47 protein-coding genes (2 of these 47 only partly in view) are annotated in these 57,671 nt (G+C 68.6%); 17 read left to right on the forward strand and 30 right to left on the reverse strand.

Going from position 1 to position 57,671, the window contains the following annotated elements; genetic code table 11:
- Window positions 1-836, forward strand: the 3' end of a protein-coding gene (locus ACPCXD_RS10805) for an arabinofuranosyltransferase (protein ID WP_226950098.1). The gene continues 1,093 nt to the left of window position 1, outside the view; the window shows 836 of its 1,929 coding nt (coding positions 1,094-1,929); its start codon lies off the left edge, out of view; its stop codon occupies window positions 834-836.
- Here the strand turns inward: ACPCXD_RS10805 and ACPCXD_RS10810 are convergent.
- Window positions 811-1,251 carry a DoxX family protein gene (locus tag ACPCXD_RS10810; protein WP_059382146.1) on the reverse strand — a complete coding sequence of 147 codons (441 nt, stop codon included), beginning with the start codon at window positions 1,249-1,251 and terminating at the stop codon, window positions 811-813. The two genes, ACPCXD_RS10805 and ACPCXD_RS10810, sit on opposite strands and share 26 nt — an antisense overlap.
- A 128-nt stretch (window positions 1,252-1,379) precedes the next feature.
- Between ACPCXD_RS10810 and ACPCXD_RS10815 the strand changes: the two genes are divergently transcribed.
- The 6 genes from ACPCXD_RS10815 to ACPCXD_RS10840 are packed head-to-tail and all read left to right on the forward strand — an operon-like array spanning window position 1,380 to window position 5,090.
- Entirely contained in the window at window positions 1,380-1,682 is a 303-nt protein-coding gene (locus ACPCXD_RS10815) for an SAV_915 family protein (RefSeq protein ID WP_423659517.1), read from the forward strand.
- The gene (locus ACPCXD_RS10820) at window positions 1,679-1,954 is read left to right on the forward strand and encodes a hypothetical protein (protein WP_277370746.1); all 276 of its coding nucleotides are present in this window, start codon (window positions 1,679-1,681) and stop codon (window positions 1,952-1,954) included. The genes ACPCXD_RS10815 and ACPCXD_RS10820 overlap by 4 nt, the downstream gene beginning before the upstream one ends.
- Entirely contained in the window at window positions 1,951-3,111 is a 1,161-nt protein-coding gene (locus ACPCXD_RS10825; protein ID WP_423659519.1) for a hypothetical protein, read from the forward strand. The genes ACPCXD_RS10820 and ACPCXD_RS10825 overlap by 4 nt, the downstream gene beginning before the upstream one ends.
- 32 nt (window positions 3,112-3,143) lie before the next feature.
- Entirely contained in the window at window positions 3,144-3,779 is a 636-nt protein-coding gene (locus ACPCXD_RS10830; RefSeq protein WP_129975882.1) for a hypothetical protein, read from the forward strand.
- 19 nt (window positions 3,780-3,798) lie between these two features.
- The gene (locus tag ACPCXD_RS10835) at window positions 3,799-4,434 is read left to right on the forward strand and encodes a hypothetical protein (protein ID WP_160877316.1); all 636 of its coding nucleotides are present in this window, start codon (window positions 3,799-3,801) and stop codon (window positions 4,432-4,434) included.
- Window positions 4,435-4,454: 20 nt separating this feature from the next.
- Window positions 4,455-5,090 carry a hypothetical protein gene (locus ACPCXD_RS10840; protein WP_129975884.1) on the forward strand — a complete coding sequence of 212 codons (636 nt, stop codon included), beginning with the start codon at window positions 4,455-4,457 and terminating at the stop codon, window positions 5,088-5,090.
- Window positions 5,091-5,104: 14 nt separating this feature from the next.
- On the opposite strand, the gene ACPCXD_RS10845 is transcribed toward ACPCXD_RS10840, so the two are convergent.
- A complete protein-coding gene (locus tag ACPCXD_RS10845) occupies window positions 5,105-7,882 on the reverse strand; it encodes an FAD-binding and (Fe-S)-binding domain-containing protein (protein WP_423659522.1) in 2,778 nt (925 codons plus the stop codon).
- Between the two features lie 130 nt (window positions 7,883-8,012).
- Between ACPCXD_RS10845 and ACPCXD_RS10850 the strand changes: the two genes are divergently transcribed.
- The 3 genes from ACPCXD_RS10850 to ACPCXD_RS10860 all read left to right on the forward strand — a co-directional run bounded on the left by ACPCXD_RS10850 (window position 8,013) and on the right by ACPCXD_RS10860 (window position 15,450).
- Window positions 8,013-11,309: an arabinosyltransferase domain-containing protein gene (locus tag ACPCXD_RS10850; protein ID WP_423659524.1), complete on the forward strand. Its 3,297-nt coding sequence runs from the start codon at window positions 8,013-8,015 to the stop codon at window positions 11,307-11,309.
- Between the two features lie 44 nt (window positions 11,310-11,353).
- Entirely contained in the window at window positions 11,354-14,662 is a 3,309-nt protein-coding gene (locus ACPCXD_RS10855) for an arabinosyltransferase domain-containing protein (RefSeq protein WP_423659526.1), read from the forward strand.
- A gap of 146 nt (window positions 14,663-14,808) precedes the next feature.
- Entirely contained in the window at window positions 14,809-15,450 is a 642-nt protein-coding gene (locus ACPCXD_RS10860; RefSeq protein WP_423659528.1) for a TetR/AcrR family transcriptional regulator, read from the forward strand.
- A gap of 38 nt (window positions 15,451-15,488) precedes the next feature.
- Here the strand turns inward: ACPCXD_RS10860 and ACPCXD_RS10865 are convergent, their stop codons facing one another.
- The 14 genes from ACPCXD_RS10865 to ACPCXD_RS10930 all read right to left on the reverse strand — a co-directional run bounded on the left by ACPCXD_RS10865 (window position 15,489) and on the right by ACPCXD_RS10930 (window position 38,893).
- Window positions 15,489-17,030, reverse strand: a complete 1,542-nt coding sequence (locus ACPCXD_RS10865; protein ID WP_016692631.1) for an acyl-CoA carboxylase subunit beta — start codon at window positions 17,028-17,030, stop codon at window positions 15,489-15,491.
- A gap of 8 nt (window positions 17,031-17,038) precedes the next feature.
- The gene (gene pks13 / locus ACPCXD_RS10870; protein WP_230824241.1) at window positions 17,039-21,967 is read right to left on the reverse strand and encodes a polyketide synthase Pks13; all 4,929 of its coding nucleotides are present in this window, start codon (window positions 21,965-21,967) and stop codon (window positions 17,039-17,041) included.
- 53 nt (window positions 21,968-22,020) lie between these two features.
- Window positions 22,021-23,910, reverse strand: coding sequence for a long-chain-fatty-acid--AMP ligase FadD32 (gene fadD32 / locus ACPCXD_RS10875; RefSeq protein ID WP_088896971.1), 1,890 nt, complete (start codon window positions 23,908-23,910; stop codon window positions 22,021-22,023).
- Window positions 23,911-24,594: 684 nt separating this feature from the next.
- Window positions 24,595-25,554: a cutinase family protein gene (locus ACPCXD_RS10880; RefSeq protein ID WP_016692628.1), complete on the reverse strand. Its 960-nt coding sequence runs from the start codon at window positions 25,552-25,554 to the stop codon at window positions 24,595-24,597.
- A gap of 20 nt (window positions 25,555-25,574) precedes the next feature.
- Window positions 25,575-26,132: a DUF732 domain-containing protein gene (locus ACPCXD_RS10885; protein ID WP_145691278.1), complete on the reverse strand. Its 558-nt coding sequence runs from the start codon at window positions 26,130-26,132 to the stop codon at window positions 25,575-25,577.
- 163 nt (window positions 26,133-26,295) lie between these two features.
- Window positions 26,296-28,212, reverse strand: a complete 1,917-nt coding sequence (locus ACPCXD_RS10890; protein ID WP_423659532.1) for an alpha/beta hydrolase-fold protein — start codon at window positions 28,210-28,212, stop codon at window positions 26,296-26,298.
- A gap of 258 nt (window positions 28,213-28,470) precedes the next feature.
- Window positions 28,471-29,481 carry an alpha/beta hydrolase gene (locus tag ACPCXD_RS10895; protein ID WP_088896824.1) on the reverse strand — a complete coding sequence of 337 codons (1,011 nt, stop codon included), beginning with the start codon at window positions 29,479-29,481 and terminating at the stop codon, window positions 28,471-28,473.
- Window positions 29,482-29,748: 267 nt separating this feature from the next.
- Complete coding sequence (locus tag ACPCXD_RS10900) at window positions 29,749-31,695, reverse strand: arabinofuranosyltransferase AftB family protein (protein ID WP_423659534.1); 1,947 nt, start codon at window positions 31,693-31,695, stop codon at window positions 29,749-29,751.
- Window positions 31,696-31,699: 4 nt separating this feature from the next.
- Window positions 31,700-32,605, reverse strand: a complete 906-nt coding sequence (locus ACPCXD_RS10905; protein ID WP_016692623.1) for a decaprenyl-phosphate phosphoribosyltransferase — start codon at window positions 32,603-32,605, stop codon at window positions 31,700-31,702.
- A complete protein-coding gene (locus tag ACPCXD_RS10910; protein WP_160877642.1) occupies window positions 32,602-33,159 on the reverse strand; it encodes a phosphatase PAP2 family protein in 558 nt (185 codons plus the stop codon). Before ACPCXD_RS10910 ends, ACPCXD_RS10905 begins: the two co-directional genes overlap by 4 nt.
- A 37-nt stretch (window positions 33,160-33,196) precedes the next feature.
- Complete coding sequence (locus ACPCXD_RS10915) at window positions 33,197-35,095, reverse strand: glycosyltransferase (RefSeq protein WP_160877654.1); 1,899 nt, start codon at window positions 35,093-35,095, stop codon at window positions 33,197-33,199.
- A gap of 50 nt (window positions 35,096-35,145) precedes the next feature.
- Window positions 35,146-36,366, reverse strand: coding sequence for a UDP-galactopyranose mutase (gene glf, locus ACPCXD_RS10920; RefSeq protein ID WP_016692620.1), 1,221 nt, complete (start codon window positions 36,364-36,366; stop codon window positions 35,146-35,148).
- Between the two features lie 72 nt (window positions 36,367-36,438).
- The gene (locus tag ACPCXD_RS10925; RefSeq protein WP_423659537.1) at window positions 36,439-37,191 is read right to left on the reverse strand and encodes a MerR family transcriptional regulator; all 753 of its coding nucleotides are present in this window, start codon (window positions 37,189-37,191) and stop codon (window positions 36,439-36,441) included.
- Between the two features lie 142 nt (window positions 37,192-37,333).
- On the reverse strand, window positions 37,334-38,893 hold the full coding sequence (locus ACPCXD_RS10930; RefSeq protein WP_423659539.1) for a SpoIID/LytB domain-containing protein: 1,560 nt from the start codon (window positions 38,891-38,893) through the stop codon (window positions 37,334-37,336).
- Between the two features lie 273 nt (window positions 38,894-39,166).
- Between ACPCXD_RS10930 and ACPCXD_RS10935 the strand changes: the two genes are divergently transcribed.
- Window positions 39,167-41,317 carry an N-acetylmuramoyl-L-alanine amidase gene (locus tag ACPCXD_RS10935; protein WP_088896828.1) on the forward strand — a complete coding sequence of 717 codons (2,151 nt, stop codon included), beginning with the start codon at window positions 39,167-39,169 and terminating at the stop codon, window positions 41,315-41,317.
- Window positions 41,318-41,342: 25 nt separating this feature from the next.
- On the opposite strand, the gene ACPCXD_RS10940 is transcribed toward ACPCXD_RS10935, so the two are convergent.
- Window positions 41,343-42,179, reverse strand: a complete 837-nt coding sequence (locus ACPCXD_RS10940; protein WP_088896829.1) for a Cof-type HAD-IIB family hydrolase — start codon at window positions 42,177-42,179, stop codon at window positions 41,343-41,345.
- A gap of 55 nt (window positions 42,180-42,234) precedes the next feature.
- Window positions 42,235-43,050: a lysophospholipid acyltransferase family protein gene (locus tag ACPCXD_RS10945; protein ID WP_016692615.1), complete on the reverse strand. Its 816-nt coding sequence runs from the start codon at window positions 43,048-43,050 to the stop codon at window positions 42,235-42,237.
- A gap of 63 nt (window positions 43,051-43,113) precedes the next feature.
- On the opposite strand from ACPCXD_RS10945, the gene ACPCXD_RS10950 reads away from it, so the two are divergent.
- Both ACPCXD_RS10950 and ACPCXD_RS10955 read left to right on the forward strand, forming a co-directional pair.
- A complete protein-coding gene (locus ACPCXD_RS10950) occupies window positions 43,114-43,929 on the forward strand; it encodes a hypothetical protein (protein ID WP_160876648.1) in 816 nt (271 codons plus the stop codon).
- A gap of 52 nt (window positions 43,930-43,981) precedes the next feature.
- Window positions 43,982-45,532, forward strand: coding sequence for a Rieske 2Fe-2S domain-containing protein (locus ACPCXD_RS10955; protein ID WP_088896832.1), 1,551 nt, complete (start codon window positions 43,982-43,984; stop codon window positions 45,530-45,532).
- A 14-nt stretch (window positions 45,533-45,546) separates the two neighbouring features.
- On the opposite strand, the gene ACPCXD_RS10960 is transcribed toward ACPCXD_RS10955, so the two are convergent.
- The gene (locus ACPCXD_RS10960; RefSeq protein ID WP_423659543.1) at window positions 45,547-46,749 is read right to left on the reverse strand and encodes an MFS transporter; all 1,203 of its coding nucleotides are present in this window, start codon (window positions 46,747-46,749) and stop codon (window positions 45,547-45,549) included.
- 92 nt (window positions 46,750-46,841) lie between these two features.
- Here ACPCXD_RS10960 and ACPCXD_RS10965 point away from each other — a divergent pair, with 92 nt between their 5' ends.
- A complete protein-coding gene (locus ACPCXD_RS10965; protein ID WP_088896834.1) occupies window positions 46,842-47,342 on the forward strand; it encodes a PaaI family thioesterase in 501 nt (166 codons plus the stop codon).
- 78 nt (window positions 47,343-47,420) lie between these two features.
- On the opposite strand, the gene serS is transcribed toward ACPCXD_RS10965, so the two are convergent.
- Both serS and ACPCXD_RS10975 read right to left on the reverse strand, forming a co-directional pair.
- Window positions 47,421-48,683 (reverse strand): serine--tRNA ligase, encoded by a 1,263-nt coding sequence (gene serS, locus ACPCXD_RS10970; protein WP_423659545.1) that lies wholly within the window; start codon window positions 48,681-48,683, stop codon window positions 47,421-47,423.
- An 11-nt stretch (window positions 48,684-48,694) separates the two neighbouring features.
- Window positions 48,695-49,087, reverse strand: coding sequence for an ankyrin repeat domain-containing protein (locus tag ACPCXD_RS10975; protein ID WP_423659546.1), 393 nt, complete (start codon window positions 49,085-49,087; stop codon window positions 48,695-48,697).
- Window positions 49,088-49,123: 36 nt separating this feature from the next.
- On the opposite strand from ACPCXD_RS10975, the gene ACPCXD_RS10980 reads away from it, so the two are divergent.
- Together ACPCXD_RS10980 and ACPCXD_RS10985 are read left to right on the forward strand one after the other, a co-directional pair.
- The gene (locus tag ACPCXD_RS10980) at window positions 49,124-50,182 is read left to right on the forward strand and encodes a septum formation family protein (RefSeq protein ID WP_016691841.1); all 1,059 of its coding nucleotides are present in this window, start codon (window positions 49,124-49,126) and stop codon (window positions 50,180-50,182) included.
- Between the two features lie 13 nt (window positions 50,183-50,195).
- A complete protein-coding gene (locus tag ACPCXD_RS10985; protein ID WP_229568523.1) occupies window positions 50,196-50,534 on the forward strand; it encodes a metallopeptidase family protein in 339 nt (112 codons plus the stop codon).
- Between the two features lie 27 nt (window positions 50,535-50,561).
- On the opposite strand, the gene ACPCXD_RS10990 is transcribed toward ACPCXD_RS10985, so the two are convergent.
- The 9 genes from ACPCXD_RS10990 to ACPCXD_RS11030 all read right to left on the reverse strand — a co-directional run bounded on the left by ACPCXD_RS10990 (window position 50,562) and on the right by ACPCXD_RS11030 (window position 57,334).
- Window positions 50,562-50,723, reverse strand: a complete 162-nt coding sequence (locus ACPCXD_RS10990) for a hypothetical protein (protein ID WP_016933301.1) — start codon at window positions 50,721-50,723, stop codon at window positions 50,562-50,564.
- Between the two features lie 122 nt (window positions 50,724-50,845).
- Window positions 50,846-51,133 carry a putative quinol monooxygenase gene (locus tag ACPCXD_RS10995; protein ID WP_059382096.1) on the reverse strand — a complete coding sequence of 96 codons (288 nt, stop codon included), beginning with the start codon at window positions 51,131-51,133 and terminating at the stop codon, window positions 50,846-50,848.
- Between the two features lie 87 nt (window positions 51,134-51,220).
- Window positions 51,221-51,619 carry an NUDIX hydrolase gene (locus ACPCXD_RS11000; protein WP_170318549.1) on the reverse strand — a complete coding sequence of 133 codons (399 nt, stop codon included), beginning with the start codon at window positions 51,617-51,619 and terminating at the stop codon, window positions 51,221-51,223.
- Window positions 51,620-51,668: 49 nt separating this feature from the next.
- Window positions 51,669-52,427 (reverse strand): SDR family NAD(P)-dependent oxidoreductase, encoded by a 759-nt coding sequence (locus ACPCXD_RS11005; protein WP_160876640.1) that lies wholly within the window; start codon window positions 52,425-52,427, stop codon window positions 51,669-51,671.
- 23 nt (window positions 52,428-52,450) lie between these two features.
- Window positions 52,451-53,608 carry an acyl-CoA dehydrogenase family protein gene (locus tag ACPCXD_RS11010; protein WP_229566770.1) on the reverse strand — a complete coding sequence of 386 codons (1,158 nt, stop codon included), beginning with the start codon at window positions 53,606-53,608 and terminating at the stop codon, window positions 52,451-52,453.
- Between the two features lie 8 nt (window positions 53,609-53,616).
- Window positions 53,617-54,600, reverse strand: coding sequence for an NAD(P)H-dependent flavin oxidoreductase (locus ACPCXD_RS11015; RefSeq protein ID WP_277370716.1), 984 nt, complete (start codon window positions 54,598-54,600; stop codon window positions 53,617-53,619).
- A 38-nt stretch (window positions 54,601-54,638) separates the two neighbouring features.
- A complete protein-coding gene (locus ACPCXD_RS11020; RefSeq protein WP_229566769.1) occupies window positions 54,639-55,292 on the reverse strand; it encodes a TetR/AcrR family transcriptional regulator in 654 nt (217 codons plus the stop codon).
- 31 nt (window positions 55,293-55,323) lie between these two features.
- Entirely contained in the window at window positions 55,324-56,085 is a 762-nt protein-coding gene (locus ACPCXD_RS11025) for a 3-hydroxyacyl-CoA dehydrogenase (RefSeq protein ID WP_120281047.1), read from the reverse strand.
- A gap of 55 nt (window positions 56,086-56,140) precedes the next feature.
- Window positions 56,141-57,334 (reverse strand): acetyl-CoA C-acyltransferase, encoded by a 1,194-nt coding sequence (locus tag ACPCXD_RS11030; protein WP_160876634.1) that lies wholly within the window; start codon window positions 57,332-57,334, stop codon window positions 56,141-56,143.
- Between the two features lie 172 nt (window positions 57,335-57,506).
- Here ACPCXD_RS11030 and ACPCXD_RS11035 point away from each other — a divergent pair, with 172 nt between their 5' ends.
- A protein-coding gene (locus ACPCXD_RS11035) for a zinc-binding dehydrogenase (RefSeq protein ID WP_160876632.1) crosses the window boundary here: on the forward strand, window positions 57,507-57,671 show its 5' portion. The gene runs 813 nt beyond the window's last position; only the first 165 of its 978 coding nucleotides appear in the window; the start codon lies at window positions 57,507-57,509; the stop codon falls past the right edge of the window.

Here is a 57,671-nt window from a genome sequence, read left to right on the forward strand (position 1 = left end):
CGTTGCTGGGCACCGTGTGGCTCGTGGGCCGCGCGTCGTCGTCGCATCGGGCGCAGGCGCTCGGGCTCGGGGTGATCGCGGTCTACCTGTGGTACCTCGCGTCGATGGCGTTGACCGCCGTGGGCAACACCCTGCTCGCGTTCCGTCTCGAGGTGATCCTGCTCGTACTGCTCGCTGCGGCAGGCGCATTCGCCTTCGTCGACTTCTCGCGGTGGATCAGCCTGGCGACCAGCGAGAATCCGCGCGTGCGCAGGGTTCTCGTGGCGGTGGGCGCTCTCGGTGCGCTGGCGTTCACCCAGAACATCCCGCAGGTGCTCGGGGGTGAGATCACCGTCGCCTACACCGACACCGACGGGGCCGGTGAACGCGCCGACCAGCGACCCGCCGGTGCCGCGTCCTACTACGCCGAGGTGGACGACGTCCTGCTGTCCCAGTTGGGCGGCGAGCGTGACGACCATGTGGTCCTCACGGCCGACACGTCCTTCCTCGCCTACTACCCGTACTTCGGCTTCCAGGCCCTGACCTCGCACTACGCCAACCCGCTGGCGGAATTCTCCGCGCGTGCCGCAGCGATCGAGGAGTGGTCGGAACTCTCCTCCGCCGACGAACTGCTCGCCGCGTGGGAGGAGTTGCCGTGGCGAGCCCCCGACGCCGTCGTCTTCCGACAGGGCGCCGAGGGCTACACGCTGCGTCTGGCCGAGGACGTCTACCCGAACGATCCCAATGTTCGGCGGTACACGGTGACCTTCCCCAAGGAACTCTTCGACGATCCCCGCTTCACCGTGACCGAGGTGGGGCCGTTCGTCGTCGTCACCGCGACGGGCGAATCGGCATGATCCGACGAACTCCGATGTCGCGCAACCACAATCCACCCCAGACGAAGATGCCGGTGTAGATCGGGAAGAGGGTCGTGCTGACGATCGGCTGTTCGGTGAGCAGATTCGTCGCGACGGCACCACCGAGGTAACCGGTGAGCAGAACGGCACCGAGGATCGCGGTGGGCGGCAGGACGTAGGCGATCAGGCAGATCAGCAGGACCACGCCGAACACGCGGTTGAGGCTCGGATCGAATCCGAGATCGGCCATGGCTTCCTGCACCTGCGAGACGTTGGCGATGTGGATGATCGAGTCCCACAGCAGGAACAGGACGACGAGGCCGCTGACGATCAGGCCTGCGATGCGGGCGGTGCGTGAGGGTGCCGCGGCGGTGTCGTCGCGGGTGCCGGTGGTGGACGGGGTGAAGGTGTTCATGACGACCTCCTGGTAGGTGGGCAGCGGTGCTGTCGCAGATACCGACCGGGCAGGAGCCGGAAACTCATCGCGGCTGCGGTAGGGTCTCGGCGAGTCGTACGGGGGGTACGACGGAATCGGGGGATTCGATGAGCGACGTTCTGTATGTGCCGATCCGACGCCGCGACAGTTCCGGGCAGGTTCGGCTCGAGATGCGCACTCTGTCCGACGACCGGTTGGCGTTGCCCGCCTACACCTCACTGAAGGAACTGGTCCGCTGTTGTGGACCGCAGCAACCGTGGATGGGTGTCGACAGCAGAGGGCTGCAGGAGATCCATCGGACCACCCGGTACGACGTGGTCCTGCTCGACGGTCGACAACCACCTCCGCCCCCAGTCGAGGACGACGACCGTCCGTTCGAGAATCCACTCGGCAGGAGAGCGACTCGGTGAGCATCGACATCGGCGACCTCGACGCCGTCGCGAAACTCCTGGCGACCGGAGCAATAGGAATCGACGAGCTCGGATCCGATCCCGCACCGATACCCGACGCGGGTGCCACCACCCCGCTGCTCGTCGAAGCTCTCGGGTCGATTGCTTCCGCGCTGGACGCAGCGGTCCGGTCGCTGGCCAACGCAGCAGACGCCACCCAGGACAGTCTGCGCGCCTACCAGGACGCCGAGTCGCACACTGCTCAGGAGATGGCGAAGGCCGGTGAGGGATGAGTCTCGACACCCGGGTCTTCGGCGACCCCACCTCCTGCTACGCATGTGCGGATTCGCTCGCTGACCTCGCCACGGGAGTCAACGACCGGCTGAAGTCGGCACGCGACGGACGCACCGAATCCGAATTCGAGTTCAGAAGCCCTGCGGGAGATGCGTTCCGCACGACGCTCGACCGCATCATCACCTGGACGACCGAGGCTGCAGACCAGATCGACGTGATCGCCGCTGCCCTGCGCGCATTCGCCGACGGGCTCGCCACCGCCCGGTCACGCATGTCGCAGGCCGAGGCGACAGCGGCGGAAGCCGGTATTCCCGTGGAGTTCGGCGTCGGGATCGGTGAGCCACTCAACGTCGATCCGAACTCGTACGACATTGCACCCCAGGTACTTCGGGCGAAACAGATCGCAGCCTACGAGGCGGCTGCGGGGTTCGTTACGGAAGGTCGCGCGGCCGAAACTGGGGCGCACAGCGCGCTCGCGGAAGCCTTGCGCGGGCCAACGACGATCCTGAAGGACGCAGAAGCCCAGTGGGAATGGCTCTTGGCGCATACCGTGGGCGGATACATAGCGACGACAGTCTCCGAGCTGTCGAAATGGGGCAACGAAGCCGCTACGCGAGGTGCGACCCTCGCCCGGCTGCGTGAGCTTGCTGCCGAAGCGGCGCGACTTGGCGATCCGTACCCTGAAGCAACAGCCGCCAGGGCTGTTCGAGCCTTCCAAGGCGGAGCGGACGATGCTGCACGGTTCGCTGCGGAGAACTCTCGACTGCTTGCCGGGCTCGGCGACAACAAGTTCGTCCAGTTGTTCGGAAAGAACGTCGACAGCTTCCTTCCGGAAGGGTCGGCCCTCTCGAAAATCGGAGCCAAAATTCCTGTTGTCGGGTTGGCCTTGACTGGATGGCAAACCTTCCACGATGTCAGCAATGCTGATGACAGTACCGAGGCGGTCGAGGCGGTAGCCAAGAACGTGGGAGGTTTCGTCGCGGGAACAGTTGCGACCGAACTGATTCTTGCCAGCGCAGCAGGCGGACCCGTGACACTGCTGGCAGTTGGCGCCGGAGTCGGGGTAGCGTTCGGTGTAGGTGAAGTGATCGAGCACTGGGACGACATCTCCGGTGCGGCGGGTTCCGCAGCCCGCTGGGTTGGAAACCTGTTCTGAGGTCACGAATGAATGCAACCGACCTGCCTCAGATGCCTGATCCGATCACCGGGGAACCCCGCCCACCCTGCGCACCGCGCATCCATCACGGCACCGAGTACACACCGACCGACCGACTGCCCCGAAACCCACCGAAGGCACCGGATCACCTCGGACCCACACTCGAATGGCTCCAGCCCACCCTTCGCGACCAGTACGGCGATGCCGCGATGCTCGCCGGACTACTCGCGGTATTCGGGACGATCAGCGCAGGGGGTTTCAGCTGGGTCCTCGAATGGTGGGCATGGGGTCTGCTCGCGCTCTTCCCATGGATCATGTTCCGGGCCTCCGGAAACCACTGGACAGCAGCCGGTGTCAGTTGGGTGCAGTGGCGCGGCAGTTGGGTCGACACATACAAACTCACCCGCATCCAATTCTCCGCTGACGGCTACAGCCGCGTTCTTCGGCTGAAGGATGCCCACGGCAACGAGATCCATTCTTTCAAGATCAGCGAGATCCAGCGCAACCCCGACCTGTGGGATCTCGTCTACAACGGCATCCTCCACTCCGTCGCGTCGGGCCACTGCGACATCGACGCCAAGACCCGCCACATCCTGAAGATTCCCTACGAACTCGGGCCGCGCCCCACCCGTAGCGAACGCATCAGAGGACGGCGGCGTAGAGGGTGACGCTGTGAATCTACCCGCAATGCCGGATCCGAATACCGGAGAGCCGCGACCACCCCGTGCGCCACGCATCTACCAGAGAATCGAGCACACGCCGACCGACAGATCCCCACGGAAGCCTCCGGAAGCGCCGGAACATCTCGGACCCGTTCTCGAATGGCTCCAGCCCACCGCCCGTGACCAGTACACGAGCGCGCTCTTCATCGTGGGCATCTCGGTCGCGTACCTCACCCTTGTCGACGGAGGCCTTCGCTGGACCCACATGTGGGTCATGTGGGTCATCATGGCTGTGGGTGCGTGGGTGATGTTCGGCGCCACCAGAAACCATTGGACCGCAGTCGGATCCACCTGGGTGCAGTGGCGCGACGATTGGGTTGACACCTATCACCTCACCCGCATACGATTTTCAGCCGACGGGCCGAACCGCGTTCTCCGTTTGAAAGATGCACACGGCAACAAGATCCACTCGTTCAAGATCAGCGAGATCCAACGCAACCCCGACCTGTGGGACCTGGTCTACAACGGCATCCTCCACTCCGTCGCCTCCGGCAACTGCGACATCGACGCCAAAACCCGCCACATTCTGAAGATTCCCTACGAACTCGGGCCGCGCCCCACCCGTAGCGAGCGCATCAGAGGACGGGGACGTAGAGGGTGAACGCTGCCGACCTACCATCGATGCCGGATTCGATCACAGGCGAACCCCGCCCACCCCGGGCGCCCCGCATCTACCACGGCACGGAATACACACCGCTCGACCGCAACCCACGGAACCCACCAGATGCACCGGAGCATCTCGGCCCCGTTCTCGAATGGCTCCAGCCCACCGTGCGCGACCGATACATCGGCGCATTCCTCATAGCGGCAATCTTGGTCGTGTACCTCACCGTCATCAATGGAGACTTTCGCTGGATCCACTGGTGGATCATGTGGGTCATCATCCCTGGAAGTTCACTATTGTTGTTCTTCGGCAAGGGAAACCACTGGACTGCAGCCGGTGCCACCTGGGTCCAATGGCACGACAGCTGGGTCGATACCTACCATCTCACTCGCATCCGCTTCTCCGCTGATGGGCCCAGTCGTGTCCTGCGACTGAAAGACGCCCACGGCAACAAAATCCAATCGTTCAAGATCAGCGAGATTCAGCGCAACCCCGACCTGTGGGATCTGGTCTACAACGGTATCCTTCACTCCGTCGCCTTCGGCAACTGCGACATCGATGCCAAGACCCGCCACATCCTGAAGATCCCCTACGAACTCGGGCCGCGCCCCACCCGAAGCGAACGCACCAGAGGACGGCGGCGTAGAGGGTGAGGACGTCTCCGGGCCTACGGCAGTCGTGAGGCCAGCAACTCCGCCAGATGCGTGCCGCGCCGCGTCGTGAGGTCGCTCAGCTGGGTACGGCACGAGTAGCCGTCGGCGAGGATCACCGCGTCGTCGGATGCCGCCTCGACGGCCGGCAGCAGTTGGGTTCGCGCGACCGCCACCGACACGTCGTAGTGCCCGCGTTCGACTCCGAAATTCCCGGCCAGGCCGCAGCAGCCGGCGAGGCGCTGCACGTCGGCACCCGCGCGTCGCAACAGGGCGGCGTCGGCGCCCCATCCCATGACGGCGTGGTGGTGGCAGTGGGGTTGTGCGACGATCCGTGTGCCGTCCAGCGACGGCGGTTCCCAGTCGGCGAGGAGTTCGGCGAGGGTCGTGGTGCTGTCGGCCACGAGGCGAGCAGGTGCGGACCCGAGCAGTTCGACCGCGTCGGAACGCAGGACGGCGGTACACGACGGTTCGAGACCGACGATCGGCATGCCGCTGCGGAAGAGTTCGGCGACGGTGCGGCCCAGGATCTTCCGGGCCTGGTCGAGCTGTCCGGTGGTGATCCACGTCAGGCCGCAGCAGCGGGGTTCGTCGGTGAGGTGCACGCTGTGTCCGGCGGCTTCGAGCACGCGCACGGCGGCAACCCCGATCTCCGGGGTGAAGTACTCGGTGAAAGTGTCGACGAACAGCAGCACCGGGTCGCCCGTGCGGGATCGTTGCGAGAGGGTGTCGGCGAACCACTTCCGGAAGGTGCGGGGCGCGAACCTCGGTACACGGCGGCGGCGGTCGAGACCGGCGACGGTCAACCCGAGCGGGGCGACCCCCGGAGCGCGGGCAAGGGCGTTGACGGCGCGTGGTGCACGGGAGGCGATCGCCGCCCACTGCGGCAGCCTGCCGAGACCGTAGTGACTGGCGGGCCGCCTCCGTCCCCGGTAGGTCTGGTGCAGGACTTCGGATTTGAGGGTCGCCATGTCGACTCCGGTCGGACAGTCCGACAGACATCCCTTGCACGACAAGCACAGATCGAGCGCCTCGTGCACTTCCGGCGACTGCCACGACTCGGCGACGAGGTGACCGTTGAGCATCTCCTGCAGCACCCGGGCACGTCCTCGGGTGGAGTCCTTCTCCTCACGGGTCGCGAGGAAGGACGGGCACATCACCCCACCGGTGCCGGTGTTGTCGGCGCGGCACTTGCCGATCCCGGTGCACCGGTGGACTGCCTGCGTGAAGTCGCCGCCGTCCTCGAGATAGCGGAAGGCCAGACCCTCACGAACCTTCCGTGCGGCCGGGACGCGGAGGTCGACGTCGACGGGACGCGGGTCGACGAGCACTCCGGGGTTGAGGATGTTCTCCGGGTCGAAGACCGACTTCACGGCGCCGAACAGCGCGAGCGCGTCGGGCGAGTACATCAGGGGCAGCAGTTCGCTCCGGGCCCGGCCGTCGCCGTGCTCCCCCGACATCGACCCGCCGTACTCGGCGACGAGTTTGCCTGCTTCGAAGAGGAATTCGCGGAACAGGCCGGGAACCTCGAGCGGGATGTCGAGGCGGATGTGGATGCATCCGTCGGCGAAGTGCCCGTAGGGATAGCCGGTGACGTCGTATCCGGCGAGCAGTTCCTCGAAGTCGCGGAGATAGTCGCCGACGCGGTGGGCGGGGACGGCGGCGTCCTCCCATCCCGCGTGCGCGGGCAGTCCCTTCGGACTTCTCGCGGACAGGCCGGCCCCCTCCTCCCGGATGCGCCACAGCGCGGCGGCCCGCGCCTGGTCCTCGACGTGCAGGACGTCGGTCGCGGCTGCGGCGTGCGCGAGCGCCTTCGCCCGGTCGCGCACTTCGTCGGCGTCGTCGCCGGCCAGTTCGACGAACAGCCACGCCGCACCCGACGGCAGGGGCGGTACTGCTTCCGGCCCGCGCCGGTGCCGGACGATGTCGACGATCCGCGAGTCGAGTCCTTCGCACGCCGTGGGCCGGAACCCGAGTAGTCCGTGCGCGGCATTGCCGGCGGCGACGATGTCGGGATAGCCGAGTACGACCATCGTGTGGACGGCAGGATCGGCGATCAATTGCACCGTCGCCTCGGTCGTGATCCCGAGGGTGCCCTCGCTGCCGACGAACAGCTTCCGGACGTCGAATCCGTTCTCCGGCAACAGATGCTCGAGTGCGTAACCCGATACCTGCCGGCCGAAGCGACCGAATTCGGTACGGATGGTTGCGAGATCGCGCGCGACGATCTCCCGCAGCGGCTCGAGCGTCGGGTCCTCGCCGGGCAGCGACAGCGGGTGCCCGGTGCCGGTGAGCACCTCGAGCGCGACGACGTTGTCGGACGTGCGGCCGTAGCCGAGCGCCCGCGCCCCGCACGCGTTGTTGCCGATCATCCCGCCGATCGTGCATCGGTTGTGGGTGGACGGATCGGGGCCGAAGCGCAGACCGTGCGGTGCCGCGGTGCGCTGGAGCTCGGCCTGCACGACCCCCGGTTGCACCCGCGCGGTCCGGGTCTCGGGGTCGACGGAGAGCACCCGGTTCAGGTGACGCGAGAAGTCGATGACGACGCCGGGTCCGACGGCGTTGCCCGCGAGGGAGGTGCCGGTGCCGCGGGAGGTGAGGGGGACGCCTTCGCGCCGGCACACGTCGAGGGTCGTGGCGATGTCGTCGATCGATCGGGCGCGCACCACGGCCTGTGGCGGGACGCGATAGAGAGAGGCGTCCGACGAGTACAGCGCGCGCGTGGTCGAGTCGTCGCAGACCTCCCCGATGCCCGCCGCGCGCAGAGCGCGCCCGATCGGGGTGGAGGTCCTCATAGACAGCGATGCTAGTGGCGGGAGGCACCGCTCCGGACGTGGTCGGACAGAACCGCGGAGTACCCGCGAGTGGTGCGAGCGGAGCGGCACGAGCCCGGACCGTGACGGGACTCGCCTAGCATCGACGCTTGTGCCAGCCGATACCGCTTCGCCCGGGAAAACCGATTCGTCCGACCCGACATCGCGCGTCCGCACAGCGCGGATCGTCGCGATCGTGTCGGGACTGCTCGGGTTCGTGCTGGCTCTGACCCTTCCGTTCCTGCCGGTCCGGCAGGAGACCGGCGAACTGCAATGGCCGCAGAACGGCAGCATCGACAGTGTCGAGGCGCCGCTCGTCACCTACGCCCCGCTCACGCTGCGGGTCAGCGTGCCGTGCGCGGCAGCAGCGCAGCTCGGTTCCGACGGCGGCACGCTCGTCTCGACCATCCCGTCCGGCTCCCCGGACGCCACGGCGGAGGGCCTGGTGATCCGCGCCGTACCCGGTGAGGACGGCGCCCCCGGCACCGTCGAGGCCGTCCTGCGCAACTCGGTGCTCGTCTCGGCGCCGCTCGACGAACCGTGCACGGCGGTGACGGTCGCATCGAACTCCGAACGCACCGCCGCCGAGATCGTGGGCGCGGACCCGCCGGTCGCGATCGAGCTCGAAGGCGACGAGCGGCCGCAGATGGTCGGTGTCTTCAGCGACCTCACCGGCCCTGCGGGCGCCTTCGAACCCGACGGTGACGACTCCACGGAACGGTTGTCGGTGCGCGCCGAGCTCGACTCGCGGTTCACCTCGACCCCCACGGTGCTCAAGCTCCTCGCGATGATCGTGTGCGCGCTGGCGACGCTGGTCTCGCTCGTCGCCCTGCATCGCCTGGACGGGATCGACGGGCGCCGCGCGCGCCGGTTCCTGCCGGCCCGCTGGTGGCGGTTCACCCTCGTGGACGCGGTGGTCGTGGGCACTCTGCTGCTCTGGCACATCCTCGGCGCGAACACCTCGGACGACGGCTACATCCTCAACATGGCGCGGGTGTCCGGCGACGCCGGATACATGGCCAACTACTTCCGCTGGTTCGGTGTGCCCGAGGCGCCGTTCGGCTGGTTCTACGACGTGCTCGTCGTGTTCGCGCAGGTCTCGACGTCGAGCGTGTGGATGCGCCTGCCCACGCTCATCGCGGCGATCCTGTGCTGGATGGTCATCAGCCGCGAGGTCATCCCCCGGCTCGGCGTCGCCGTCCGGCACAGCCGGGTGTCGCTGTGGACGGCCGGGCTGGTCTTCCTCGCCTTCTGGCTCCCCTACAACAACGGTCTGCGACCCGAGCCGATCATCGCAATGGGTGCACTGCTGACCTGGTGTTCGATCGAACGCGCCATCGCGACCGGTCGCATGCTGCCCGCCGCGATCGCGGTCCTCGTCGCGGCCTTCTCGCTCGCCGCCGGACCGACCGGTCTGATCGCGGTGGCCGCGCTCGTCGCCGGGCTGCGCCCGCTGGTGAAGGTGCTCATCGCGCGCCGGCATCTCGTCGGTGTCGTCGCGCCCCTCGCGCCGATCCTCGCGTCGGGCACCGTCGTGCTCATCGCGGTCTTCGCCGACCAGACACTCGCGTCGGTCCTCGAAGCGACCCGCGTGCGTTCGGCCGTGGGCCCGAACGTGCCGTGGTTCGACGAGCGGCTGCGCTGGGACGCGCTGCTCACCGTCTCCCCCGACGGTTCGCTGGCCCGCCGGTTCGGCGTGTTCGTGATGCTGTTGTGCCTGGTCGTGTGCGTCATGCTGATCCTGCGCAAGGGCCGCATCCCGGGCACCGCGATCGGACCGTCGCGCCGCATCCTCGGCATCGTCTTCGCGTCGTTGCTGCTCATGATGCTCACGCCGACGAAGTGGACGCACCACTTCGGTGTGTACGCGGGCCTGGCCGCGTCGGTGGCTGCGCTCGCCGCGATCGGGGTGGGCTCGGTCGGCATCCGATCGGCCCGCAACCGGGCGCTGTTCACCGCCGGGGTGTTGTTCGTCCTGGCGATGGCCTTCACCGGCTCGAACGGCTGGTGGTACGTCTCGAGCTACGGCATCCCGTGGTGGGACAAGCCGCCGTCGATCTCCGGTTACGCCTTCTCCACGGCGCTGCTCGGCCTGACGGTGCTCGCCCTGCTCCTCGCCGCGTGGTTCCACCTGCGCGAGCCGTTCACGACACCGCGGCCCGACCGCAACGGCAGGGTGCGGGCCCTGGCGTCGGCGCCGCTGACGCTGGTCGCGGCGGCGGTGGTGCTGTTCGAGGTGCTGTCGCTGCTCAAGGGCGCGGTCTCGCAGTACCCGGCGTATTCGATCGCCAAGTCGAACGCGGCGGCCCTGACCGGCAACTCCTGCGGTCTCGCCAACGAGGTGCTCGTCGAGTCCGACCCGAACGCGACGATGCTGCAGCCTCTCGACGGTGATCCGGGCGAGGCCCTGGGCGACGGCACGGCCGTCGGTTTCACCCCGAACGGCGTGGCGCTCGACCTCACCGCGGATGCGGAGACCACCACGACCGGTGGCGCCAACACCGTCGACAGCGAGGAGGGCGGCACCACCACCTCCACCAGCGCCGGCACCGAGGGCGGTCGCACCAGCGACGAAGGCATCAACGGCAGCACCGTGAAGCTCCCCTTCGGCCTCGACCCGCAGACCACGCCCGTCCTCGGCAGCTACCGCTCCGGCGCGCAGCAGTCGGCCGAGCTCGAATCCGGCTGGTACGCGCTGCCGGAGCGCACCGACGAGACACCGCTGCTGGTCGTGACCGCGGCGGGACGCGTCCGCTACGTGGACCCGGACGGCGTCATCACCCCCGGTCAGGACGTGCTGCTGGAGTTCGGTTCGTCGTCCGGGGACGACGTGACGCCGCTGGCCACGCTCGCCCCGATCGACATCGGCCCGTCGCCGTCCTGGCGCAACCTGCGCGTGCCGAGCGACGCGATCCCGGCCGACGCCGACGCCGTGCGGATCGTCGTCGACGACGGTGACCTCTCCCCCGATCAGTGGGTCGCGGTCACGCCGCCGCGGATGCCGCGCATGCAGACCCTGCAGGAGGTCGTCGGATCCGACGCCCCCGTCCTCATCGACTGGTCGGTGGGTCTCGCCTTCCCGTGCCAGCGACCGTTCGGGCACCGCAACGGTGTCGCCGAGGTCCCCGAATACCGCATCCTCCCGGACCGTGTCGGGGCCGACGCGACGAACGGCTGGCAGGACGACATCGGCGGTGGACCGCTCGGCTGGATCCCGCTTCTGCTGAACGCCGAGGCCGTCCCCACCTATCTGAACCACGACTGGGATCGCGACTGGGGATCGCTCGAGCAGTACCGTCCGATCGACCCGGATGCCTCCCCCGCGGAGGTCACCACCGACGTGACAACCCGCTCCGGCCTGTGGTCGCCGGGCCGCATCCGTGACGGGGTCCCCGTCCTGCTCGAGTAAGGGCGAGTGCCGTCACACCACGTCGCCGGATACCATCGACTCCCGTGCCCGACGACGTGACGACCTCACCCGCGCCCGCTCCGACCGCCCCACGGTCGATGGGCGAGGATCTTCGCACTCGGTACCGGACCGCGCGACTCGTCGCCGTCGTCGCCGGGTTGCTCGGCATGATCTTGGCGCTGGCCACACCGTTCCTCCCGGTCCGCGTGACCGAGGCGACGATGTCGTGGCCGCAGGACGCGGCGGCGACCGACGTCGAACTGCCGTTGATGTCGCAGGTCCCCCTCCAGTTCCGCGCCACCGTGCCGTGCAGCGCCGTCGCGGAGATGCCGGGTGACGGCGGGATGCTGCTCGCGACCGCCCCCACCAACGGGCAGGACGCCGCGCTCAACGCGATGTTCGTGCGGGTCGGCGCCGAGAACGTCGACGTGCTCGACCGCAACGTGGTGGTCGCGACCGCGCCGCGCGCCGACGTCGAGTCGGGTGCGTGCAGCGAACTGCAGATCTTCTCCGACTCCGAACGCACCACCGCCGAGTTCGTCGGCCTCTCGGACGAGAACGGCAACCCGCGGGCCGGTGAACTCACCGGCGACCTGCGACCGCTCGTCGTGGGCGTGTTCAGCGACCTGCCCAGCGCCGTCCCCGGCCTCGACGTCACCGTCGATGTCGACTCCCGGTTCACGTCGTCGCCGACACTGGTCAAGTCCCTCGCGATGATCCTGGCGGTGCTGTCGACGGCGCTCGCGCTCGGCGCGCTGGCCAAGCTCGACGGCACGGACGGTCGCGGTCACCGTCGCTTCCTGCCCGCCCGCTGGTGGAAGTTCACCGGCGTCGACGTCGTCGTGGTCCTCACGCTCGTCGGCTGGCACTTCTTCGGCGCGAACACCTCGGACGACGGCTACCTGCTGACCATGGCCCGGGTGTCGGAGAACTCCGGCTACATGGCCAACTATTTCCGCTGGTTCGGTGTCCCCGAAGCTCCCTTCGGCTGGTACTACGACGTGCTGGCGGCGTTCGCGAAGATCTCCACGGCCAGCCCGTGGATGCGCATTCCGGCACTGATCGCCGGAATCCTGTGCTGGATGGTCATCAGCCGTGAGGTGGTGCCGCGTCTCGGCCGGGCCGTGCGGCACAACCGCATCGCACTGTGGACCGGTGGACTGGTCTTCCTCGCCTTCTGGCTCCCCTACAACAACGGTCTGCGGCCCGAGCCGATCGTCGCCCTCGGTGCGCTGCTGACCTGGTGCTCGATCGAGCGTGCCATCGCGACCGGTCGTCTGCTGCCCGCCGCGACGGCGGTGTTCATCGGCGCGTTCACGCTCGCCGCAGCACCGACCGGCCTGATGTGTGTGGCTGCGCTCATCGCCGGTATCCGGCCGATGACGCGGATCATCGTGCGCCGCCACCGCGAGGTGGGCACTCTGCCGCTGCTCGCACCGATCGGTGCCGCCGGGTTGCTCGTGCTCGTCGTGGTGTTCTCCGACCAGACCCTCGCCGCGGTCCTCGAGGCGACTCGCGTGCGCACCATCATCGGACCCAACGAGGAGTGGTGGAACGACTTCCTCCGCTACTACTACCTGATGGTGCAGACCGTCGACGGGTCGCTGCCGCGCCGCTTCGCGTTCCTCACGATGCTGCTGTGCCTGTTCACGACGCTGTTCGTGCTGCTGCGCCGCCGCCGGATCCCCGGCGTCGCCGTGAGCCCGACCTGGCGTCTGCTCGGCATCGTCTTCGGCACGATCTTCTTCATGATGTTCAACCCCACGAAGTGGACCCACCACTTCGGGGCGTACGCGGGCATCGCCGGATCACTCGCGACGGTCACGGCCGTCGTGGTCTCCGCGAGCGCGTTGCGGTCGCGGCGCAACCGCACGATCTTCCTCGCCGGACTGCTGTTCGTCCTGGCGGTGTCGTTCGCCGGCATCAACGGCTGGTGGTACGTCTCGAGCTACGGCGTGCCGTGGTTCGACAAGACCGTCTCGCTGAGCGGCTACCAGTCCAGTTCGCTGTTCCTGATCCTGTTCGGTCTCGCGCTCGTGCTCGTCGCGTGGCAGTACCTCCGCGAGGGCTACGCACCGCCGCCGGAGTCGCCCGAGACGAAGAAGGGCCGGCGGATCCGCGCCCTCGCGGCTGCGCCGCTCACGGTCGTCGCCGCGGTGATGGTGCTGTTCGAGGTGCTGTCGCTGCTCAAGGGAGCGGTGTCGCAGTACCCGGCGTACTCGCTCGCCCGTTCCAACATCGGGGCGGTCGCCGGGCAGACCTGCGGTCTTGCGAACGACGTGCTCGTCGAGGCCGACCCCAACGAGGGACGTCTCGAACCGATCATCGATCCCGCCAACCCGCCGGCGAACGACGACCCGCTCGCCGGTGCGGCGCCGCGCGGTTTCACTCCCGACGGCGTGCCGTCCGACCTGACCGCCGACTACGTCGAGGTCAAACCGGGCCAGGGCAACACCGACAACCAGAGTGTCGGCCCGACCTTCGAGACCGGCGCGGGCGGCGGCACCACGGGTGGCTCCGGTGCGCAGACCGTCAACGGCAGCACCGTGCGCCTGCCCTTCGGGCTCGACCCGGCCGTCACCCCGGTGCTCGGCAGCTACCAGGAGGGTGTGCAGGAACCCGCCGCGCTCACGTCGAGCTGGTACGCCCTGCCCGAGATCACCGACGAGACGCCGCTGGTGATCATCTCCGCGGCCGGTCGTATCTGGTCGTACGACGACACCGGTGCACTGACCTACGGCCAGTCGCTGCTCGTCGAGTACGGCACCCGCCAGGCCGACGGCAGCGTCGAGGCGAAGGGCACCTACCTGCCGCGCGACATCGGCCCCGCGCCGTCGTGGCGGAACCTGCGTGTGCCGCTCGCCGACCTGCCCGACGACATCGACGCCGTCCGCATCGTCGCCAACGATCCCAATCTCACCGGCGACCAGTGGCTGGCGTTCACGCCGCCGCGCGTCCCGACCCTCGAGCGGCTCGACGCCCAGCTCGGTTCCGAGCAGCCGCTCCTGCTGGACTGGGCCGTGGGTCTGCAGTTCCCGTGCCAGCGGCCGTTCGACCACTGGGCCGGTGTCGCCGAGATGCCGAACTACCGGGTCCTCCCCGACCGTCCGCTCGCGGTGTCGTCGACCGACACCTGGCAGTCCGCCGACAACGGTGGCCCGCTCGGCTTCGCGGAGGTCCTGGCGCGACCCGAGCAGGTGCCCACCTACCTGGAGAACGACTGGGGTCGCGACTGGGGTTCGGTGGAGCGGTACGTGCGCTTCTACCCGAATGCGCAGCCGGCCGAACTGACCACCACCGAGGTGACGCGGTCGGGTCTGTGGAAGCCCGCGCCGATGCGCGTCTACGAGTGACGGGGGCCGGTCGGATCGTCGCCGTGGTGACCGCCCCGGGCTTCACCTACCTGCCCGGTGTCGGCAGCTGGACGGTTCCCTGATCCTCCGGCCGCGTCCGGGTCGGAGCGTCCCAGAATCGGGTTTCGGTTATCTAGAATGAGCGGGTGACCATCGAGAATTCAGCTGGGTCGACCCTGTCGCCCCGCGCCTCCGAGGCCGTGAAGCGAAGCCTGACGCCCCGACAGGAGGCTGCGAGCCGCGACGTCGACACCCTGATCCGGTGCGGACGCGAACTGCTCACCCGGGGCGAACCCGCGCGCGTCGCCGACATCGTGGCCGCCGCGGGACTCTCCAACGACGCCTTCTACCGCTACTTCAAGAGCAAGGGCGATTTCGTCGACGCCGTCGTCGAGGAGGGCGGACACCGACTCGTCCGGTACCTGCGTCACAAGATCGACCAGGCCGCCGACCCCGACGCCGCCCTGCGTGCCGGCATCGCGGCCGTCCTGAACCAGGCCGTCGATCCCGAGATCGCCGCCGCCACCCGCAACGTCGTGTCCTCCGCCGGCGGCCGCTCGCACGCACCGAAGGTGCGCGAGGATCTGGAGAAGGCGGTCGCGGAGGTACTCGCCGGTCCCATCGCCGACCTGGGATCGGCCGACCCGCAACGGGATTCGCTCACCACCTCGATCCTGCTCCTCGCGGTGATGGAGCATCTGCTGTGGCGGGACGCATCCACCTTCGACGCCGACGCAGAGGTCGAGCAGATCGTCGGATACGCGCGACGGGGCCTGCGCACGTCCTAGTGTGCACAGACCCCGTCGGCGAGGGTTCTCCGGCTGTTCTACAGCGGCAGCAGGTGATGCTTCCGCGGGTTCTTGAACACTTCCTTGTCGCGAAGGAGGGTCAGCGCCTTGCGGATCTCGAGGCGGGTCGTCGACGGCTCGATCACCGCGTCGACGTATCCGCGCTCGGCCGCGATGTACGGCGTCGCCACGTGCTCGTTGTAGAAGTTGATGAGCTGCTGGCGCACGGCGGGAGCGTTCTCGCCCGCGGCCTCGATCTGCCGGCGGCCGATCACCGCGACAGCCGATTCGGCACCCATCACGGCGATACGCGCGGTGGGCCACGCGAAGTTGATGTCGGCGCCGAGCTGCTTCGAACCCATCACGGCGTAACCGCCGCCGTATGCCTTGCGGACCACGACCGTCACCTTCGGGACGGATGCCTCGACGTACGAGAACAGGAAACGGCCGCCACGCTTGATGACGCCGATCTTCTCCTGCTCGACACCTGGCAGGAAGCCGGGGGTGTCGACGACGAACACGAGCGGGATGTCGTAGGCGTCGCACACGCGCACGAAGTGGGCCGCCTTGTCGGCAGCGGCCGCGTCGAGCGCACCCGACAGGTACAGCGGCTGGTTCGCCACGACACCGACGGCATGACCGTCGACGCGCGCGTAGCCGGTGATGATGTTCGGCGCGGTCTGCGAGCGGACCTCGAGGAACTCGCCGTCGTCGAAGATCTTCAGCAGGATGTCGTGCATGTCGTAGCCGGAGTTGTCGGCGTCGGGCATGAACGTGTCGAGTTCGAGATCGTCGGGCGTGATCTCCGGTTCGAGACCGGGATTGATGACCGGCGGCTTCTCCTGCGCGTTGGACGGCATGTAGCTCAGGTACTGCCGCACCCACTCGAAGGCGGCCTTCTCGTCGGGCGCCACGTGGTGCACGTTGCCGTACTCGGCCTGCTGGCGGGCACCGCCGAGCTCTTCGAGGCTCACGCTCTCACCGGTGACCGCCTTGATGACGTCCGGGCCGGTGACGAACATGTGCGAGCCCTCGGTGGCGACCACGACGTCGGTGTTGATCGGGGCGTAGACCGCACCACCGGCGCAGTTGCCGACGATCACGGAGATCTGCGGGCACAGACCCGACAGCGGCTCGTGGCGCTTGCCGATCTCGCCGTACCAGGCGAGCGAGGTGACGGCGTCCTGCACGCGGGCACCACCGGAGTCGTTGATGCCGACGACGGGGCAACCGATCTTGAGGGCGAAGTCGAGGACCGCGGCGACCTTGCGGCCGAACATCTCACCGACGCTGCCGCCGAAGACGGTCTGGTCGTGGGAGAACACCGCGACCGGGCGGCCGTCGACCGTGCCGTGCCCGACGACGACCGCGTCGCCGTACATCGCATCGTCGCGGCCGGGCGTCTTCATCAGTGCGCCGATCTCGACGAAGCTGCCCCTGTCGAGCAGCATGTCGATGCGCTCGCGAGCGCTCGGAATGCCCTTCTTCGCGCGCTTGGCGATCGCGAGTTCGCCCGCAGGCTCCTTCGCGATCTCCAGCTTCTCGCGCAGCTCGGCCAGCTTCTGTGCCGTGGTGCTCACTTCTTCGTTCAGCTCCTCGAGGCCTCGATGTCGGCCAGCTTGCGGGTCAGGTCTTCCCCCACCTTCGAGATGTACGGCTCGTCGACGATCTGCAGGTGATCGCCGCCGACGTGCACGACCTCGAGATCCGCGACGACCTCACCCCACCCACCGTCGGGCTGCCGGGTCCCGAAGGCCGGCTCGAGATCGATCGCGTCGTCGTGATACTTGTCGGCCATGTACAGCACGACCTTGCCGTCGTAGGGCAGCAGTTCCGCGGTCTGGATGGCGCGGTTGTCGAGCCACGACGTGCGCTGGTGCTCGATGATGCCGCCGGGGATCTGCGCCCCGCTCAACTCGAGCAGGCCCATCAGGATGCCGATCTGCTCCTCGTCGCTGCCGGCCTCGGCCAGCAGGTCGTAGGGCAGCGGCGCGTCGATCCCGTAGGTCTTCTTCGCGAACGCCGAGTAACGCTGCCAGCGCTTACGGATCTCGTCGGGCGTGTCCTCGACCTTCTCACCGGCCATGACGGTGTCGATGAGACCGACGAGACGCACGTCCTTGCCCCTCTTGCGGAGCAGACGGGCCACCGCGTAGGCCAGGACACCGCCGAGCGACCAGCCGCACAGCACGTACGGGCCGTCGCCCTGGATCTCCTCGATGAGCGGCAGGTACGCCTGGGCGCGGGTGTCGATCGGGCCCTCGGTGCGCTCGAAACCGAACACCGGGGTGTGCGCGGGCAGGCGGCGCAGCAGCGGCTCGTACGCGACCGTCGAACCACCCGCGGGGTGGAAGACGAAGACCGGCACGGCGTCCGATCCCTCGGCGCGGGGCCGCAGCGTGCGCACGAGTCCGTCGATGCGATCGGCGGATTCGAGATGCTGACGGACGGTCTCGGCGAGCTGCTCGACGGTCGAGGCGGCGAGCACGTCGTCGACGGTGATCTCGCCCTCGGCCCGCTCGGTCAGTCGTGCCGCGAGCTTCTCGGCGACGTCGCGCTCGAGCTTCGGCAGCGGGTTGAAGATGCCCTTGGCCGACTTGCCCGTGACCACGGCCCAGGAGGCGAAGGTCAGTCGTTCCGCGGCGTCGCGCGGCGGCACGTCGACTCCGCTCGATTCCTGCTCGGGTGCGGGCGTCTCGGGCGCGGTCTGTGCCTCTGCGTCTACCTCGGCCTCGGCCTCGGCGAGGATCTGCTCGGCCTCGCCCACCGCGGTGGTGTCCTCCATCGCGGGGAGCTCGTCCTGATCCGCCGCAGCGGCGGCGCGTTCGGCTGCCTTCTCGGCGGCCTGCTGCTCGGCGAGCTGCGCGACCTCCTCGCGGTTCTCCACGGCGTACCGCAGGTACTTCGCGACGTCGCGCAGGCTCGCGTCCTTGACCGCCGACAGCTGCAGCTGCGGGATGTCGAACTCGTACTCGACGCGGTTCTTGATGCGGACCGCCATGAGCGAGTCGAGGCCCAGCTCGATGAGCGGGATCTCGGCCGGTAGGTCCTCGGGTGCGTAGCCCATGGACTCGGCGACGATCAGCCTCAGGCGGTCGTCGAGGGTCTGCGATCCGTTCGGATCCCACTTGTCGCCGAACGACTCGACGACCTCGGGCAGTTCCTCGGCCTGCGCGGCCGGCTTCGCGGCCACCGCGACGGGCGCGGGCAGCGGCTCACCGGAGGTGACGACACCCTCGTGGACGAGCGTGAAACCGTCGCCGGTGTTCGCGTGCACCTGCAGCGACGCACCACCCGGATGCCGGGTGAGCGTCGTGGTGAGGGTGCCGGTCGCGGGGACCTCGGTGTGCGGGATGGACGCGGTGAGCGTGACATCCGACAGCACCTGCGAAGCCGCCGCGACGACCAGCTCGGCCGCGTCGGTGACGGCGGATGCCTGCACCTCCCACACGTAGCGGCCGTCGGGCAGTGCGACGCGGGCGCCGGGCGCGCGACCGTTGCCGGAGGTGCCGATGCTGGCGTCGACCCAGTACGGCTTGCGCAGGAAGGCGGTGCGCGGCAGGTCGGCGTAGTCGCCCTCCGGCAGCAGCGTCCTCAGGTCGACGGACTGCCCGTGCACGTACAGCTGCGCGAGCGCGGTCAGCACGCCGAGGGACTCGTCCTCCTTGCGCTTGAGCGTCTGGATGAACTGGCCGTCCTGCACACCGGCGTCGAAGGCCGTCGCCGCGACCGACATGAGCGTCGCGGGGTTGGCGTTGAGCTCGACGAAGGTGGTGTGCCCGTCGGACAGCGCCTGCCGGATCGCCTGCGTGAAGTACACGCTGTGGCGCATGCCCTTGGTCCAGTACTCCACGTCGTGGATGCCCTCGTGACCTGCGCGGTAGAGGGTCTCCTGGTCGACCGACGAGTACAGGTCGACCTTCAGGCGGTGCGGTTCGATGCCGGCGAGCTCGGCCGCGAGCTCGCCGAGGATCGGATCGACCTGCGAGGTGTGGCTTGCACCCTTGGTCTGCAGGACCCGGGCGAACTTCTCCTCGGCCTCGGCACGCGCGACGATCGCGTTGACCTGCTCCTGCGGGCCACCGATGACGGTGTGCGTCGGCGCCGCGTAGACGCAGACCTCGAGCTGCGGGAAGTCGGGCAGCACGTCGGTGATCTCGGCGGCGCTGTACTCGACGAGCGCCATGAGGCGGATGTCGTCGCCGGTCAGGCCCGATTCGGCCTCACCCATCAGACGCGAACGCGAGCAGATGACGCGCACGGCGTCCTCGAGCGAGAGTCCGCCCGAGATGTAGGCGCCGGCGGCCTCACCCATCGAGTGGCCGACGACCGCGGCGGGCTCGGCACCGTGGTGACGCAGCAGCGCGGCGAGACCGATCTGGATCGTGAAGATGCCGACCTGCGCCGTCTCGACGTCGTAGTCCTGCGCGTCGTCGAGGAACTTCTCCTTCATGGAGTAGCCCGACTCGTCGTAGATCAGCTCGTCGACCTCGTCGACGGCCGCCGCGAAGACCGGGTTCTCCAGGTACAGCTGCTTGGCCATCTTGCGGTGCTGGGCACCGAAGCCGGACAGCACCCACACCGCGCCCTTGGAAGCCGGAGCGTCGGCGGTGAACACGCCCTGCGCGGGCTTACCGGCAGCGACGGCACGCAGACCGGCGATGGCCTCGCCGTGGTTGCTCGCCACGACGATCGCCCGGGACCGGCCGTGGTTGCGACGGGAGAGCGTGCGGGCGACGTCGGCGAGCGGCGTCGTGCTGCCCTTCTCGGTCTCGAGCCAGTCGGCGAGATCGGCGGCGGCACGACGGCGACGCGACGGCATCGCAGCGGAGACGGCGAGCAGGACGGGCAGCTCGCGGGCCTGCTCGGTGGTCTCCGCGGCGGCGGGGATCTCCTCCGGCAGGACCTCGACCTCGGCCTCGGCCGCCTCCTGACCCTCCGGGCCGGTGTACTCGTGGACCACGACGTGCGCGTTGGTGCCACCGAAACCGAATCCGGACACGCCGGCGACGGCGCGACCGGTGTAGCGCGGCCACTTCGCACCCTCGGGGATGACCTTCAGGTGCGCGCTGTCGAACGGGATGTACGGGTTCGGCGCGGTGTAGTTGAGCGTCGGCGGAAGCTGATCGTTCTGCATCGCGAGAACGACCTTGATGAGACCGGCTGCACCGGCGGCGGACTCGAGATGACCGAAGTTGGTCTTGGCCGAACCGAGCAGGGCCGGCTTGTCGTCCTCGCGGCCACGACCGACGACGCGGCCGAGCGCGTCGGCCTCGATCGGGTCGCCGAGCACCGTGCCGGTGCCGTGCGCCTCGATGTAGTCGACGCCGGACGGCAGGATCTGCGCGTCGCGGTAGGCGCGGCGCAGCACGTCGACCTGCGCTTCGGGGTTGGGAGCGGCCAGACCGTTGGAGCGGCCGTCCTGGTTGACGGCCGAACCGGCGATCACCGCGAGGATGTTGTCGCCGTCGCGCTCGGCGTCCTCGAGACGCTTGAGCACGACGAGACCGCCGCCCTCGGCGCGGATCATGCCGTCGGCATCGGCGGAGAACGCCTTGATGCGCCCGTCGGGTGCCATGACGCCGAGTTCGTCGAAGCCGAGGGTGCCGGCCGGGGCGAGCAGCATGTTGACGCCACCGGCGAGAGCGACGTCGGCCTCACCGTTGCGCAGCGCGCGCACGGCCTGGTGCACAGCGACCAGCGACGACGAGCACGCCGTATCGAGCGTGACCGACGGGCCGTGGAAGTCGTAGAAGTACGACACGCGGTTGGCGATGACCGCGGTGGAGGTACCGGTGAGCGCGTAGGGATGCGCTGCGGACGGATCACCGACCGCGAGGAGCATGTAGTCGCTCGCCGAGCTGCCGATGAACACACCGACCGAGCCGCCCTTGAGGTCGCTCGGCGGGATGTGCGCGTGCTCGAGTGCTTCCCAGGTCAGCTCCAGCGCGAGACGCTGCTGCGGGTCGACCATCTCGACCTCGCGCGGCGACATCGCGAAGAACTCGGCGTCGAAGCCCTTGACGTCGTCGAGGTAGCCGCCCCTGGTGTTGGCGTTGCGGATCGACTCCCACACGGCGGGGTCGTTCTCGAACTCCGACCAGCGGCCCTCGGGCAGATCGGAGATGCCGTCGCGTCCGGACGCGAGCAGCTCCCACATCTGTTCGGGGGTGTCGACGTGGCCCGGGAAACGGGTGGACAGACCGACGATGGCGACGTCCTTCGAACCCGCCACGGCACCGACCGTGTACAGGGCGGAGTCGTCCTCGGCGGGTGCCTCGGGCTCACCTTCGATGATGCGCGTCGCGAGCGACGCGATCGTCGGGTGCTGGTAGGCGATCGTCGCGTTGAGGGTGACACCGAGGAGTTCCTCGATCTCACCCGCCATGGCGACGGCGTCCCGGGAGGACAGTCCGAACTCCTCCATCGGACGATCGTCCGAGATCTGGGAGACCGGCTGCCCGGTCGCGTCGGCGATCCAGTTGCGCAGCCATTCGCGCAGCTGCGCAACCGTCATTTCAGTGTCAGACATCAACCCACCACGCTACCCGGGAAAGAGGACATTCGTTCTTACACGCTGTCCGGGAAGGCCTGCTGCTGGTAACCACCGCGCAGCGTTCCCTCGACATATGCGGTCTTGCACGCCCGACGCGCGATCTTTCCGCTGGACGTACGGGGGATGGAACCGGCCGGCACGAGCAGCACGTCGCGGGCGGTGACACCGTGCCGGGACGAGATCGCGGCACGCACCGCGTCGGCGATCGGCTGCGGATCGGCCTTACCGGCGCCGGGAGCGCGCTCGGCGACGATCACGAGCTGCTCCGACGAATCGTCGGCATCGAACTGCAGGCCGGAGGCGTCGTTGTCGAACACCTCGCGCGGCAGCTGGTTGGCCGGCACCGCGAAGGCCGCGACGAAGCCGGGGCGCAGCGCGGAGCTGGCTTCCTGCGCCGAGAACTCGAGGTCCTGCGGGTAGTGGTTGCGGCCGTCGACGATCACGAGGTCCTTGACGCGACCGGTGATGTAGAGCTCACCGTCGATGTAGACGCCGTAGTCGCCGGTGCGCAGCCACTTGCTGTCGTCCGGGGTGCCCTCGGCGTGGCTGCCCTCGGCCAGGCGCTTGGTGATGCGGTTGTGGAAGGTGTTGTCGGTCTCTTCCTTGCGACCCCAGTAGCCGATGCCCATGTTCTCGCCGTGCAGCCAGATCTCGCCGACCTGCTCGTCGGGCATCTCGGTGCCGGTCTCGGCGTCGACGATCGCGGCCCACTGGCTGCGCGCGACGTAACCACAGGAGACCTGCGGGATGGCGTTCTCGGCGTCGGGCTCGACGCGCACGACCCGGCCCGCGTTGAGGGCGGTGCGGTCGACGTAGATGACCTTCGCCTCGTCGCTGTGACGGGTGGAGGAGACGAACAGGGTGGCCTCGGCCATGCCGTAGGACGGCTTGATCGCCGTGCGGGGCAGACCGTAGGGGCCGAACGCCTCGTTGAACTTGCGCATCGACGCCGTGGTGACCGGCTCGCTGCCGTTGATCAGGCCGATGACGTTGCTCAGGTCGAGTTCTTCGCCGGGCTTCGGGACGGCGCGTGCCGCAGCGTGCTCGAACGCGAAGTTCGGGGCGGCGGCGAAGGTGCCGGCACCGTCGGAGACAGCGGCGAGCTCGCGGATCCAGCGGCTCGGCCGGGCCACGAAGGCGCGCGGGCTCATGATGGTGATGTACTTGCCGCCGACCGCGGGCAGGATCACCGTGAGCAGGCCCATGTCGTGGAACAGCGGCAGCCAGGTCACGCCGCGCGACGACTCGTTGAGCTCGATCGAGTCGGCCATCTGGATGACATTGGTGAGCACCGAGCGGTGGGTAATCTCGACGCCGGCGGGAACGCGGGTCGAGCCAGAGGTGTACTGCAGGTACGCGATGTCGTCGGTGCCGATGGGCGGCCGGTTCCAGGACTCGGCGACCGAGTCGGGGATGGCGTCGACGGCGATCACGCGGGGACGCTGCGCAGCGGGGAGCGGGCGGAAGAACTGCCGCACGCCGGCCGCGGACGAGGTGGCGGTGAGGATCGCGCTGGGGGTGCAGTCGCCGAGAACGGCGTGCAGGCGATCGGTGTGGCCGGGTTCGTCGGGATCGAACAGCGGCACGGCGATGGTGCCGGCGTAGATCGCGGCGAAGAAGGACACGACGTAGTCGAGGCCCTGCGGAGCGAGGATCGCGACGCGGTCGCCGGGAGCGGTGACCTGCTGCAGGCGCGCGGCGATGGCCTTGATGCGCACGCCGAACTGATCCCAGGTCAGCTCGTGCACCTCGCCGTCGCGTTCCCGCGAGTAGTCGATGTACCGGTAGGCGAGGTCGTCACCGTTTGAAGCGAAGTTCCCCTCGAGGTGATCGAGCAGGGTCTGCCCTTCCGGCAGCCTGATCCGCCCGTTCTCATCGATGAACTCTTCGAACCCGACGCTCAATTCCTTCTCCCTGTCGAAGCGATCCCACAACCACTCGACATGGTTGCGCCACTAACTTTTCCTCCGCGCCGGCGGATCGTCGTACCGATACCGCCCCCCACGGCTTCCGGCGGTCCGTTCCTCGAACGTGTCCATCGACCCCAGATCACGAATATGTTACAGATCGGCATCACGCGCACCCTCGCAAAGTGCGGACGCCGGGAGGAACGCTTCCCCTTGCACACGGGAAACACAAAGATACGACATGGTCGTCTTCACACACACATTCCGTGCCCGCCGAAGGGGAACAGCACACGATCCGATTGTGTGCGACGGTTTTTCGACGCCGGCACCAGCCGGCGACGCGACCCGCCGCCCTCTGCTGCCCAGGATCGGCGCCCCGGAACGTACGCCCGACCGACGCGAGAGCTCGTGACAAGGATCATTCCCGGTCGCGGGCCGTCGCTACGCCCCCGGAGGGGGCCGGCCGTTCGCCGTGCCGTCGCTGGCACCATGAACCTCTTCTCCTGTGGCAGTCGTCGTGCGCCACGATCCCGGACGGCCGGGCACGCAGCCGAGGGATGAGTCTAAAGGCAGCCCGTCTTTCGAGTGTACCGGGTGGTGAGATCGGACACTACCCGCGAGTAATATGTGGGAGGGTTCACTCGAGCCCGAACCCTCCCTGCGTGCGGCGACAACCGCACCTCACTCTTCTGCGGGTTCCGGTGCGGCGTCGATCTTCTCCGCCGCCCAGTTCGCGATCCACTGCGTCGCGGTGGTGCCGTTCTCGTCCACGACGTAGGTGTTGTACATCGCGTGGATCGGGTTGTTGACGTACTCGAGCAGGCGCGGAGCGGCCGACATCCAGTTGGCGGGATTCAGCGCGTTCGGCGGTGCGTCGCAGATGCTGTCGGTGGGCGCGCAGATCTGGATGGTGCGGTCGTCGAGTTCCCCGAAGCCGCCGGCACGCGCGCCGGTCATCGTGATACCCGGCAGTCGCAGTCCGTCGAGCGACAGTTCGGCACCCACTCCGGCGACGGGGGCACCGATGTCGGTGCCCGAGACCCCGTCGCGGCGCCCGTCGGCGATGAGCGCGACACCGAGCACCCGGTCGGCGGGCACCGGGCCGTTACCGGCACCGATCTGCGCGGCGACGTCGCCCACGATCACGGCGCCCTGCGAGAAACCGGTGAGCACATAGGTGGTCAGCGGGCACTCGGCCGAGCGGCGCGCGAGGATGTCGGTGGTGGCCGCGAATCCCTCACTGCGGCTGTTGTTGTAGGACTGCTGGCCGTCCGGCGGGATCGCGATGGGGTTCGAGAACTGCGCGACGTACGGCACCGTGTAGACGTCGGCGCGCTGGGCGTCGAAACGCTCCTGCAGCGGCCGGGTCACGTTGAGCATGAGCGAGTACGGGTTCGCGGCCGGAGCGTACGGATCGTCGCCCACCGCGGACTCCCAGGTGCCCGGCACCGCGACGACCTGCACGTCGGGGCACGAGGCCGGCTGCGACTGCGGCTCCTCGGGCCCCGGCGGGGTGGGAATCGGCGACGGGATGTCGAGCCGCCCCGCGAGCATGTACCAGAGCACCAGCACGATCGCCAGGACGAGCAGCGCCCCCACGACCACGATCCTGCGTCCGCGACGCTGCTTCGTCCTGACCATTCGTGCTGTCCCCGCGTTTCCTAGTTGCAGTACGTCTCGCCGGCGACGGCGATGTATGTGTCGGCCGTCGAGGAGGCCTGCTCCTCCGACAACTCGACACCACCGGCTGCAGCATCACTACCCACGAGCGCGGTCACGAACACCTTGATCTCCTCCGGAGACCCGCCCTGCGCCTGGGCGCTGCAGATGTAGTCGGCGATGTTCACCGCGCCGGTCTCGTCGCTGGGCTCGACACCCTCGGCGCGGAGACCGTCGAGGAAGGCCTGGGCGCCGGGCGTGGGAGCGGGTGCCGCACCCGTGCCGGCTCCCGTGTCCTCACCGGCGTCGGGCGAGGACGGAGCCGGGGACGCGTCGCTCGTCTCGGCCTCGTCCGTGCTCTCCGCCCCGGCGGCGCCGGTGGACGTCTCTGCCGCGGAGGTCGATGCCGACGTCGAGGTCTCCGTGGCGGCAGACGTCGTCGGCGTGTTCGTCGCGGTGGAGTCGTCGCTTCCGCACGCGGAGAGAACTGCCGTGGCGGTCAGTGCCGCGGCGAGGGCGCCGAGGACTCGGGTCGAGCGCGAGCGGGTCCGTGAAGGCATGTGGTGGGGTCCTCACATCCGGGATGTCGGTCGAACTTGGTCAGATGCGCCCCAGGCTACAGAGCGGCCCGTGCGGCCGGTAGAAGCGTCCCGCCTCCCCCAGTTGCACGGGCCGACCCGCTTCGCGATCGGCGGCCGCACGGGCCGCCCCGCTGTCGTCCGTTTACGGCTGCAGCTTCACCTCGTCGCCGTCGAGGGTGATGAAGCCGTTCTGGAAGTTCTGCTGCACGCCCTTGCCGTCCACGGCCGGGAACTCGTCGCTGATCGGCAGACCCAGACGTCCTTCGGCACCCTTCTCGGCGAGCCACGCCTCGAGAATCTTGCCGCGGACCGGCCAGGCGCCGGTGAGCGGGCTCCAGTAGATGTTGCCGTGCTGGAACTCGTTGAAGCGACCGTCGCGCCCTGCGGGCTGCTCGCTGCTCGTCGGGTAGCCCAGGATGCCCGTCTCGTAGCCGAGCTGGGAGTACTTGTCGAGGATCATGCCCTGCACGCCGTGGGCGCCGGTGTCCTCGCTCGAGTACATGGCACCGATCTCGAAGCCCTGAACCGCGCCGCGACCGTCGGGGGTCGCCGCCTCGTCGAGGATCGGGTAACCGAGGGGGCCGCCCTCCCAGCCCTGGTTCTTCCATTCCTCGAAGATCTTGCCGCGGACCGCGTGGGCGCCGTGTTCGGGCGTCCAGTAGATCGCGCCGTTCCGGAAGTGGTTGAACCGTCCGCGTCCGTCGGGAGCGACGCGTTCCTCGGTGGTCGGGTAGCCGAGCTGTCCGGCCGGACCGCCGACGCCCTGGTAGGCGCCGCCGATCGCACCCGCGACCGGCACCGTCGTGCCCTCGGACGAGAAGACGCGGCCGAAGCGGAAGTCCTGCACCTTGCCACCGGCGACGTCGTATTCACCGGTGAGGCAGTCGCCGAGCCAGCCGTTCGCGTTCGCCACGTCGCCGAAGGCACCGGTGGCCTGGCACTCGGGCTTGTCGACCCCGACCCCGAGGGTGTTGGCGAGCTGCGGCCACAGCTGGTGCAGTTCGAACTCCCAGTACTTCCACGTGTGGGTGCCCGACGGCCGGTACACGATCTGGGCCGGGATGCCCTGCTTCTTGAGCTTCGTCGCGAACGCCTGCGAGGTGAGGCGCGAGAGGATCTCGAGGCCCATACCGGCGTAATTGGTGCTGACACCGGGGATGCCCGACGGATCGTCGTACGGGCCGGTGGTGCCGCTGCCGCTCGAGACGTACAGGCTCACACCCTTGAGCTTGTCGGCGAGCAGATAGGGATCGTGCGACTCCCAGCCGTCGGAGCCGGGCGCACCCCACATCGCCTCGGAGTCGAAACCGCCGGCGTCCTGCATCGCGTAGTGGATGGCCTCGGGCATGCCGAGGGTGGTCGTGGTGAGGATGCCGGACAGCGATGCCGCGAACTGCGCGAAGCCCGGGTTGCGGGCGGGCAGGAACATCGCGGCGGTACCGCCCATCGACAGGCCGACGACGCCACGCTTGTCGGTGGTGCGCCAATCGCGTTCGAGGAGCGGGGGAAGTTCCTTCGTCAGGAAGGTCTCCCACTTGTAGTTCTGTCCGTTGTTCTGGTCGATCCAGTCGGAGTAGAAGCTCGACTGGCCGCCCACCGGCAGCACGACGTTGACGTTCTTGTCGGCGAAGAACGCTTCCGCGTCGGTCTCGAGCGTCCACCCGTTCTCGTCGTCGCGCGCACGCATGCCGTCGAGCATGAACACCGACGGGAACTTCGCGTCGGGCTTGCTGTTCCAGTCGCGCGCGAGCAGCAGCTGCACCTGGATCGGCGTCCCCATCGACGGCGAGTCGATCCACAGGGCGACGCGACGATCGGTGAGCCAGTCGACGGAACGGACGGTGGCGCCGGCGGTGCTCGTCGGGCCGGACTGGGCGATGAGCGGATCGGCGGTGGCCACCGAGACGGTGGTCAGACCTGCGGCGACGGGCGCGACGAGGGCTGCGGCGATCAGTGCGAGCGCACGGGATCTCCCGCTCCGCGCACCCGCAACGCGAGCCGCTCTCCTGCTCGGCCCCGTCCGTCGCTCACCGTGCTCGAGCTCAGTTCGCATCTGCATCGCTCACTTTCTGCGTTGCCGGATTTCCTGCCGAAGTGCGGCTTCGGGTGGACCGCGACGGCGGCAGTGGCAGGGCGCCCCGGCTGGATGTGCCGACTCGGGATACCGGAGTCCCGGATGTTGTTTCTACACCGGCGGCACCCGGAATCGCGGGTGCCGCGCTGTGACAGGTGAGAAAATTGTTGCAGAAAGTTACGACGCCGCCCACTCACCTGATGGTGAGCGGGCGGCGTCGTCGCTAGCAGTGCGTACCGGGGATCAGAACCCGTTCAGCGCCTCGAGGATCTGCGGGCGTGCCTTCCAGAGCTGATCCTCCCAGTACTTCCAGGCGTGCGTGCCGCGCGCCGGGAAGTCGAAGGTGGCCGGGATGCCGAGCGTGGCCAGCTTGATCTGGAACGCGCGGGTCTGGGCGAGGGACAGCGCCTCGAGGGCCATGCCGTTGGCCGTGTTGTAGTAGCCGACGAAGCCCTGCGGGTTGTCGTGCTCACCGGGCAGACCGCTGGCGGCCGAGATGTACAGCGACAGACCCTCGAGCTTCGGAGCGAAGACGAACGGGTCGTTGCGCAGCCAGGCCGGGCTCCACGGCGGGCCCCACATCGAGTCGACGTTGAAGCGGCCGGCGTCGAGCATCGCCACGCGGATGGCCTCACGCATGCCGGGAGCCGACAGGTTGAGGTAGCCGGACAACGACGACGCGAACTTGAACTGGTCGCGGTGGTAGGCGGCCAGGGTCAGGGCGGCGGAACCGCCCATCGACAGGCCGAGAATGCCGTTGTTGTTGCGCGACACGCCACGGGTGGCGAGATAGTCGGGCAGCTGCTCCGTCAGGAACGTCTCCCACTTGTAGGTGATGTCCTGGCCGTTCAGGTTGGACGGCGCGTACCAGTCGGTGTAGAAGCTCGACTGTCCGCCGACCGGCATGATCAGGCTGACGTTGTCGTTCGCGAACTGCTGCAGGGCGTTCGTCTCGAACGTCCAGGCGTTCGCGTCGTCCCGAGCGCGCAGGCCGTCGAGCATGTAGAGCGCCGCGTCGCCACCGCGCGCAGCCCACTGGATCTGAACCTTGATCGGGCCCATGTCGGACTCGACGAAGACCTCTTCGAAGCCCCCTGCAGGCGCGCGGTGCGAGACCGGCGCTCCCTGCGCCGGCGCGGCGACGGCGGCGGTGGTTCCGACGAGGCCGGCAGCCACGGGGAGGACCAGAGCTGCGGCGGCGGTGCCGAGCAGTCGCCGTCGAAGGCCCTGCCTCAACCTCGGGACAAAACGCATGAACAATGCTCTCTTTCTCGTCTGCGGCGTCCGCGTTCGCGTCCCCCGGATTCCGGCGATGACGACCGCGGAAGGCCGCCCCAAGTCACACTGCGGTCAAAACTGTAAAGGACCGCGTGATCTCTGACAAACCCTGGTTTCAACAGCTCTTGGGCACCTCTTGACCTATAGGTCAAGCACGCGCTGCCGGAATGTTACCTATCCGTGATGCGTCGTGATCCTATCGAGACAGTCGAAAGGGGCCAAGTTGATCTCGGTGTCCGGCCGTCACCCCCGCGGCGGTGGCATCGGCAGGTCACAGCGCTGGATCTCGTACTTCGGCACCCGTTCGATCCGGTACGAGGCGTAGTCGAACGCGTTGCGCAGGTTCCTCTTGAACAGTGCCCACGTGAGTTCGGCGCTCGAGGAATCGATCATCTCCCGGGTCTCGGGACAGGTCAGCGCGGTCTTCGCCATCGCGACCCAGTCCTCGTCGAGATAGCCCGGCATCCACGGATGCACGTCGACCATGCCCGAATCGGCGACCACCCAGTCGGGGAACAGGATCTTGTCATGGCCGATCCGGCCGTCCTCGAGACGCTCGGTGTGCGCGGCGAGCGGGTAGGCCAGGCCCATCTGGTCGACGACCCGCACGTCCAGACCGGTGTTCATGCTGGTCATGCCCAGGTTCAGGAAGAACACCGTATGTCCGGCACCACCCGGTGGGATGGGCTCGGGCGGCGGCACGACATCCCACGCGTCGAAGGAGGGAGTCGGCAGCAACAACCCGCCGTTCGGGGTGTTCGCGATGGCCTCGACCATGGCCCGCATGCGCGGGTAGTCGAGATAGTCCTCGGCCCGGATGGGATGCAGATGCCCGGTGTTGAGGGCGTAGAAGGCGCGCTCGTCGACGATGCCGGAGCGGCCCACCACAGCGCCTTCGGTCATGCCGGTCGTGTTGGCCGCAGCGGCCGTCCACACGACGGTGCCCAGCCACAGCACGGCCAGCGCACCCGCGACCTGCGTCGGCCGGTTGTTGCCGATCTCTGCCCGGTCCGGGACCCGCAGTGGGACGACGGCAACGGGCAGGAGCAGGCAGAACAGCGGCGGCAGGAGGACGCGGCCGTGCATGAAGTCGCCGCCCACACGCAGCGAGTACAACGCGAGCAGCACGCCCGAGCCGAGGAACAGCACGACGACGGCGGTCGGCGTGCGCAACAGGTTCTGCGCCCAGGTCAGGGTGGCCCGCACGTCGCGCGGATCGGGACGTGCCGCCGCGGCGGTGAGGCCCGCGGCGTCACGGCTGGTCGCGAGGACGAGCGCGGCGAGGATTGTGAGGAACAACAGCGGCAGCCACAGCAGATACGGCGAGACCAGGTTGCCGAGATATTCGAGGCCCTGCGACCACTTGGCACCACCGGCGTCCTTGGCGACCGCGGTGTTGGGATAGGGCAGTCCGTAGTAGCCCATGCGCCAGATCTGGTAGCCGACCGGGATCGCTCCGGCGACCGCGACCATCGCGATGCGAATGCGCAGGTCCAGGCCGGGCGCGAGGAACAGCATCGCGAGCGCGAGCACCGCGACCAGCGCGAGTTCGGGTCGCACGAGCGGGCCGAGTCCGGCGACGAACGCCGTGGCGAGGATCTGCCCCGTACCCGGAAGCGATCCGTCCCCTCCCGGCGTGGGGGTCGCCCACCGTGCCATGAGCAGCCACAGCAGACCGAGCCAGCAGATCACCAGGCAGGACTCGAGGCCCGAGGTGGCGAAATCGCGGGCGGGGGGCACCGCGATGTAGACGAGGACACCGGCGGGCAGGAGCAGCACGGTCCCCGTGGTGGCGCGCAGTCGCCACCGGTACAGGCGTGCGGCACCGAACATGGCGAGGACGATCGCGCCCGTCGACAACACGAGCGCGATCGTGAGCACCACGTATTCGAGGCGGAGGCCGGTGAGCCATCCACCCGCGTAGACGATGTACGTCCAGGCGGTGGAGGTGTTGGCCTCCACGCGCTCCCCCGCGTTGAACACCGGCCCGTTGCCGGCGAGGAGATTGCGCACGGTCCGCAGGACGATGAGGCCGTCGTCGGCGATCCAGCGCCGCTCCCACGCTCCCCAGAACATCAGGAACGCGGAGACGACCACACCGGCGGCGAACACGCCGCGGGCGAGGCGGTCACGCCGAACGGGCCGGACCGTACTGGACGGTCCGGCCTCGGTGTCGTGGACGCCGAGCACGACGTCAGAAGAGGTAGACAGCACCGCCGACCACCAGGATCCACACCACTGCGAGCAACTGCAGCACCCGGTCCTTCAGGGCGATCTCCTCGGGTTCGCCGGCTTCACCGCCGTCGACGTCGACCGCGTAGCGCAGGATGGCGACGACGAACGGGATCATCGAGATCGCGTACCAGTTGGAGCCGGCCACGTTGTCCTGCTCGAACGCCCACAGGCCGTAGCAGAGCACGACCGCCGTCGCCGCGACCGTCCACACGAACCGCAGGTAGGTCTCGGTGTAGTACTCGAGCGACTTGCGGATCTTCGCGCCGGTGCGGGTCGCGAGGCGCAGTTCGGCGTATCGCTTGCCGGCCGCCATGAACAGCGACCCGAACGCCATGATCAGCAGGAACCACTGCGACAGCGGGATCTCGGCGGCCACACCACCGGCGATGGCACGGATCAGGAAGCCCGACGACACGATGCAGATGTCGAGCACGGCCTGGTGCTTGAGCCCGAAGCAGTACGCGAGCTGGATGCCGATGTACACGGCCATGACGACGGCGAGCTGCCAGTTCGCGACGAACGACAGCGCGATCGAGCCGACGAGCAGCACCGCCGCGAGGATGTACGCGAGTCGCACCGGGAGCACGCCGGCCGCGATGGGCCGGAACCGCTTGGTGGGGTGTGCACGGTCGGCCTCGACGTCCATCGCGTCGTTGACGAGGTAGATGCCGGAGGCGGCCATGCAGAAGACGACGAAGGCGAGCGCGACGGGCAGCAGCACGTCGACCTGGGTGACCGAGCCGGCCGCCATCGGGGCCGCGAGCACCAGGACGTTCTTCACCCACTGTCGGGGACGGACCGCCTTGACGATCCCGGCGCCCAGGCTCTTGGGCGCCTCCTTGACGGGCGCCGGTTCCTCGCTCATCGATCTCCCCACTTCGTCTCTGCCCGCGCCACGACGGCCGCGGACGCCGCACCGAGTGCCGCACCCGCCAGTACATCCGTCGGATAGTGCACGCCCAGCACCAGGCGGGACAGCATCATGGGCGGCACGAGCACCGCGGGAAAGGGTAGCCCGGTGGTGCGGGCGAGCAGCACGGCCGCCGCAGTCGTGGACGTCACATGCGACGACGGGAAGCTCAACCGGCTCGGCGTGGACACGTTGACCTGCACCGTCGGGTCCACCGGCCGCGGCCGGCGCACGACCCGCTTGATCACGACGGACGCCGCGTGGGCACCGAACGCACCGACCGCCACGCTCGCCCACTTGCGGCGACGGGGGCGGTCGACGAGGGCGCCGGCGGCGCCGATCGCGATCCAGCCGAGTGCGTGCTCACCGAAGTGCGACATGCCGCGGGCGATCTTCGTCGCGGCGGGCACGGCACCGGCGGTGGCCTGGACGGTCTGCAGGATCCGGACCTCGGTGTCGGTGCTCCTCCAGTGACGTGCGGCCGCACCGTCCGCGGCTGCACCGTCCACAGCCGCACCGTCTGCGGTCGTGGCCGCAGCGCTGCTGTCAGTTGCCGATACCGAAGACACGCTCCCACTCCTCCTTGCTGGTCAGGGCGGGAACCGCGTCCCGGTACCGCTTCTTCATCTCGGGGAACCGGCGAGCGAGTTCGCGTCGCAACCGGAGCGCCTCCGTGAGCAGGGCCTGGGCCTGCGCACGATCGCGCTTACGGTAGACGACACCCCGACCGTCCGCCGTGGTGACCGTCACGCCGTCGACCTGCGAGAGCAGGAACCACCGCGCGTCGATGGTCGGCACGTTCAGCTGCGGCCGCTCGTGGTGCTCGCGGTTCTCGGGGCGCACGTTGTGCAGTACACCCTTCGCGAGACGCTTGACCTTCGCGACCGCACCCTCGGGCAGGCCCACGGCGCCGACCTCGGCGCCGGATGCCATCGGCAGTTCGGTCGACGACGGCAGCACCACCGCGTCGGGGAAGTTCTTCCGCAGTGCGTGCACCTCGCCGAGGGCGCGCGGCAGCAGATCGAACAGGTTCTCCGGGCCGGCGAGGAAGTCCTCGATGGCCTTGTTCTGGATCGCGACCGTCGAGTACTCGAGGCACACGAGGTGCTTGATCGTGGCCTTGATGGTGTCGAGCACCATCGCCTTGGGGTCGCCGTGCTGGTGCAGCGCGGCCACGACGAGCCGGTTGCGCAGGTGGAAGTACGCCTGCCAGTCGATGGCGTCGTCCTTGTCGCTCCACGCCATGTGCCAGATCGCGGCGCCGGGCATCGTCACCGTCGGGTAGCCGGCCTCGCGGGCCCGGAGGCCGTACTCGGCGTCGTCCCACTTGATGAACAACGGCAGGGGCTGGCCGATCTCCTCCGCGACGACGCGCGGGATCATGCACATCCACCAGCCGTTGAAGTCGACGTCGATGCGGCGGTGCAGGAGCTTCGAGTTCTCCCGGTCGCGCAGCGGCTTGGTGGAGAAGTCGTGGTCGTACTCGACGTTCGGGGCGGCACCCCACATGAAGTTCGCGCGGTGGATGACCTCGCCCATGGTGTGCAGGTGGCTGCGTTCCTGCAGGTTGAGCATCTGCCCGCCGACGAGCATCGGGGTCCGCGCGAAACGCGACAGGGCGAGGGCGCGCAGGATCGAGTCGGGTTCGATCTCGATGTCGTCGTCCATGAACAGGATGTAGGGAGCATCGGTGGTCTTCAGCGCCTCGTACATGATGCGGCTGTAACCACCGGAGCCACCGAGGTTGCCCTGGTCGTGGATGACGAGGCGAGCACCGAAGGGTTCGGCGGCCTCCGCGAAGTCGGCCTCGTCGCGCACCTTGCGGGTGCCCTGGTCCGGGATGATGACGGCGTCGACGACGTCCATCACCAGCGGGTCGGACGCGAGCGCACGCAGCGCCTTCACGCAGTCGGCGGGACGGTTGAAGGTCGGGATGCCCACGGCGACCGAGGCACGGCCGGGCGCCTCGACGGGTGCGTACCAGCCGGCGGCGTGCAGGGTGACGTCGCTGTCGGTGGTCACGTCGAACCACAGCCAGCCGCCGTCCTCGAACGGACCGAGGTCGGCGTCGATCTCGACGATCGTCTCCGTTCCGCGGAACTCACGTCCGGTGACGTGGATGCGGCTCGAGTCGGCCTTGCTGCGGTACAGGTCGACGCGGCCGTGGCCGGTGAGCTCGAGACGCAGCACCACCGAACCGAGCGTGCTCCAGCGACGCCAGTAGCTCGCCGGGAAGGCATTGAAGTAGGTGCACAGCGACACCTCGGACTCCGCGCCGATCGCCAGCGTCGTCCGGCTCGTCGCGTGGGCGCGACGCGCATTGGTGGGCGACTCCTCGAGGTAGAGCGTGCGCACGTCGAGGGGCTCGCCCGGTCGCGGCAGGATGATGCGCTGCAGCAACGACCGGCCGAGCAGGCCGTCCTGCTCCGCGACGGGAACACTCACGGCCGCCTCGTGCTTGCCGGCGTTCGCGGCCGCGGCGTGCTTCGCGGCGCTCACGAGGCATCCCCGGCGATGGGCGCTCCCGATTCGAAGTGCGGGGCCAGGACGTTGTCGAACATCGACAGCGCGCTGGCGATCGCCATGTGCATGTCGAGGTACTGGTAGGTGCCGAGTCGGCCACCGAAGAGCACCTTGTTCTCGGCTGCTTCCTGCTTCGCGAGGGCGCGGTAGGCGCCCAGCTTCTCGCGGTCCTCGGAGGTGTTGATCGGGTAGTACGGCTCGTCGTCGTTCTCGGCGAACCGCGAGTACTCCCGCATGATGACCGTCTTGTCGGCCGGGTAGGTGTCGCGCTCGGGATGGAAGTGCCGGAACTCGTGGATCCGGGTGTAGGGCACGTCGGCGTCGTTGTAGTTCATGACCGGGGTGCCCTGGAAGTCGCCGGTGGGCAGCACCTCGGTCTCGAAGTCGAGGGTGCGCCATCCGAGGCGACCCTCGGAGTAGTCGAAGTAGCGGTCGAGCGGGCCGGTGTAGACGACGGGAGCGTCGGGGCTGGCCGCGCGGATCTCGTCGCGCACCGCGAACCAGTCGGTGTCGAGCCGGACCTCGATCCGCTCGTCCTTCGCCATGTTCTCGAGCCATGCCGTGTAACCGTCGACCGGCAGACCCTCGTAGGTGTCGTTGAAGTAGCGGTTGTCGAAGGTGTAGCGGACGGGCAGCCGGGTGATGTTGCCGGCGGGCAGTTCCTTCGGGTCGGTCTGCCACTGCTTGGCCGTGTAGTCGCGGACGAACGCCTCGTAGAGGGGGCGGCCGATCAGGGAGATGGCCTTCTCCTCGAGGTTCTTCGCCTCGGCGGTGTCGATCTCGGCGGCCTGCTCCTTGATGAGGGCGCGTGCCTCGTCGGGACTGAAGTACCGGCCGAAGAACTGCGACACCAGTCCGAGACCCATCGGGAACTGATAGGCCTGGCCCTTGTGCATCGCGAACACGCGGTGCTGGTAGCCGGTGAAATCGGTGAACTGGTTCACGTAGTCCCACACCCTCTTGTTGGAGGTGTGGAACAGGTGGGCACCGTACTTGTGGACCTCGATTCCGGTTTCCGGCTCGGGCTCGGAGTACGCGTTGCCACCGAGGTGGTGGCGACGCTCGATCACGAGCACTCGCTTGCCGAGCTGCGTGGCCGCGCGCTCGGCGATCGTCAGTCCGAAGAATCCGGAGCCGACGACGATCAGGTCGTACTCACCGGTGGAGGGCTGGGGCGCTGATGCAGCAGTCACGGGAGACCAGGGTATGCGACTCCGTCGCGGAGGTGCCCTCTCGGTCCGGGCGGACCGAGAGGGCCGTCACACTCACACGTAGTGGGTGAGCGCGTCACGGACGAATTCGGCGCCTTCACGTCCTCCGTAGTTCGCTGCGAAACGCTCGTCCTCGACGTACATGTCGGCGAGACCGAGCACGTACTCCCGCGGACTGCCCTCCGCAGTGCCGCCTCCCGGGGTGCCCGGAATCGACGACAGCCAGGCGACGTGCCGCCGCGCGAGGTCCTGTGCTTCGGGCCCGGCGGGGTCCAGCCCGGCCCGGGCAGCCGCGATCCAGTCGTGGTTCAGCTGCTCGACCTGCTTCATCCAGTCGTGCCTGGCGGCGTCGTCCATGCCCCGCCACCACCGGTCGCCCGAGTCGTAGGCGTCCTTGCCCCACCGTTCGATCACTTCGTCCCGGTGCTGCGTGTGGTCGAACCCGTCGAACACTTCGTCTGCCACGAGTTCCTCCCCTCTCTCCGTCTTCGCCAAGGTGGTGCGCACCGCCGCGATACGGCGGTCCAACTGCCGGCGCTCGTGTTCGAGCAGGTCGAGGTGGGTGCGCAGTGCGCTCGCGGTGTCGTCGTGACCGGCGAGCACGTCGCGGATCGCGGGCAGAGCCAGCCCCAGGTCGCGGAGCAGCAGGATGCGCTGGAGACGCACGAGTGCGTCCTCGTCGTAGAACCGCATGCCGTTGCTGCCGGTGCGGCTCGGACGCAGCACCCCCACCTCGCCGTAGTGCCGCAGCGTGCGGCTGGTGACACCGGCGGCGCGTGCCAGTTGCTGGATCGACCATTCCCGCACGTGCCCACCTCCTCTTCTTTCCGGCTACGACCAGCGTGCATCTTGACGTTGCGTCAATGTCAACACTCGTCGTCGGGGTGCCGGAACGCCACCGGCCGGTCGCCCCGTTCGGGCGACCGGCCGGTCGAGGTGTGCCGTGGGATTACTCGGCGCTACCCGTGCTCGGGAACCAGTCCTTCAGGAAGCTCGCGTCGATGACCTGAGCACCGAGGTCCGGTGTCCACACGATCGCGCCGCCGGTGAAGATCCGGAACTTGCCGATCTCGTCGGGCAGCATCAGCTCGGGGCCGATGGGCGAGCCGAGCACGCTGTCGACGCCGCCGAGATCCAGGTAGGCCTGCTCGATGGGCGAGGTGCCGGTGCCGCTGCCGAAGGGATCGGTGCCGGTCTCCGGGCCGGGTTCGGGTGCCGGAGTGACCTCCGGGGCGTCCTCGTCGATGCCTTCCTTGACGGTGAACCAGTCGGAGCGCAGTCCCAGCTTGGTCCGCGCCTCGGCACCCGTCGTCTCGATGGTGCGGTCGGAGCCGACCACACGGACGCGGGTCACGCGACCGCCTTCGGGGCCGAGATTGTTGCGGGAGAGCACCTCGAAAGCCTGGAGGTCGCCGACGCCGAACTTGCTGCCGATCTCGGCCGCCGTGAAGGTCTTGGCCCATTCGCGGTTCGGGGCGACCTTGTCGCCCTCGTCCTCGACGGGCGGGAAGGTGCCGCCGGCCGAGTAGCCACCGGTGGAGGCGGAGAACTCGCTGCGCACGACCTCGCTGTCCTTCATCAGGACGGTTCCGCGGGTGGTGCGCACACCGTCGTCCGTGCGCGGATCCTCGACGCCCGACCCGCCGTAGACCTGGCAGTCCGTGGTGTCGCAGGTCTGCCACTTCTCGTGACGCTTCTCGGCGAGGGCGTAGGAGCGCGCGGCGATGGCCTGTGCCCGCAGCGCCTCGGCGCCACCGGTGTCGGCCCAGCCGGGCAGTGCCTCGGCGGGGACCACGCTGCGCAGGTAGTCCTCGACGTGGAGGCGGTTGACGGTGCGCGGGGCGGTGCCGTCGAGCACCACACCGAGGGCACCGCGGTAGGTCTTGTCGTCCGAGCACATCGTCAGGTGCTCGTTCGCGGGACGGTCCTCGGCGAGGTCGATCGGATCGACCCACGGCAGGTCGGTGGCGGCCTGCCACAGCACGTCGCCGCTGCAGCCCTCCGTGACGACGACGTTCGCGCCGCCGTCCGGGGTGGGTGTCAGGTGCGCGGCCTCACCGGGCGCGAGCTGCTTGCCGGCGACGATCATGCCGGTGTCGGAGTAGACGTCGAGGGTGTGGTCGTCGCGGGCCATGAGACGCACCGCGATCATCGCGTCGTCGACCGTGCCGAGTTCGGTGCCGCCGTAGTAGTGGCCGATGATCCGTTCGGCGGTCCACCCGTCCTGGGCGTAGCCGTAGGCACCCCACTGCCCCATGCCGCGACCGTGGCCGTGACCGAAGCCGCTGAACGTGAAGGGAGTGTCGGCCGAAACCGCTTGCACGACACCCGGTGCCGCCTGGTTGCTCTGGACGAGCGCGCCGACGCCGGCTCCGACGAGCAGCGCGGGAGCGACCCCGATCGCGGCAGCACGGGCGACGGAGGGACGCCATCCGTTGCGCAGCGGCCTGCCGAGGATGATGCGCCGCCTCCGGATCTTGCCTCTGCGCCCGATGGACTGTCGTGACATGACGTTGCTCCCTCGTTGTCGCTGTAGGCGCGAACTCGTGATCCGCGATATCGGACAATTTCGACCGATCCTCAAGCTCAGGTTGAGGCTTAAGGTTTGCTGCGTCTAGTGTGACAAGAGTGACGGAGCTAGGCAACAAATGTCACAGAAGCAACACAAGAATCACGAGTTACAGAACTTTCGTGTCCGAACCGGACTACGGAAGCGACACATAAGGGACGATCCGAAGTCGGAACCGTCCGCTGGAGCACCAACGACAGGGAGTAGCAAACAGTGCCGCATCGCCGCCCCAAGCCGTCGATCGTCCTGGGTGCCGTCGCCGCCCTGGCCGTCGCGACGCCCTTCGCCGTCACCGGGCTGACCAGCACCGCTCCCGAGATCCGGAATGCCAACGACACCGTCGAGGCAGTGGCACCCGATATCGCGGAAGTCGTGCTCGCCTCGGTGCCCGACCTGATCATCCCGCTCGAGGAACTGACCGGCCTCAACCTGCCGGACCTCAGCCTGAAGGAGATCGTCGACGGGCTCCCGCAGATCACGACTGCTCCCGACCCGAACGGCGGACTCGTCCAGCGCGTCGGTGCGACCGTCAAGGAACTCACCCGCGACACCCCGTTCAGCCTCGTCGCCCTCGCCGCCGAGGACGTCGCCGCCACCGACGCGCTCATCCGCGCGCAGCACGACGACGGCAGCTGGGGTCCGTGGACCGCGACCCAGCCGATCGAGACCCGCGCCGACGACGCCACGAACGAGGGACGCTCCGGCACGGAACCGATCTACGTCGGCGCCACGCGTGCGGTGCAGGTGTTGCTGACGCCGCGTCCCGGCCCCGAACCGAACCTCGCCGGCGCGGAGGCCCCGCCGGCACCCGAAGCCCCTGCTCCCGCTCCCGAGGCACCCGCCCCGGAGGCACCCGCTCCTGCAGCCCCTGCTCCCGAGGCCCCGGCGGAGGCCCCGGTCCCCGTCGACGAGGCACCCGCGCCGGTCGCTGCACCCGCAGCCGATGCGCCCGACCTCGGATACGTGCCCGCATCGTCGTCCAAGCCGCTGCGCGAGAATCCGCTGCAGGCAGCTGCCGAGGCGGTCAGCGCCGTGCTCATCTCGCCCGGCAGCAGCGAGGCCGACGCGCGACTCGAGGACATCGCGAGCCCGCTCGGCAACTCCGGCCTGAAGGTGATCACCCGCCAGCAGTGGGGTGCCGACGAGTCGATGCGCTGCCAGAACCCGACCTACGACGACTCCCTCGGTGGCGCGACCGTGCACCACACCGCGGGCAGCAACAACTACTCCAAGGCCGAATCGGCCGAGATCGTGCGCGCGATCTACGCGTACCACGCACGCACGCTCGGCTGGTGCGACATCGGATACAACACGCTCGTCGACAAGTACGGCCAGATCTTCGAGGGTCGCGCCGGTGGTCTCGAGCGCAACGTCCAGGGCGCCCACGCGGGTGGGTTCAACGAGAACACGCACGGCATCGCGATGATGGGCGACTTCTCGACCCAGGCCCCGCCGCAGGCCGCGGTGGAGTCGGTCGGCAAGTTCCTCGGCTGGCGTCTGGCCCGCGCGGGACTGAATCCCAAGGGCCGCACCACGATGTACTCCGAGGGCACGTCGTTCACCCCGTACCCGCGCGGTGCGGCGGTGGATCTGCCGATCATCTTCGCGCACCGCGACGTGGGCAACACCAGCTGCCCGGGTGATGCCGGCTACTCGCAGATGGGCAAGATCCGCGACATCGCCGCCGCTGCGGCGAAGGGCGGTGGCGGTGGCACTGCCCCGCAGCCGTCCAACCCGCAGCCCTCGAACCCCCAGCCTTCGAACCCCCAGCCTTCGAACCCGTCACCGTCGAATCCGAAGCCGAACGTGCCGGACGTCAACGTCGGAGCGCTCGCCTCGGGCTCGGCCGACACTGCCGAAGGTGTCGTCGACGAACTGATCCGCCTCAGCGGCCACCCGCTGGTCCAGAAGTGGCTCGCCGAAGGCGGCGAACTCGGACGGCTCGGGCAGGCGGTGACCTCGATCCTTCCCGCGGTCAAGAGCGGTTTCGAACGAGTGAACTTCGTCAACGGTGCCATCTACACGTCACCGAACGGCGGCACGTGGACGGTACTCGGCGAGATCTACAAGGCGTGGGAGAAGAACGGACTCGACGCTGGTGAGCTGGGGTTGCCCACCAGCGACGAGTACCGGGTGCCGGACGGTTGGCGTTCGGACTTCGAGTTCGGCTCGCTGATCTTCAACGAGGTCACGGGTGTCGTCACCAAGGTGCTGCGCGCCTACGACGACGCCTACGACCAGGCGATGCAGGATCAGCCGGCCGACGTCGCAGGACCCGCACCCGAGGGTGCTCCTGCGCCCGAACCCGGACCCGAACCGGCACCTGCGCCGGAACCGGCACCCGAACCGGCGCCCGCGGGCTGACCCGCAGCGCACCGGTAGGAACGAGTCACCGCCACCACCGTTCGAGAACGCGGGCCACCCCGTCCTCGACGTTGGTGGCGGTGACTTCGTCTGCGACCGACTTCGCGTCCGGATGCGCGTTCTCCATCGCCACACCGTGACGCGCCATCGTCAGCATCGGGATGTCGTTGGGCATGTCGCCGAAGGCCGCGAGATTCTCGTGTGAGACGCCGAGCAGCCGGGCCATCTCCTGGAGACCGGACGCCTTCGTGACCCCCGCCGCGGAGATCTCGATGAGTCCGTGGGTCGTCGAATAGGTCACGTCGACCAGCCCATGCAGTTTCGGCACGAGAGCCTCCGCCATCTCCCGGCTGGTCGCGCCGGGGAGCCGGACGAGCAGCTTGATGGCGGGCTCACCGATCACCTCGTGCTCGGCGAGTTCGGTGTTGTCCGGATTCAGCCAGGCGTGCTCGTAACCGGGAGCGCTGACGAACTGCGGCGTCGCGGCGTCGTGGGCCCGCTCCCCCACCCGCTCCGCGGCCAGACCGCAACCGGGAAGTACCGACGAGGCCACCTCGGCGAGCCACGCCAGTTCGTCGACCTCGAGCACCGCGGCGCTGAGCACCCGGTCGGTGGAACTGTCGTAGAGCACGGCACCGTTCGCGCACACCGCCATCGGCGCGTAACCCAGCTCCTCGACCACCGGCGCGATCCAGCGCGGCGGGCGGCCGGTGGCCAGGACGAACGGAACACCGGAGTCGACGACCGCATGCACCGCGGCGCGGGTCCGATCGGACACCTTCTCGGTGTCGTCGATCAGGGTGCCGTCCACGTCCGTGGCCACCAATCCGGGACGCGACGCGTCCGTGGACGCAGGACGCACCGCGTCCGTGCTGTGGTCCCGATACGGCTCTCGACTCGACTCTGCGTTCACTCCGTCATTGTGCCGAAGTACCGCGGTCGCCGCCTGCGTCGTCGTTGCCGCTACCGGCAGCACCTTCACGGGCGGCACGTTCGCGGGCCTTCCGCGCGCGGCGCTCGGCGGCCGCGGCCTCGTCCAGGGCGGTTGCCTCCTCGAGGGTCGGCGCGGATCCGCCCAGCCGGCGGGGCACCCAGTAGGCACCGGACTCGTGGGTGTAACCGTCCTGGACCCGGTGGAGCATCTCCTCCATGGTCGCGTGGAGCTGCGCGGTCATCTCCGCTGCCGGCTCGAACGGCTGGATGGGGGCGCCCACCTCGATGGTGATCGGGGTGTTCGTACGTCCGAGCCGCTTCGGGTGGCCCTTCGTCCACACCCGCTGCGACCCCCAGATGACCATGGGGACCACCGGGACACCGGCTTCGTTCGCCATCCGCGCCGCACCGGACCGGAACGCCTTGAGCTCGAAGCTGCGGCTGATCGTCTCCTCGGGGAACACGCCCACGAGCTGCCCGGCACGCAGCGCCTCCACGGCGAGTCGGTAGGACTCGCCGGCGTCGCCGCGGTCGACGGGGATGTGCTTCATCGCGCGCATCATGGGGCCGGAGACCTTGTGGTCGAAGACTTCCTTCTTCGCCATGAAGCGGATGTACCGCTTGGTGGCCCGGGCGGGGATCCCGGCGTAGGTGAAGTCCATGTAGCCGGTGTGGTTGATCGCGATGACCGCGCCACCCGTCGCCGGGATGTTCTCCGCCCCGGTGATCGAGAATTTCAGCCCTTGCGCTGCGAAGAGCGTGCGGGCGACACCGATGATGGTCCGATAGAAGGGTTCCACGCCGGTCAGCCTAGCGGGGCCCCGGTGGAGGAACGACCGTGATCATCGTCGAAAGGCAAAGCTGTGCGCACCCTCCCCCGAAAGCCCGACGTACTCGCACTCGCCGGCCTCGCCGTCGCCGTCGTCCTCACCGTCACCGGTTGCGAGGGCGACGGGCAGTCCGGCATCCCGTCCGAGAGTCCGGAGCCGAGCGCGGTGGACACCGTCGAGGAGACCACCACCCCCGCCGCGACGCCCACGGTGGTCGTCGGGGACGTCCCCGGCAATCCCGCCGCCACCGCGGCGCTGCAGGCGTGGACGAACGACCTCGCCGGCGGCGTCGATGTGGTGGGCAGGTGCTGGACGATCGCCCCGGAGCGGGCCCGGCAGATGTACGCCGACGTCGACGCGATCACCGCCGCGGTGCAACAGCCGGGCAGGGACGGCCAGTACGCGGTGACGTGGTCGGCCGGCGGCATCGACGTGTCCGTCCTGCGCAGCGAGATCGCGTCCGGCTACGCGTGCCCGTACGTGAACCCGACCGGTGCGCCGGGCTACACCGACGAGGACGCCCGCTACGCCGTCGAACGATTCCTGGGACGGGCGATCGGTGAGCCGGTGCACCCGGACGACACCGAGGAGCGGTACCCGCTGGTGTGTGAGGCGCGGGGCACATGGGATCCGTGGGGTACCGGGAACCCGGGCGTGCCGCCGCTGGCCACCGATCCCGACGTCCTCGGCGACCTCGAATCCTTCGACGCCGCGGCCGCCTCCGTCACGCCGATCTCGGAGGCGTACACGAGTGTGACGATTCCGATCGTGGAGGCCGACACACCCCGTGACCTGGTGGTCCTGCTCACGACGGGGAGCAACGGGTACTGCCTGGGCGCAATGGACTGACGGGCGGCGCCTACCCTGGTAGGCGTCGGTCAGCACGTCAGGAGGGTACGAAGTGCAGATCACCAGCGTCGGACACGCCGGTTTCCACATCCAGACCGAAGCGGGGTCCATCCTGTGCGATCCGTGGGTCACGCCCGCGTACTTCGCCTCGTGGGTGCCCTTCCCGGACAACACCGGTCTCGACTGGGACGCTCTCGGCAACGTCGACTACCTGTACGTCTCGCATCTGCACAAGGATCACTTCGATCCCGACACGCTGAGCAAGCACGTCAACAAGGACGCGACCGTCCTGCTGCCCGACTATCCGGTGCCGGACCTGCGTCGCGAGCTCGAGAAGCTCGGCTTCTCGAAATTCTTCGAGACCACCGACTCCGTCAAGCACACGGTGAGTGGGCCCGAGGGCGATCTCGACATCATGATCATCGCGCTGCGCGCGCCGGCCGACGGACCGATCGGCGACTCGGGCCTGATCGTCTCCGACGGCGAGTCGACCGTGTTCAACATGAACGACGCGCGGCCGATCGACATGGACGTCATGCACGAGGCGTTCGGGAAGATCGACATCCACCTGCTGCAGTACTCGGGCGCCATCTGGTACCCGATGGTCTACGACATCCCGAAGAAGACCAAGGCCAACTTCGGCAAGCAGAAGCGCCAGCGCGGCATGGACCGTTGCCGCAGCTACATCGACCAGGTCGACGCGACGTGGATCGTGCCGTCCGCCGGTCCGCCGGTCTTCCTCGACGACGACCTGCGCGACCTCAACGACGACCACGGCGACGAGGGCAACATCTTCCCCGACCAGCAGGTCTTCCTCGAGCAGCTGCGCATCCACGGCCGCGAGGGCGGTCTGCTCATGATCCCGGGTTCGGTGGTGGATCTGAAGGGCAGCGAGCACATGACGCTCACGCACCCGATCCCCGACGAGCAGGTCGAGGCGATCTTCACGAACAAGGCCGTCTACATCGAGGACATGGCGCAGCGTTTCGCTCCGGTGATCGCGGCGCAGAAGGCGGCCTGGGCGCCCGCCGAGGGCGAGCCGCTGCTGCCCGCGCTCAAGGCGAAGTTCGAGCCGATCATGGCGCAGTCCGATCTCATCTGCGACGGCATCGGTTATCCGGTGGGTCTGGTGATGGGCGACGAGACCGTGGTGCTCGACTTCCCGAAGCGCGTCGTGCGCGAACCCATCGAGGGAGAAGGCAAGTACCGCTACGGTTTCCGCATCGCTCCCGAGCTCGTGCGCACGGTGCTGCGCGACGACGAGCCCGACTGGGTCAACACGATCTTCCTGTCCACCCGGTTCACGGCCTGGCGCATCGGCGGATACAACGAGTTCCTCTACACCTTCTTCAAGTGCCTGACCGACGAGCGCATCGCGTACGCCGACGGCTGGTTCGCCGAGGCACACGACGACTCGGCGTCGATCGAGTTGGGCGGCTACGAGATCCAGCGTCGCTGCCCGCACCTGAAGGCGGACCTGTCGAAGTTCGGTGTCGTCGACGGCACCACGCTGACCTGCAACCTGCACGGCTGGCAGTGGGATCTCGAATCGGGCCGCTGCAAGACGTCGAAGGGTCACGAACTGCGCAGCACCAAGCTGTGATCCGCACCCGGTAGTCACCGCTCCCGTTCGGTCGCGGCGGGTCGCGCCGCGGGCAACAGCCTCGGCGCGACCACGCCCAGCCCGACCAGTGGGAGCACCGTCACCGCGACCAGCACCGCCATCGGCAACCACAGCGAGCCGAGCGCGTAGGCGGCGAAGATCGCCACCGACAGCACCTCGCTCGTCAGGCCGACGACGGACGAGACGGTCGCCCGGGCACGACCGGACATCGTGTCCTGCAGGCGCGCCTCGGCGACGATCGCCGTGTTGTGCAGAGCGCCGTAACCCACACCGATCGCCGTGAACCCGGCGATCCCTCCCGCGAGGGCACCACCGGCGATCAGTACCGATCCGACCATCACGACGGCACCCATGGTGCGGCCGCTCATCGTCGCCGTCCGTCCGGCGGTCGCGGCACCGACCACCTGCCCGACGGCCGTCAGCGCGACCAGCACCGGCACGAATCCGGTCTCCGCTCCCGATTCGCGTGCGAGGAGAGCGAAGTACTCGTCGAAGGCAAGGCAGGCGAGCAGCGCGGCCGCGAGGACGACCGATCGTCGCACCGCCCGGTCGGTGCGGATCTCGGACGTGCCGGCCCGCAGCGACGACATGTAGCGGACGAGGACGGTGTCGCCGCTGCCGGCGATCTCGTCGGCCTCCTCCACCTTCGGTGCAGCCGGAAGCGTTCCCACGAGCGCGATGTCGACGACGGTGATCGCGACCGAGACCCAGCCCACGAGCGCGTACCCACCGAGTTCGAACAGCGGTGCCGCCGTGAGGATCGCGACGAAGACACACGTCATCTCACCCGCGTTGGCGTATCCCATGATCGCCGCGTACCGGTGTTCGCACCCGCGCGCGGCGAGTTCGTCGTAGACGAGGGCCTCGAAGGTGCCGGATTTCATCGACTCGCTGATGCCCCACAGGACGAAACCGAGCGCGAACCCCCAGTAACCGGGCCAGATCAGCCACGTCGTGAACGCGGCGGTGAGGAGGGCGCCGCTGCCGAACAGCAGACCGCGACGGGAGACGGTGTCGGCCCACGCACCCGACGGCACCTCGGAGACGAAGGCAACCACGGACCACAGGACGAACAGCGACGAGATCGAGCGGGTGTCGAGACCGTGATCCTCGAACAGCAGCGCGTACAGGCCGTAGAGCGGCACGAACTCACGGACGGACGCGTACGCGACCACCCGCGCGGACAGCGAGGTCACCGGATCGGATCAACATCGACGGCGCATGCAACGAGAATGGCACGCCCGGCTCCACATGTCACCCCTCCGGAGGTGGGATACGGTCGGTCATCGTGAGCACGGACGAGCAACAGCAGCGGCAGCGTACCTACACGTGGGAGGACCCGGCACCGACGTCGGCGGCCAACCGCGACATGCACGGACTCGACTTCCTGCTCGGGCTGATCGACGGGACGATCCCGCACCACCCCACCTCCCGCACGCTCGGCTTCACCGTCACCGATGCCGGCGAGGGCTTCGCCGAGGTCACCCTCGAGCCGCAGGAGTTCCACGCCAACGCGGTGGGCAGCATCCACGGCGGCGTGCTCGCCACCCTCTTCGACACCGCGATGGGCTTCTGCGTGTCGAGCACTCTCGAGGCCGGGGTCGGGTACACGACCCTCGACCTGCAGGTGCGCTACGTCCGCCCGGTGCAGACCGGTAAGGGCGTCATCCGTGTGCAGGGTTTCTGCGAGCACACCGGACGTCGCACGGCGACGGCGCGCGGCGAGGCCCGCGACTCCGAGGGCCGCCTGCTCGCGACGGGCTCGACCACCTGCCTGATCCTGCGCTGACAACTGCATCCCTTACGAAAATGGCTTCCCGCTACGGCAATTGCCGTAGCGGGAAGCCGATTCTGTAGCGGATGAAGATCAGCCGGCGGGTTCGAGCACCTCGCGTCCCACGAACGGGACGAGGGCCTCGGGCACCTTCACCGAACCGTCGGCCTGCTGATGGTTCTCGAGCAGCGCCACGAGCCAACGGGTGGTCGCGAGCGTGCCGTTGAGGGTCGCGGCGGTCTGCGGCTTGCCGTTCTCGTCGCGGTACCGGATGTTGAGGCGACGCGCCTGGAAGGTGGTGCAGTTCGACGTCGACGTGAGCTCGCGGTAGCGCTCCTGCGTGGGCACCCACGCCTCGCAGTCGAACTTGCGGGACGCCGACGACCCGAGATCTCCGGCGGCGACGTCGATGACGCGGTACGGCACGTCGATGGCGGCGAGCATGTCGCGCTCCCAGGCCAGCAGACGCTCGTGCTCCGCCGCGGCCTCCTCGGGCCGGCAGTAGACGAACATCTCGACCTTGTCGAACTGGTGCACGCGGATGATGCCGCGGGTGTCCTTACCGTAGCTGCCCGCCTCGCGACGGAAGCACGACGACCAGCCCGCGTAGCGCTTCGGCCCCTTCGACAGGTCGAGGATCTCGCCCGAGTGGTAGCCCGCGAGCGGCACCTCGGAGGTGCCCACGAGGTAGAGGTCGTCCTCCTCGAGCCGGTACACCTCGTCGGCGTGCTGGCCGAGGAAGCCGGTGCCCTGCATGACCTCGGGACGCACGAGCACGGGCGGGATCATCATCGTGAACCCGTTCGCGGTGGCCTTCTGAGCGGCGAGCTGCAGCAGACCCAGCTGCAGCAGCGCACCGTAACCGGTGAGGAAGTAGAACCGGGCACCGGAGACCTTGGCGCCGCGCTCCATGTCGATGAGCCCGAGCGACTCGCCGAGCGCGAGGTGGTCCTTCGGCTCGAAGTCGAAGGTGGGCAGCTCGCCGACGGTCTCGAGCGTGACGAAGTCGTCCTCGCCGCCGGCGGGCACGCCGTCCTGCACGACGTTGGAGATCGCGAGGTGCGCGCGATCGAAGGCCTCCTGCGCGGCGTGCTGCTCGGCCTCGAGTTCCTTGACCTTCGCGGCCAGCTCCTTGGCGCCGTCGAGCAGCGCGGGGCGTTCCTCGGGGGACGCCTTGCCGACCTTCTTGCCCAGGGCCTTCCGCTCGGCGCGTGCGTTGTCGCCTGCGAGGACCGCGGCGCGACGGGAGGCGTCGGCCTCGAGCAGCACGTCGACGAGGCCCGGGTCCTCTCCCCGCATGCGCTGCGACTCGCGGACGGCGTCGGGATTCTCGCGGAGGAACTTGAGGTCGATCACGGAATCGAAGCCTACCGCTGCCAGAGTTCCAGGTAGTCGTCGCGCCCGAACATCTTCGCCGTGTCCTCCGCGGTGGGGTGCCCGTGACGCGGGTCCGCGCCGGCCTCGGCGAGCACCCTCACCACTGCCTCGACGCCCTTGAAGACCGCACCCGCGAGAGGCGACTGGCCGCGGTCGTTGAGCCGGTTCACGTCGGCTCCCCGCTCGACCAGGGCCTGTACGGCCTCGGCATGACCGTGGTAGGACGCCAGCATGAGCAGCGTGTCGCCGGTCTCGTTGGTGAGGTTCACCGGTACCCCGGCATCGACGTACGCGGTGAGGGTCTCGACGTCTCCCTGGCGGGCGGCGTCGAAGGTCTGCTTGGCGATCTCGAGAATCTCGGGATCGATCGGGTCGTCGGCCATGAGCCGAAACTACCTGCGTCCACTCGAACAGGCATGATGGAAGTGATGGCCGAAGACAACAAGCCCAAGCCCGACCGGCGCCCGCCCTCGGCGCGGTTGACCCGACGCGCCCTCGTGCTCGTCGCGGCCGGTGCCGTCCTGGCGGCGATCGCGACGTTCGTCGTCGCGGGGTTCCAGGGCGCCGACGGCGGGGACGACAGCGGCGGCGCCGGCATCAGCACGACCGGCGCGGTCGCCGGGGAGGCGTTCGGTACCGCCACCGCCGGTGACTGCCTGACCTGGAGTGCTCTCGACGCGAGCGACCTCGCGAAGGTCGACTGCGCCGAGACGCACCTGTTCGAGGTGGTCGCCGATATCGACCTGAGCCTGTATCCCGGCACCGAGTGGGGGCCGGGATCGCGGTTCCCGTCGGTCACGCGTTTCACCGAGCTCCGCGACGAGCAGTGCGCACCCGCCGCGATGGACTACCTCGACGGCCGGTTCGACCCGCACGGCAAGTTCAGCATCGGCCTGATCAACCCCGGCGAGGCGGGCTGGGCGGCCGGCGAGCGCACGCTGCGGTGCGGCCTGCAGTTCTCGTCGACCACCGGCAACCTGCTGCCCATCAAGGGCCGGGTCGCCGATCAGGATCAGTCGCGGGCGTGGGATGTCGGTGTCTGCATCGGCATCAACAACGGTGTGCCCGCCGACCCGGTGGAGTGTTCCAAGCCGCACGCCTTCGAGGTCGTCGCGGTCGTCGACCTGGGTGGACAGTTCCCCGGCGGCCTGCCGAGCATCGAGGACCAGGACGGCTATCTCGAGGAGACCTGCACGCGCCTGGTCAACGAGTACCTCGGCGATCCCGAGGCCCTGCGCAACAAGACCCTCACGCTGTTCTGGGACAACCTCGACTACGACAGCTGGCTCGCCGGCAGCCGCAAGGTGAACTGCTCGATCGGCAAGCAGGTCGAGGGTGGTGGCTTCTCGTCGATCACCGGCAGCGCCAAGGGCGACATCCTCATCGACGGCCAGCCGCCGGTGCCGCCGCCGCCCGTGCCGGAAGGCCGATCGCTGCCGACGCCGCTGCCGGGCGCCGTTCCCCTGCCGGGGTCGTGACGTGCCGGTGCACATGGAGGACGAGCACTTCGACGAGCTCGTCTCGGAAGCGCTCGACGAGATCCCCCGCGAACTCGCGCGGGCGATCGACAACGTCGTCGTCCTCGTCGAGCCGCGCCACGAGGACGAACCGGATCTGCTGGGTCTGTACCAGGGTGTCGCGCTGACCGAGCGCGACAGTCACTACGCGGGATCGCTACCGGACACGATCACGATCTACCGCGACGCGATCCTCGACATCTGCGAGGACGACGACGACGTCGTGCACGAGGTGCTCGTCACCGTCGTCCACGAGATCGCGCACTATTTCGGAATCGACGAAGAGCGCCTCCACCAGCTGGGCTGGGGCTGAGGCGCTCTTCGCGATCGGTACCGGGTGCTACTTGTTGCGGGCCGCGGTCGCCTTGTCGAGGCGGGGTCCCTTGGCCTTGCGCTGACCGAAGTGCGGGCTGAGCGTCGAAACGACGAACATGATGACGGTTCCGACAGCGACGACGGCCACGGTGAGCCACACGACGATGACGCCGAAGAGTTCCAACATGCCCGGTTACCTCCACAGTCGATGTCACTTCGAGGCAAACGGCACACGTCCGCCCCGGGGGTCACCCTACCGCCCGCGTTCCGCCGGGTGACGACCGACTCCGCCCGCGCTCCGGTGGGGACTCAGAGGGTGGTGAAGTGCTCGAGCTTCGGCGCTCCCGCAAGGAGGGGTCCGAGGTCGGTGATGGCGCCCTCGCCGGCGCGGAACTTGCGGTAGGCGGCGTCGTGCTCGGCCGAGCGCCACTTCTCCACGACCACCCAGCGGGCCTCGTTCTTCTGATCCACGAGGATCTCGATGCCGTCGCATCCGTCGAACTGTCGCGTCTCGTCGAGCACGCGGGTCATGACCTTCTTCGCGTCGTCGAGGGAGTCGGCCTTGAATTCGAGTTCGAGCAGAGCGGTGAGCGCCATGGGAGACCTTCCGTGATGTGCGATGTGACTGCCCTCACCACATTTCCCCATGGGTGAGAACTGCGCAATACCTCTGTGGAAACAGGATTATCGGGAGGCCGACGCGAGAGCGGGAAGGACGTGGTGCTCGAGCAGCGGCGCGAGATCGTCGGGCAGCGGTAGGGCCGCCGGGTCGAGCCAGCGCGTCTCCGCGATCTCCGCGGCGGCACCGGCGACCTCCACGAGCGGGTGTTCGTAGACGGTTCCTTCGAGCCGGTAACCGGGCTCGTTGGCGGCCTCGGCGTCGAAGACCCCGACGAGACGCAACGACGACAGATCCAGTTCGGCGCCCAGTTCCTCGGCGCACTCGCGCACGGCGGTCTCGGCCGGGGTCTCCCCCGGATCCGGCTTGCCTCCGGGCAGCATGAACCGCGACGTGTTCCGCTTCCGCACGGTGAGCACCTCACCGGCGGCGTTGCGGAGAACGACGGCGCTCACTCTGATCACACGGTCACGAATCGCGGGGTGCTGGTTCACCGGACCATCCTAGGACCGGTCAGAACATGCTGTAGCCACCGTCGATGAGCGTCGTGCTGCCGGTCTGGAAGGACGATGCATCGCTCGCGAGGTAGACGGCGATGCCTTCGAAATCCTCCGGGGTGCCCCACCGGCCGAGCGGCACGCGGCCGATGACGTTCGAGTTGAAGACGTCGGACTCCTGCAGCGGACCGGTCATGTCGGTGGCGATCCAGCCCGGCAGCACGCTGTTGACCCGGATCCGGTGACGCGCGAACTCGACCGCACAGCCGTTCGCGAGCGCGAGCACCGCGGCCTTGCTCGCCGCGTACGGCTGGTTGCGTGCGGCCCCCTGCAGCGCACCGAGGCTCGACGTGACGATCATCGACCCTCCGGTGCCCTGCTCGACGAGCACGCGCGAGGTCTCCCGCATCGTGAAGTACGCGCCGTCGACGTTCGTGGCCATGGCCGCGCGGTACCGCTCGGTCGTCGACTCGTGGAACTTCTGCAGCGACGACCCGAAGCCCGCGTTGACCACCACGATGTCGAGCCCACCGAAGTCGTCGACGAGTGCCGCGACACCGTCGGCCACGGCCTGTTCGTCGGAGACGTCGACCGAGCGCGTGGCCACGCGGCCGGCGAATCGCCCGATGTCCGCCGCGGCCTTCGCGAGCTTGTCCTCGCTCCGGCTCCACAGGGTGACGTCGGCGCCGGCACGGGCGAGGCCCCGGGCCATACCGAGACCGATCCCCGCGGAACCACCCGTGACGAGAGCGCGCTTGCCTGTGAGGTCGAACATCGAATCCCTCTTCCCTGAAACGATTACGCGTACCCGACAGCGATGTCGCGGCCGATGATCTCCTTCATGATCTCCGTGGTGCCACCGTAGATCGTCTGGATGCGGGCATCGACGTAGGCGCGCCCGATCGGGTACTCCATCATGTAGCCGTACCCGCCGTGCAGCTGCACGCAGCGGTCGACGACGCGCTTCTGCAGTTCGGTCGCCCACCACTTGGCCTTCGACGCATCCACCGGCGTGAGCTCCCCCGCGTTGAGGGCGAGTACGCACCGGTCGACGTGCGATTCGGTGATCTCGATCTCGGTGAGCATCTCGGCAAGCGCGAAGCGGGTGTTCTGCAGGTCGCCGATGGGCTTGCCGAACGCCTTGCGCTCGAAGACGTACTGCACGGTCCACTCGTAGGCGGCCCGCGCCGAGGTGATCGCGCTGACGGCGATGCCGATGCGTTCGAGGGGCAGGTTCTCCATCAGGTGCACGAAACCGCGACCGTCGGTACCGAGCAGGTTCTCCGCCGGGACGCGGGCGTCCTCGAAGACGAGTTCGGCGGTGTCCTGCGCGGCGAGACCGACCTTGTGGAGCTTGCGGCCCCTGCTGAACCCGGGGGTGTCGCGCTCGACGACGATGAGCGAGAAACCCTTCGACCCCGCGCTCGGGTCGGTGCGGCACACCACGATGACGAGATCGGAGTGGATTCCGTTGGTGATGAACGTCTTCTGCCCGTTGATCACCCACTCGTCACCGTCGCGCACGGCGGTGGTCTTCACGCCCTGCAGGTCGGATCCGGCACCGGGTTCGGTCATGGCGATCGCGCCGATGCGTTCACCGGTGGCCAGCGCCGGCAGCCAGCGGGCCTTCTGCTCCTCTGTGCCGAGGTGGAGGATGTACGGGATCGCGATGTCGTCCTGCAGTGCGAGTCCGGCGCCGAAGGAGGTCGTGCCGGTGCGCGCGATCTCCTCCTGCACGATGTGCCGGAAGCGGTAGTCGGTCACGCCCGAACCGCCGAACTGTTCGGGCACCCCGAGGCCGACGATGCCGGCCTTGCCCGCGGCGATCCACGCCGAGCGGTCGACGAGGCGCTCCTCCTCCCACCGCTCGTAGTTCGGTTCGATCTCGCGGGCGAGGAATTCGCGCACGGTCTCCCGGTACGCCTCGTGGTCGTCGTCGAAATGGGTGCGTTTCATGGCTTCTCCTAGGCGTTCACGCGCGACATCATGCCGCTCAGGCGCTCCGCGATGAGACTCTCGGCGTCGGCGACGATGCGCTCGACCAATTCCCCCGCGGTGGGGATGTCGTGGATGATTCCCTGGACGGTACCGACGGTCCAGATGCCGGCCTCGGGATCACCGTTCTCGTAGACGAGGCGGCCGCGGGCACCGGCGACGAGTTCGCGCACGTCCTCGAACTGCCCTCCGCGGTCGAGGATCTCGACGACCTCGCGGCTGACGGTGTTGCTCGCGACGCGGGCGGTGTTGCGCAGCGGACGGAAGATCAGTTCGGTGTCGGTCTCGTTCGCCGCGACGATGGCTTCCTTGATGTTGCGGTGGATCGGCGATTCCTCGGTGCACATGAAGCGGGTGCCCATGTTGATGCCGTCGGCGCCGAGCGCCAGCGCGGCGACGAGACCACGGCCGTCACCGAATCCGCCGGAGGCGATCATCGGGATGGTGATCTTCTCGGCCGCGGCGGCGATGAGCACGAGGCCGGGGACGTCGTCCTCACCGGGATGCCCGGCGCATTCGAAACCGTCGATACTGATGCCGTCGACACCGATGTCCTGCGCCTTGACGGCGTGCCGGACGCTGGTGCACTTGTGCAGCACCTTGATTCCGGCAGCGTGGAAGTCGGGCAGGTGCGGCGCGGGATTCGACCCGGCCGTTTCGACGATCTTCACACCGGAGTCGATGATGACCTGGCGGTACTCCTCGTAGGGCGGCGGGGTGATCGCCGGCAGGATCGTCAGGTTGACGCCGAACGGCTGGTCGGTGAGCTCGCGGGTGCGCTCGATCTCCTTCGCGAGATCCTCGGGGCTCGGCTGCGTCAGGGCGGTGATCATGCCGAGCGCGCCGGCATTGGCGACCGCTGCGACGAGTTCGGCACGGCCGACCCACTGCATCCCTCCCTGCACGATGGGATGGCGGACGCCGAAGGTTTCGGTGAAGGCGGTGGTCAGCACGGCATGGACTCCTTGCGTGGAGGTGGGTCGAAAGACTCTCAGGCGGCCGGGTGGTGACCCACGACCCGCAGTGCGATCACGATGTACCGCTGCGCGACCTGAGCGGGAGTGAGGGGTCCGCCGAGCTGGTACCAGCGGACGATGGACTGGAACATCCCGAGGAGGGCGCGCACGGCCTCCTCGACGTCGTCGACGTCGAACACCTTCTGGGCGACGCCCTCGCGCACCAGGTCGAGCATCATCAGCTCGAGACGCTTGCGGGTCGCGGCGTAGGTCCGGCGGTTCTCCGGGGAGATGTGGCGCACTTCGGAATCCAGGCCCGAACGCTGTGCGCGGTGGGTCATGTTCAGCACGATCGCCTCGACGGCGTTGACGAAGCGGGCGACCGGGTCGTCGCCGCCGTCCGCGACCGCGGCCGAGACACGGTCGATGAGGTCGAGGACGGCGGCGTCGAGCAGCGTGACGAGAACGGCTTCCTTGTTCTCGTAGTGGTAGTACAGAGCGGGCACCGTCACGCCGACCCGGCGGGCCAGGTCGCGGACGGTGGTGCCGTGGAAGCCGTTCTCGCTGAACGCTTCCAGGGCGTGTTCGAGGATGGGGTCGAGCCCCAGAGGCTGGAACTCACGCCAGTCCGCGGACTGCACGTCCGCGTGGGGCGTGTCGGATTCCTCGGCCTCGTATGCCGGGGTCATCGACCCCCTCCTCTCACAGTCGGTGCTCGGGTCAGCGCGGAGCCATGCGGATCGCGCCGTCGAGGCGGATGACCTCGCCGTTGAGCATCGGGTTCGAGACGATGTGCGCGGCGAGGGCACCGTACTCGGACGGATCGCCGAGGCGGGCCGGGTGCGGCACCTGTGCGCCGAGCGAAGCCTGGGCCTCCTCCGGCAGCGAGCCGAGCAACGGGGTCTTGAACAGGCCCGGCGCGATGGTGACGACGCGGATGAGCAGCGACGCGAGGTCGCGGGCGATCGGCAGGGTCATGCCGACGACACCACCCTTGGACGCCGAGTAGGCGGCCTGTCCGATCTGGCCGTCGAAGGCGGCGACGGAGGCGGTGTTGATGATGACGCCGCGCTCGCCGTCGACCGGCTCGGTCTTGGCGATGCGCTCGGCGGCGAGACGGATGACGTTGAACGTGCCGAACAGGTTGACGTCGACGACCTTCTTGAACGCGTCGAGCGGGAAGGCACCCTTCTTGCTGACGGTCTTGATCGCATTGCCGATGCCGGCGCAGTTCACCGCGACACGCACGGGTCCGAGCGACTCGGCCACGTCGAGGGCCTCGGTGACGGCGGCCTCGTCGGTGACGTCGGCGGCGACGAAGCGGACGCGGTCGCCGAGCTCCTTGGCGATGGTCTCACCGTTGGACGACGGCAGATCGATGATGACGATCTGCGCGCCGTCGTTCAGCAGGGCCTTGACGGTGGCGAGACCGAGGCCGGAGGCACCACCGGTGACGACGGCGACGCTGTCGTTGACGATCATTGATTACCCTTTCGAGAGTGGTTGTGGTTCAGAGCTTTTCGGTACGTCGTCGACGTCAGAGACGTTCGATGATCGTGGCGTTGGCCATGCCCGCGCCCTCGCACATGGTCTGCAGGCCGTAGCGACCGCCGGTGGCCTCGAGGTGGTTGACGAGGGTCGACAGCAGGCGGGTACCCGACGACCCGAGCGCATGGCCGAGCGCGATCGCGCCACCCCACGGGTTGAGCTTGGCCGGGTCGGCACCGAGTTCGTGGGCCCAGGCGAGCGGCACGGGCGCGAACGCCTCGTTGACCTCGTAGGCGTCGATGTCGTCGATGCCCAGACCCGCGCGGGCAAGCACCTTCTGCGTGGCCGGGATCGGGGCGGTGAGCATGAAGACCGGGTCGTCGCCGGCGACGGAGAACGAGTGGAAGCGGGCGCGCGGGGTCAGGCCCAGCTTGTTCGCCATCTCCTCGCTCATGATGAGCGCGGCCGACGCGCCGTCGGTGAGCGGCGACGAGTTGCCGGGGGTGATGACCCACTGCGCCTCGGGGAAGCGGGCCGCGTACTCCTCGGTGTAGAAGGAGGGCTTGAGGCCGGCGAGACCCTCGGCGGTGGTGGAGGCGCGCAGCGTCTCGTCGACGGTGTGCTGCACCTGTTCGCCCGCGGCGTTCTCGACGGTGATCGGGACGATCTCCTTGTCGAAGTATCCGGCCTCGTAGGCGGCAGCGGCACGCTGGTGCGACTGCGCGGAGTAGGCGTCGAGGGCGTCGCGGTCGAGCTTCCACTTCGCGGCGATGAGCTCGGCGGAGATGCCCTGGTTGACCAGGCCCTCGGGGTAGCGGGCACGCACGCTCGGGCCGTGGGTGTCCTTGCCGAGGGTGGCGGTGCCCATCGGGATGCGGCTCATCGACTCGACACCACACGCGATGACCAGGTCGTAGGCACCGGCGATGACGCCCTGCGCGGCGAAGTGCGCGGCCTGCTGGCTCGACCCGCACTGGCGGTCGATGGTGGTCGCGGGCACCGACTCGGGGAAGCCGGCGGCGAGGAGCGCGGTGCGCGAGATGTTGAGGGACTGCTCGCCGACCTGGGCGACGCAGCCGCCGATCACGTCGTCGACCTGCGCGGGGTCGATGCCGTTGCGCTCGACGAGCGAGCGCAGGACGTGAGCGAGGAGTTCGACGGGGTGGGTGCCGGACAGGGCGCCACCCGGCTTGCCCTTACCGACAGCGGTACGGACGACGTCGACGATGACAGCGTTGGTCATGACGATCCTTTCGAAAGTGCAGCGTGCGGGCCGGAGACGTTCCCAGCGGCGTACTTATCGATCGCTAAAAGCTCTACCACGGACTTAACGCTCGGTCAATGGTCTCTGAGAGCTAGCGCACGCTAAGCGACTCTGATAGTGATGGATCACGACCCGAGTCGAGGAGACGCCCGTGCGCGCAGCGCAATTGACCGAACACGCCGGCCCCGACGCCGTCCGCATTACCGACATCCCCGAACCCGAGGCGGGCGATTCGCTCGTCCTCGTCGACCTGCACGCCGCCGGCGTGTCCTTTCCCGACCTGCTGCAGACGACCGGCGGCTACCAGATGGTCCGG

The sequence above is a fragment of the Rhodococcus sp. AB351 genome (assembly GCF_049538275.1).
Lineage (GTDB): Bacteria > Actinomycetota > Actinomycetes > Mycobacteriales > Mycobacteriaceae > Rhodococcus.

What these genes read in the sequence shown, in the direction of transcription:
- ACPCXD_RS10835 (WP_160877316.1), top strand. Translation starts at nt 3,799, where the DNA reads ATGCCGGATCCGAATACCGGAGAGCCGCGACCACCCCGTGCGCCACGC.
- ACPCXD_RS10845 (WP_423659522.1), bottom strand. Translation starts at nt 7,882, where the DNA reads ATGAGGACCTCCACCCCGATCGGGCGCGCTCTGCGCGCGGCGGGCATC.
- ACPCXD_RS10830 (WP_129975882.1), top strand. Translation starts at nt 3,144, where the DNA reads ATGCCTGATCCGATCACCGGGGAACCCCGCCCACCCTGCGCACCGCGC.
- ACPCXD_RS11010 (WP_229566770.1), bottom strand. Translation starts at nt 53,608, where the DNA reads ATGAAACGCACCCATTTCGACGACGACCACGAGGCGTACCGGGAGACC.
- ACPCXD_RS11020 (WP_229566769.1), bottom strand. Translation starts at nt 55,292, where the DNA reads ATGACCCCGGCATACGAGGCCGAGGAATCCGACACGCCCCACGCGGAC.
- ACPCXD_RS10905 (WP_016692623.1), bottom strand. Translation starts at nt 32,605, where the DNA reads ATGAGCGAGGAACCGGCGCCCGTCAAGGAGGCGCCCAAGAGCCTGGGC.
- ACPCXD_RS10815 (WP_423659517.1), top strand. Translation starts at nt 1,380, where the DNA reads ATGAGCGACGTTCTGTATGTGCCGATCCGACGCCGCGACAGTTCCGGG.
- ACPCXD_RS11030 (WP_160876634.1), bottom strand. Translation starts at nt 57,334, where the DNA reads ATGACCAACGCTGTCATCGTCGACGTCGTCCGTACCGCTGTCGGTAAG.
- pks13 (WP_230824241.1), bottom strand. Translation starts at nt 21,967, where the DNA reads ATGACGGTTGCGCAGCTGCGCGAATGGCTGCGCAACTGGATCGCCGAC.
- ACPCXD_RS10825 (WP_423659519.1), top strand. Translation starts at nt 1,951, where the DNA reads ATGAGTCTCGACACCCGGGTCTTCGGCGACCCCACCTCCTGCTACGCA.
- ACPCXD_RS10930 (WP_423659539.1), bottom strand. Translation starts at nt 38,893, where the DNA reads ATGTCACGACAGTCCATCGGGCGCAGAGGCAAGATCCGGAGGCGGCGC.
- ACPCXD_RS10890 (WP_423659532.1), bottom strand. Translation starts at nt 28,212, where the DNA reads ATGCAGATGCGAACTGAGCTCGAGCACGGTGAGCGACGGACGGGGCCG.
- ACPCXD_RS11005 (WP_160876640.1), bottom strand. Translation starts at nt 52,427, where the DNA reads ATGTTCGACCTCACAGGCAAGCGCGCTCTCGTCACGGGTGGTTCCGCG.
- ACPCXD_RS10975 (WP_423659546.1), bottom strand. Translation starts at nt 49,087, where the DNA reads ATGGCCGACGACCCGATCGATCCCGAGATTCTCGAGATCGCCAAGCAG.
- ACPCXD_RS10980 (WP_016691841.1), top strand. Translation starts at nt 49,124, where the DNA reads ATGGAAGTGATGGCCGAAGACAACAAGCCCAAGCCCGACCGGCGCCCG.
- ACPCXD_RS10995 (WP_059382096.1), bottom strand. Translation starts at nt 51,133, where the DNA reads ATGGCGCTCACCGCTCTGCTCGAACTCGAATTCAAGGCCGACTCCCTC.
- ACPCXD_RS11025 (WP_120281047.1), bottom strand. Translation starts at nt 56,085, where the DNA reads ATGATCGTCAACGACAGCGTCGCCGTCGTCACCGGTGGTGCCTCCGGC.
- ACPCXD_RS10810 (WP_059382146.1), bottom strand. Translation starts at nt 1,251, where the DNA reads ATGAACACCTTCACCCCGTCCACCACCGGCACCCGCGACGACACCGCC.
- ACPCXD_RS10990 (WP_016933301.1), bottom strand. Translation starts at nt 50,723, where the DNA reads ATGTTGGAACTCTTCGGCGTCATCGTCGTGTGGCTCACCGTGGCCGTC.
- ACPCXD_RS10895 (WP_088896824.1), bottom strand. Translation starts at nt 29,481, where the DNA reads ATGCGTTTTGTCCCGAGGTTGAGGCAGGGCCTTCGACGGCGACTGCTC.
- ACPCXD_RS10840 (WP_129975884.1), top strand. Translation starts at nt 4,455, where the DNA reads ATGCCGGATTCGATCACAGGCGAACCCCGCCCACCCCGGGCGCCCCGC.
- ACPCXD_RS10885 (WP_145691278.1), bottom strand. Translation starts at nt 26,132, where the DNA reads ATGCCTTCACGGACCCGCTCGCGCTCGACCCGAGTCCTCGGCGCCCTC.
- ACPCXD_RS10985 (WP_229568523.1), top strand. Translation starts at nt 50,196, where the DNA reads ATGGAGGACGAGCACTTCGACGAGCTCGTCTCGGAAGCGCTCGACGAG.
- ACPCXD_RS10880 (WP_016692628.1), bottom strand. Translation starts at nt 25,554, where the DNA reads ATGGTCAGGACGAAGCAGCGTCGCGGACGCAGGATCGTGGTCGTGGGG.